The sequence below is a fragment of the Arthrobacter sp. 18067 genome (assembly GCF_902706295.1).
Lineage (GTDB): Bacteria > Actinomycetota > Actinomycetes > Actinomycetales > Micrococcaceae > Arthrobacter.
In genome coordinates this window covers 1-56,349 of record NZ_CACSJJ010000029.1, presented here as the reverse complement: position 1 = coordinate 56,349, position 56,349 = coordinate 1, and the positions used below count along the sequence as shown (strand labels likewise).

Sequence of the window (56,349 nt, the reverse complement as noted above, 5' to 3'; positions counted from 1 at the left end):
TCGCGCTGGCCGTCCTTCGCCTGGTCCAAGGACTGGCTGTTGGCGGGGAATGGGGCGGCGCCATGACCATCGCGATCGAGCACGCGCCGAAGAAGACCCGTGCTTGGTACGCCGCCCTCATTCAGATCGGCTCCCCCGTGGGAACCCTGCTGTCCTCGGGTGCTTTTGCCCTGGTGCTGCTGTTACCTGCCGACCAGTTCGACGCATGGGGATGGCGGCTGCCGTTCCTGGCAGCGTTCCCCCTGCTGTTGGTAGCCCTGTACCTCCGCGTGAAGCTGGAAGAATCGCCTGTCTTTGCTGAACTGGTAGCCCACGAGGACCGCGCCAAGGTGCCCACATTCGAGGTCTTCAAGCGCACCGGCGGGCGTCTGGTGATAGCTGTGATGTGCGCGTTCCTGGCCGTTGGCGGTTTCTACATGATCACAACCTTTGCCATCAGCTACGGCGTCGGAACCCTCAAACTGGACCGTGGGCTCATGGTCAACGCCACGCTGATCGCTTCTGTGCTCCAGATCGTGGTCACCGTCATCGCAGGAAAGATGGCCGTGAAAAAGGGTGCGGCCTACATGGTCTTCCTCGGTGGAGCAACAACCGCGATTGCCTCGTTCCCAGTGTTCTGGCTCCTCGATACCAAGGCGCCTGCCGCCGTCGTCCTGGCCGTTGTGCTCGGAATCGTCCTCATGACAGTGGGCTACGCGGGCACAGGATCGGCCCTTGCCGACCTCTTCCCTGCCAGCCTTCGCTACTCCGGTGTTTCCCTCGGATACAACATCGCGGGTGCTTTATCCGGGTTCATGCCGTTCCTGTCCCTCGCAGCTTTGGAAGCTGCCGGAGGCCAGTCATGGGCACCGTCACTGGTCCTGTTCGCCATCGCAGCCATCACCGCGGCCGGAGGCCTACTGGCACGCCGGCTCGCCCCGATCGACTAACTTCACTACCAAAGGAAAACCATGCTCTCGCAGCCGCAGATCGATTCGATCACCAAAGCAGTCGACGACAATTTCGACAAGCAACTCAGTTTCACCGGAGACCTTATCCGCCAGCCCTCGCTCCGAACGCAGGAGGAGTCAGCCCAGGACCTGATGGAGGACGCCCTGAGCACCCGGGGCTTTGTCATCGACCGCTGGGAATTGGACCCCGAAACCATCAGCCGGCATCCCGGCGCCGGCTTCATCAATGTCCCGTATCAGGGTATGACCAACGTCGTTGGCACATATGAGCCTGCGGAAACAACAGGGCGATCCCTCATCCTGAACGGCCACATCGACGTCGTCCCTGTGGGGCCCCACGAGCAGTGGTCACGTTCGCCGTGGGAACCGCACATGGAGGACGGGTGGCTCTACGGCCGTGGCTGCGGTGACATGAAGGCCGGCCTGGTGGCCGGGCTCTACGCCATCGATGCGATCCGCGACGCCGGCCTGGAGTTGGCAGCGCCCCTTTACTTCCAGTCCGTAGTGGAGGAGGAAAGCACCGGCAACGGCACGCTATCGGCGATCCAGCGTGGCTACACGGCAGACGCCGTTCTTATCCCGGAGCCCGAAGAGGACATGCTGGTCCGGGCGAATGTCGGGGTTATTTGGGCCAAAATCCGGGTGGGAGGCAAGCCCACCCACGTCCGCCAGATGACCACAGGCTTCAACGCCATCGATGCCGCGATCGACGTCGTCAAGCAGCTCCGGGTCCTCGAAGCGGAATGGAACGAGGAGCGCGGTAACCACCGCTACTTCGAGCACCTGGACCATCCCATTAATTTCAACATCGGCCAGATCAGTGGCGGCGACTGGCCCTCCAGCGTCCCGGCATGGTGCGAATTCGACCTCAGGGCCGCCCTGTACCCGGGCGTCACGGCAGACGAAGCATGGGAGCAGATCCAGCACCACCTCAAGATCGCCGAGGCGGCATTCCTGTCAGAGGACGCCTACATCAAAGCCGAAAGGACAGGCTTTTACGCCGAAGGCGCCGTGTACGAGGAAGGAACAGACGCCGAGCGGGTCCTGGGCGAACACCACCAGACCGTCTTTGGATCGTCGCTGGAATCATTCACCACCCCCGGGTACATCGATTCGCGGCTCTTTGTCCTCTACTCCGGACTGCCGACCTTGGTCTACGGTCCTCGAACTGAGGAAATCCACGGTTACGACGAACGCGTCAGCATCGAATCGCTGCGTAAAGTCACAAAGACCATGGCACTGTTCATCGCTGAATGGTGCGGCACTACCGAATCGAAGTAGGTCCACAAACAGCTATGACCGCGGGCGCCCCCTTGAGGTGGAGCCCGCGGTCATGGCTTGTGGCTTCGCTAGGAGTTGGGCTTTGCGTCGGAGGGCGTCGCAGCTCCAGCCTTGGCCGGTGCCGGCGTCGAACTCTTGCGTCGCAGCAGGAACGTAATGGCACCGGCAGCAGCCAGGACCAGCGCCGCGATCAGGCCAATGGTCCAACTACTCAGCCCGGTGGAGGAGGCGGACAAAGGAGCCGCCGCCTCTGGCGACAAGGAGTCCGGAGACGCCGATTCGCTGGGCCAGGTGCCAGCCGGCGGGACGTTGATATCAGTAATGTCCGGGCGTTCGGCTCCCATGGGCCCGCCATCGGGGGCCTCGCCGGTCACGGCAAGGGGCCGAGCTTCCGTTTGTGGCCAGGGCACAACAGTTGGAGCCGCACCGGCCAGCTGGGAAGCATCGACCATGGGCAGGTCCAGCGGCGGGTTACCTCCACGCGCCTGGAGCGCGGCTTGGGCGTCCTCCGCCGCCTTGGCTGCTTCGGCGGCCTTCGCAGCAGCAGCCGCCTTACCGGCGTCGACTGCTGCCTTGTCTGCCAGACCGTCGAGTTCGGCGATCATGCCCTCAATTGAGGCAACGTGGGCGGCTGTGGCTTCGTCACGCTTGGCAGCCGCGAACTGTCCGACGGTAGCGAAAGCCTGGAGGTCAGCGCGGCTGCCATCCAAGGCAACGTTGGCGGCCGCGCGCAGTTCCGGACCAGCCTTATCCATGGTTTGGAAGGCCAGAATACGGTCGTCCAGTTCCCGCGCAACAGCGAATCCGTACTCAAGGAAGTAGCGGACATCAGCATGGTTGGCAGAACCCAGGGCAATGTCGGCTGCTTTGTTCACGTAGCTGCCGCCTGCGTCCAGGAGCTGGTAAACGCGCTGCCGATCCGCGACGAAGGCCGATGGTTTAGCTGAATCGAGCTTGCTGGCTTCTGCGTGACCATCGGTGATGAAGGATTTGACGAGAGTATCCCCACCGGCCAAAGCAGCCTCGGCTGCCTTCCGTACCTGGGGCGTTCCAACCAACGCGAGGTCCAGGGTGGCCTGGCGGGCTTCACTGATCAACACGTCCAGGTCGGCACCGGATGCCGTCAGGGTCGACAGGAGGCCGGGCAGTTCCTTTGCCGCTTTTGCGAACGCCTCTCTGGCAGGCTTCTCGGCGGCCAAAGCTGCGTTGTCTGTGACATTGCGCGGAGCAGCCTGCGTCGACAGGAAATCCCAGTCGGCACCCAGTCTGGCGGCATCCGCTTCCCGCGCACCCGCAGCGGTGTTCCGGGCCTGCTCGACGGCGGTCTTCGCCCGCTCAGCGACTGCAGCGGCGCCAACAGGGTTGGCCTTGATGTCATCCTTGACCTGCTGGAGCAGCACGGTCACGGCGGCCGACTCAGTGTGGTGGTCGGCGGCGACAAACTGACCATAGCGAAGGAAATCAGCCACGATGTCATAGTCGTCAGTTGCCAGCGATGCCTTGGCAGCAGCAGAAACAGCTGGATTCGCGGATGCGATGAGAGCATATGCGGCTTGCCGGTCTGTCATCTTTGCTTTGTCCCGCCAACCGGCGAGGACGAACTGCTCCACGGCTTCGTCGCCTTCGTCAAGGCTTTTGGAAGCCTCCCGTTCAACGTGGATGTTGCCGTAGTGAAGGAAGTAGGTTGCAACCGTCCGGAGGTCACCCTTCCACGCCCCGGCCCATCCTGCGGCAAGGAAGGTGTCGATCTTTGCGGGATCATTCGTGGCCAGGACATTCTTCGCCGACAACCTCACATGCTCACTCCCCCGCTCCGTCAGCTCGGTGGCCAGCTGCTTGCGGTCGGCGGCCAGCGGGGCGTCCTGCCCGCCGTCGAGAAATGCCTGCAGCGTCTCCGGGCCACCCACCAAGGCCGTCGCAGCAGCAACGCGCGTTGCCGGTCCGGCCGTCCGCCACAGCTCAAGCACGCCGGCTGCATCAGCAGCGCGGTTGATGTACGGCACAGGAGCCTGAGACGCGTCAGGGACCTCAAAGTCGGGAACGTCGTAGGCCTGCGCAGGAGCAGCGAAGAGCAAGGAAGCCCCCGCCGCGACAGCAACCAGAGCTGCGGCCAACCGGCGGCGCGGACGACGGAATGCAGAGATCAAGAGTCCCCCAATATGGATGCGATGGCAGCACCTGAATCAATGGGGGCGACGCTGAAAGCGAGGGATGCCTGGCCGGTTTGATGAGCTGTCCGCGGTCATCATATCCGACTGGCGACTATGACTTTGACCACCCTGAAACGGCCGTTCGCGAACTGTCTGCGATCAAAGACACCAAACCCCCGTGAGTCCGATCACAAGCGGCCCAAAAGTGATCTGCTGGATAGCGATCCCCTCCCAAAGACGAGAAGGTTTTACTATGCAACAGACCAAGCTGGCTGCGGAGAGCTCTGTGCTCCAAGCCGCGGGTACGGCGCTCAGCCGAGGCCTCAACGTCCGCCACATCCGCTTCATGGCACTCGGATCCGCGATCGGCACGGGCCTCTTCTACGGCTCCGCCTCCGCCATCCAAAAGGCCGGACCGGCCGTACTGCTGGCCTACATCATCGGCGGCGCGGCCGTGTTCATGGTGATGCGTGCCCTTGGCGAAATGGCAGTCCGACACCCCGTGTCGGGCTCGTTCGGCCAGTACGCCAGCAAGTATCTGGGACCGTTCGCTGGCTTTGTTACCGGGTGGACCTACGTGTTCGAGATGGCGATCGTGGCCATCGCAGACGTCACAGCCTTCAGTATCTACATGGGCTTCTGGTTCCCACAGGTGGACAGATGGATCTGGGTGCTCGCGATCATCCTGTTCCTGGGCGCCATGAACCTGCTCAGCGTGAAGGTGTTCGGTGAGCTTGAGTTCTGGTTCTCGCTGATCAAGGTGGTGGCGATTATCGCCATGATCGTCGGCGGTGCGGCGATCGTCGTGTTCGGTTTCCAAACGGGCGACGGCGGTGGCGTGGCACCGGGACTGGGGAACCTCGTGAACCACGGCGGCTTCTTCCCGAACGGCTTCGAGGGGCTCCTGGCTGCGTTCGCCGTCGTGATGTTTGCCTTTGGCGGGATCGAAACGATCGGTATCACCGCAGGTGAAGCCACCAACCCCAAGAAGGTCATCCCTCAGGCAGTTAACACTGTTCCCGTCCGCGTCCTGCTGTTCTACGTACTGACCTTGGGCGTGCTGATGAGCATCTTCCCCTGGAATGAAATCGGCAGCAGTGGAAGCCCGTTCGTGCAGATCTTTGACGGCCTGGGCATCCCTGCCGCTCCACATATCCTCAATGCCGTGGTCATCACTGCCGCTCTCTCGGCGATCAACAGCGACATTTTCGGGGCCGGCCGCATCCTGTTCGGACTGGCGCAGCAGGGCCATGCGCCCAAGAGCTTCAGCAAGATCTCCCGCCATGGTGTTCCGTGGATGACCGTGGTGATGATGGGCGGAATCCTGCTGGTGGGCGTCGTCTTGAACGCGGTCATTCCAGAAGATGTGTTCGTGCTGATCGCATCGATCGCCACGTTCGCCACCGTGTGGGTCTGGGTGATGATCCTCGCTTCGCACGTCGCCATGAAGCGGGAGATCAAGCGCAAGGGACTGCCGGCGTCGGAATTCGGTTCACCGCTGTGGCCCGCTGCCTCGATCCTGACCATGGCCTTCATGGCGATGGTGATCGTGATCCTCGGCGTCTTCGAGGACACCCGGGTGGCGTTGTACGTTGGCGGAACCTGGCTGGTGCTGCTGTTCGTCGCCTACAAACTGTGGGTGCGCGGTGGTGGCCTGCGCCGGGCCGAGCTCGTGGACGAGACTGCCTGACTTCCCGCGCCGAGGTGACAGTTAATGCCAATGTTCTCGCCGAACATTGGCATTAACTGTCACCTCGCGGGTGGACCGGACCGGTGCTACCGCGCAGACCAGCCGCCGTCCATGGTGTAGCTCGCGCCGGTGACCATGCCGGCGTCGTCGGAGGCCATCCACGCTGCCAACGACGCAACTTCCTCCACCTCCACCAGACGCTTGACCGCGGACTCCGTCAGCATCACCTTGGCCAGGACTTCGGCTTCGGGGATGCCGTGGAGCCGTGCCTGATCGGCGATCTGCTTCTCCACCAACGGCGTGCGGACGTACCCGGGGTTGATGCAGTTGGAGGTGACCCCACGCTCGCCACCCTCCAAGGCAGTGACCTTGCTGAGCCCCTCAAGGCCGTGCTTGGCGGAGACATACGCGCTCTTGTATGCCGAGGCACGTAGCCCGTGGACCGACGAGATGTTGATGATCCGGCCGAATCCGTTGGCGTACATGTGCGGGAGTGCGGCCCTGATGAGGAGGAACGGGGCCTCCAGCATCAGGGCCAGGATCCGCCGGAACTCCGCGGGTTCAAACTCCTCGATCGGCGCGACCTTCTGGATTCCGGCGTTATTGACCAGGATGTCGCAGTCCAGGCTGAGTGCGGCCAGGGCGTCCACGTCCAACAGATCAACCGTCCAGGCCGTGCCGCCCAGCTCATCGGCAAGGGCCGCGGCTCCGGAGGCATCGACGTCGGCCACTACTACCTTCGCCCCGCGGGCGGCGAGGGCCCGGGCGCAGGCGGCCCCGATTCCGCTCGCGCCGCCGGTCACCAGTGCTTTGCGTCCGTTCAAGGAGTTGTCCATGGGGCTAGCCTTTCGAAGCGGAAGAAGTAACCAGCCCGTGCCGGATCGCGTCGGCCTCGTCCACCTCTTGGAGCGCGATGCCCTTGGTTTCCTTGAGCGAAACGACGGCGACGACGGTGATGGCGCACGCGACCACGAGGTAGATCGCGGTGGGAACCCACGAGCCGGTGTCCTTGAGCCACTGGGTCGCCAGGAGCGGCGCGAGTGAGCCAGCGAAGATCGACGTGACCTGGGAGCCAAGTGAGACACCGGAGTAGCGCATGCGGGTGGGGAAGAGCTCGGACATGATGGCCGGCTGCCCGGCATACATGAAGGCGTGCAGGCAGAGGCCGATGGTCACAGCGAGCACAATCACAACGGCGTTCCGGGTGTCGAACATGGGGAAGGCGAAGAACGGCCAGGTTGCGCCGGCGATCGCTCCAACCAGGTAAACGGGCTTGCGTCCCCACGAATCCACCAGGCGCCCGACCTGGGGAATGACCAGGAAGTGGATGACGTGGGCGATCAGCAATGCCATCAGGAGCGAGGACGTGTCGTATTTGTGGACGCTCTTGAGGTAGACGATCGCGAAGCTCACCACCAGGTAATACATGATGTTCTCCGCGAAGCGGAGGCCCATGGCCTGGAGGATTCCCTTGGGGTACTTGCGGATAACTTCGCCCACGCCGTAGCTGATGGCCTTGGACTCCTCCACCTGCGCTTTGGCTTCGAGGAAGATCGGGGCTTCGGTGACGTGGGTGCGGATGTAATAGCCAACGAACACGATCACGGCTGACAGCCAGAATGCGACGCGCCAGCCCCAGCCGAGGAACGCTTCGCTGCTGAGGGTGGTGGACATGACGAACAGGACCAGCGTGGCCAGGAGGTTACCCACCGGCACTGCCGCCTGCGGCCACGATGACCAGAAGCCGCGCGACTTGTTGGGGCTGTGCTCAGCCACCAGCAGCACGGCGCCGCCCCATTCGCCGCCAAGGGCAAAGCCCTGGATGAAGCGGAGCGCCACCAGCATGGCCGGTGCCCAGTACCCGATATCCATGAAGCCCGGGAGGCAGCCCATCAGGAAGGTGGAGACGCCCACGATCACGATGGTCAACTGCAGGGTGGGCTTGCGGCCGAGTTTGTCACCGATCTGGCCGAACACGATTCCGCCCAGCGGCCGGGCTACGAAACCTACCGCGTAGGTGATGAACGCCTGGATGATGCCGTCCAGTTCGTTGCCGGTGCTCGGGAAAAAGTACTTGCCGAACACCAAGGTGGCGGCGGTGGCGTAGAGGAAGAATTCGTACCACTCCACCACCGTGCCCACCATCGACGCCGCGACGATCTTTTTCAGGCCGGAGCCTTTTCCGGCGTCCTTCCCTGCTCTTGATGCGGAGCGCTGCTCTACGCTCATATCCATCTCCTCAGTGTCCTCTTTGACCCTTTTGAACGTGCTGTGATCCACAACACGAAATGCTCCACTGAGTATTGCCGCAGATTTGCCGTGCCTCAATGACCAAAGAGGCACCAAGTGTGTGCAAAATTGCAGATATGAAGCCGAACCCCGATGACCTCCTCATCTTCCTGGCCGTCTCACGCTCAGGAAAATTCACGACGGCGGCACAAGCCTTGGGACTGAACCACACCACCGTTTCGCGCAGGATAGCGGCGCTGGAAAAGGCGCTGGGCGGCAGGGTCCTCGCGCGGGCAGCCGGTGGTTGGGAGGTGACGGAGTTGGGCGCCGAAGCCGTGCAGGTCGCAGAGCGGATCGAGGCAGCGGTGGGCGCGCTGGGACCAAGCGACCACGCACCAGACCCCATTACCGGCGTCGTGCGCATGACCGCAACTGATGGATTCAGCGCCTATATCGCGGCACCGGCCGTGGCGCGGCTTCGGCGTGAGCACCCCGGACTCAGTGTGGAGATCGTGACCGTGACCCGGCGGGCATTGCAGCAGCGGTCCGGTTTGGACATCGAAGTGGTGGTCGGAACGCCGCAGGTGCACCGGGCAGAGGCCATCCGGCTCGGAGAGTACCGGTTGGGGATGTATGCGTCCCGTGCTTACTTGAAGGACCACGGAACGCCCGCCAGCATTGAGGAACTCACGCAACACCAACTGGTCTACTTCGTGGATTCGATGCTCCAAGTGGATGACCTGGATGCGCCCCGCAGGTTGGTCCCGACCATGCGTGACGGGCTGAGCTCCACCAACGTGTTCGTCCACGTCGAGGCCACCCGGGCAGGGGCCGGCATCGGGTTTCTGCCCTGCTTCATGGCCGATAGGCACGCTGATTTGGTGCGTCTCCTGCCGTCGGACTTCGCCGAGCTCCTCCCCTACTGGATGGTCCTCCGTCCGGACTCCATGCGCCGCCCCGCGGTAGCCGCCGTCGTGCAGGCCTTGCGGGAGGAGACGGAGAACCGGCGGGAGGAGTTACTGGGGGCAGAATAGCCCGCCGAGGTGGCAGTTAATGGCAATGTTTTCGGAAAACACTGTCATTAAGTGCCACCTCGCGGGGAAATCAGGACCCCAGGGGGATCACCAGCGGTGTGTGGCTCACGGGATCGTCGATGACGATGCACGGCAGGCCGAACACGTGCTCCACCAGCTCGGCCGTCACCACATCGGCGGGCCGGCCCTCGGCAACCACGGCGCCGTCCTTCATCGCGATCAGGTGCGTGGCATAGCGGCAGGCGTGGTTGAGGTCGTGGAGCACGGCCACCAGGGTGTTGCCTTCGCCGTTGAGGCGTCGGAACAACTCCAGGAGCTCGATCTGGTGCGCGATATCAAGGAATGTGGTGGGCTCATCCAACAGGAGCAGCGGGGTTTGCTGGGCAAGGACCATGGCCACCCACACCCGTTGCCGTTGGCCACCGGAGAGCTCGTCCACCAATCGGCCGGACAGCGAGGTCACATTGGTGGCTTCCAGGGCGGCAACAACTGCGGCCTCGTCTGCCTCGGACCACTGCCGCAACAACTTCTGGTGCGGGTAGCGACCCCGGGCCACGAGGTCTGCCACGGTGATTCCGTCCGGCGCAATGGAGGTTTGTGGCAACAAACCGAGACGTCGGGCCACCTCCTTGGCACCGTAGGACGAGATGCTTTTGCCGTCCAGGAGCACCGACCCGGAACTGGGCTCCAGCAGCCGGGACAGCGCCCGCAGCAGCGTCGATTTACCGCAGGCATTCGGGCCCACGATCACCGTGAATTCGCCGTCGGGAATCCGCACGTCCAGCGCCGAAGACACAGTGCGGCCCGCGTAACCGAGGCTCACGTTCTCGGCGATGAGGCGCGCGGCGCCCGTCGCCAACCCAGGAACAGGAACCGGTTCCAGCACCACGTCAGTCATAGCAATCTCCTTCAATTCTTCACTCATTGCCGCTTCACCTCACGGGCAAGAAGCCATACGAGGTAGCAGCCACCGATGCTGACGGTCACTACTCCCACGGGCAGTTGGATCGGCGCGAAGAGGTTCTGCGCCACGATGTCGCTGGCCACCAAGAGGAATGCACCCATGGCGGCGGAGGGAACCATTCCCACGGAAGCGGAGCGCGTCAGGCGACGGGCCAGCTGCGGTGCCGCCAAAGAAACAAAGGCAATGGGCCCGGCCGCTGCGGTGACCATCGCAGTCAAGGCCACGCCAACCACTGCGAGGACCAGCCGCGAGCCTTCCAGCCGAACGCCCAAGGCCCGGGCGGCGTCGTCGCCCATCTCCAACAGGCCCAATCGCCTGCCGTACAGAGACAGCACAACCAGCAGCACAACGAACACGATCACCACCGGCAGCACTTGGTCCCACGTGATCTTGTTCAGGGAACCGGCACCCCAGACGGCGGCGGACATCGCCTGCTCCAAGGACGCCTTGAGGATCATGAAGGTATTCACCGACGCCAACATGGCGCTCACGGCGATGCCGGCAATGATGAGTCGGAACCCCTGGATGCCCTTCTTGAAGGCGAACAGGTAAACCAGTGCGGCGGTTACCAGCCCGCCCACCAGCGCACCGGCAGACACCGCAAAGTAGCCGCCGCCCATCAGCAGGATGACCACCAGCGCACCGGTGTAGGCGCCGGTGTTGAAGCCGATCACGTCCGGGCTTCCCAGCGCGTTGCGGGTCAGCGATTGGAAGATTGCCCCGCTGACCCCCATGGCCGCCCCCAACAACAGGGCCAGGAGGACGCGGGGCAATCTCCACTCCACCACCACCATGTGCACGGCTCCGCTGGAGTGCCCCAGAAGCGCAGAAACAACGTCCGGTACCGCAACGCTGAACTCGCCCAGGCCAAGGGCGACGACGGCGAGCGCCAGTGCGGCGGCAAACAGGACGGCGGTGACAACCAGGGTGCGGACGTCGACGCGAAGTGAGACGCGTCCGCCAAAGCGGCGGACGGCGAAGGTGCGACGGCCGAAGTCGATGGATGACGCCCGATCAGCGGAAGTCGCCTGATCAACCGAAGTCATAGCGTGCTCACTTTCCGGCGTCGAATGAGCCAGATGAGGACGGGTGCGCCAACGAATGCGGTGATGATTCCTACCTGCATTTCGCCGGGGCGGAGAACGAGCCTGCCAAGAATGTCGGACACCAGAAGCAACACGGGCGAGAGCACCAGCGTGTAGGCCAGGATCCAGCGCTGGTCCGGCCCAACGATCCACCGGGCGACGTGCGGAACCATGAGCCCTACGAATCCGATGGGGCCGGCGGCTGCCGTCGCGGCACCGCAGAGCAGGGTGACTGACACGATGGTCCAGATCCGCGTGCGCACAATGTTGGCACCGAGCGACCTGGCGGTATCGTCGCCCATGGCGACGGCGTTCAAGGGCCGGGCCATGGCGAGGGCGATGACGGTCCCAACCAGGATGAAAGGCGCCACGGTGGTGAAGATTTCCCACGTGCGGTTGCTCAAGGTGCCCGCGCTCCAACTGCGCATGCTGTCGAAAACGGCAGGGCGCAGGAGCGTGATGCCGGACGAAATACCGCCCAGGACAGCTCCCAGGGCAACTCCGGCAAGGGTGAGGCGGAGCGGGGTTGCTCCTCCGCGTCCCCGTGACCCGATGAAGTACACAGCCACGGTGGCCACCACGGCACCGGCGAAGGAGAACCAGATGTACTCCTGGATGCTGGTCACTCCGAAGAGCGCCACTCCCAGGACCACAAAGAAGCCTGCACCAGCGTTGACGCCCAGGATGCCGGGGTCCGCCAACGGATTGCGTGTCAGGGCCTGGATCAGCGCCCCGGACAGTCCCAGGGCAATACCGACCACCACGCCGGTGACGGTTCGGGGCAGGCGGAGGTCGTGGATGATCACGTGCTCCGGCGAGCCGTCGTAGGCCGTGATGGCTGGCCACAGCTTGGCCATGTCCACGTCCTTGGAGCCCACCACCAGGCTCAGCCACAAAACCAGGGCCAGCACTGCAACCGCTCCGAGCAAGCCCAGCAACCGGTACCGGTTTACGGCCACCAGGCCCGCTGGGCGTTGACCAGCCTGGCGGGCGTCCGTGGCAGAAACCGGCGCCGCGTCCTGCGCTTCAGGTGCAACAGAACGCGGCGCCATGGTTCCGGAGGCCATTTAGAGGCCCAGCAATTCGAACTTGGCGTCCTGCAGGTCCACGGTTTCCTCGCGATCCCGCTTCTCGTTGGACCACAGCTCGTCGAACCAGCGGCGGGTTTCGGGGTCGAGGTTTTCCCAGCGCTCTTCCCAGGCCTCGCTCTTGTCCGTCCAGTAGCCGATCAGCTTGTAGGACTCGGGCGTGAGCTTCTTGTCGTGCCGAAGGTACTTGCGGATCCCGCGCAGCACCTTGGTCTCACCGGCCACCCAGATGTAGCCGACGCCGCCGGGCAACTCCATGCTCTTGAGGACCTCGTCCAGCCGGGACTGGCTGTGGCCGTTCCCGCCGTGAATCCAAGCAACTTCCGTTCCAGCGCCGAGCGTCAGCTGCTGCTGGTGCGATGGATCCTCAACTTCGATCAACACACGCGTCCTAACACCCGGCGGCGTCTGCTCCACCAGCCGCGCGACAGCCGGAAGGCCGGTGGCGTCGGCCAGCAGGATCTGCCACTGCAGCCCGGCCGGCGGTTCGTAGAGTCCGGTAGGCGAGTTAAGCCCGACGACGTCACCCACCTGGGCGCGCTGCGCCCAGGAAGCTGCCAATCCGCCGTCGTGAACCACGAAGTCGATGTCCACGGTTCCAGCGACGGTGTCCACAGCGCGGACCGTGTAGGTCCGCATGGCGGACGGTTCGACGCCCTCGGACCAGTCCCAGGAGTCCCCCGTAGAGATGGGAAGGCGAGCCTCATGGGTGCCCGGATCCGGCAGGAAGACACGCAGGTATTCGTCGCCGACACCCGTGGTGTCGAAGCCGGCCAGCCCTGGACCGCCAAAGGTGATCCGGACCATTCCGGGGGTGAGCATGCGGGTAGCGACTACCTCGGCCCGGTAAATGCTCATCATGACAGGAGGGCCTTTTCGAACTTCTCCAGCAGTGCGTACTGGCCGCTCGGGGAGCCGTAAATCATTTCGAGGTCGTACGTGTGGATCTGCTTGTTGGCCACGAAGGGCAGTGAGGTCCACAGCTTGTTGTTGGCCAAAGGAGCGAAGGCATCCGGGTTGGCGCCGTCCTTTTCGGGGACCTCGGTGGTGATGATGGCGTCGATTCCGTTGAGCTGTTCGAGCTGCTCGGCACTCAGCTTGGCGCCTTCACCGTCCGCCAGCGGGGAAACCTTCAGGCCCAGGTCTTTGATGACCAAGCACGGCGTTCCGTAGCAGCTGACCGATACTTGGTCTTCGTAGTAGTCCACCGGGCCGATGACCAGGTCACTCTTCCCTGCCGCAGCCAGACGCTTCTTCACGTCGTCAACCTTGGCCTGGTACTTGTCCATCCACGCCTGGTACTGCTCGGTCTTGCCGAAGGCCTCGGCAACGGTCTTGAACTTGGTGCGCCAGTCGCTGCCGTCGAATCCGTTGAAGGTGTAGGTCGGGGCGATGTCGGAAAGCTTGGCGTCAAGCTCCTTCTCGTAACCCAGGCCGTTCAGGATGACATCCGGCTGTGCCTTGAGGATGGCCTCAAAGTTGAACTCCGGGTAGTTGGTGAACGGGGTGATGCCCTTGAGTGCGTCCTGATCGAAGAAGTACGGGAAGCCCGAGTAGCCGCTGTCACGGATGGGCTGCTGGCTGGCAAGCGGAATCCCGAGGGTGATGAGCATGTCCAGGTCCGTGGTGTACATGCCCAGGGCCTTCTTGGGCTCGGCCGGCATGACTACTTCCTTGACCTCGCTTTGGACCGTCCGGGTTTCCGATTTGGCGGTGGCGCTGGCGTCGGTGGTGGCGCATCCGCTCAGGAGAAGAGCTGCGGAGGCCAGGGCCGCAACGGCGGCGGACATGGTTTTGGTGCGTGAAATCACTGCGGTCCTCTTGATTCTCAGGGGAGTTGGGGAAGCTCCCGTTGGCGCCGCGACCCGTTGATGGATTCTCTGAGCGGCTACCGAAGTTAGGTATACCTACCCTAACAATGCATCGACCCCTGAAACCGCTCGATTCTATTCGGAACCGGCCAAAGAGTGGTGGTTTCCGGCCTTAAGCGAGGACACGTACCAACCGGGGGTGTGCCCCATGACCTTCCGGAACACCTGAACAAAGGCGCTGGGGTTGTTGTAGCCCACCCGCCTGCTGACGGACGAAACCGGATACCCGGCCGCCAGCAATCCCAACGCCACGCGCACCCGGGCATGGATGCGCCACTGCGCAAACGTCATGCCGGTTTCCTTGTGGAACAGGCGGGAAAGGTTGCGGACACTGATGGATACTTCAACGCTCCATTCCTCCAGCGAGCGGTCCAGGGCGGGGTCATCCAGAAGGGCGCGGGCAATGAGCTCCAGGCGCGGATCGGTGGGCATCGGCAGCAACATGGGGCGCGCATCCACTACGTCGAGCAGCCCCAGCACCACCTGCTCCGAACGTTTCCTCAGGGAGTCGTCCATGTCGAAATTGCTCATGTGGCGCAACAGCTCCTGAGCGGCAGTGGGCACCGTGACCGCCACAGTCCGGGCTGCCAGGCTCGGGGCAACCCGCGCATCAATATGCGAACAGTAAAACCCGGTCCCCTGTGTGGATTTCACGGCATGCACCACGCCAGCGGGAATCCAGAGCCCCAAGGTGGCTGGAACAGCATAGAAGCCGCCATCGGCCTCAACGGTCAGCACGCCACGGGCACCCCACAGCAGCTCATGGGTTTCGTGGACATGTTCCGTCCACGTCGCGGGCGTGGCGCACTCGAAATATCCCGTGTAAACGCCGTACGCCGGAAAGGACGCCGGGTCCTCTTCGGGGGCATCCAGCCGCAAGTCCGGCTCTGCGTCCACCTGCGGCGCGGTCTGTCCTGATTGCGATAAAGCTTGGCGGGTCATCTGGCCTTCTCGAAGTTAGGTGAGCCTTACTATGGTAAGCATGCCCTCCAGTTCTGCCACTCCGTCCTGCCCACAAGGGCGTAACAAGCAAGCGCCCTGGACGGTTTCCCGTCTCTTCACCGTCGCACTGTTCGCCAATGGCCGCTGGAAGCTCCTGCTGGCCGGCTGTGCCGGGCTAGGACTGCATCAGGTCAGCGAGGCTTTGGTCCCCGCAACCATCGGCGCCGCAGTGGATAACGCCATTCAACCGAACAATTTCGGCGCCCTCCTCGGATGGCTCGGCGCGTTGGCTGTGGTGTTCGTCGTGCTGGCACTTTCCTGGCGGCTTGGCACACTGGCCACTGAGCGTTCCTTCCTTCTCAGCTCCCACGACCTCCGGCAACTTGCAGTGGAGCGCACTCTTCACCCCCGCGGGATGGCCGCCCGGCGCGCACCCGGCGAAATTGTTGCCATTGCTTCCTCCGACGCTGACAGGGTGGCCGGCTTGGCGTGGCTGATCGCCGGCGCCCTCGCTGCCACGGCCGGCGTCGTCACATCAGCCGTGACACTCCTCCTCATTTCCGTCCCTCTGGGACTGGCCGTTCTCATTGCGACTCCCGTGATGCTGTTGGTCATGCGCCGGCTCACCAAGCCCTTGGAGGACCGAAGCGACGTGGAACAGTCGACGGCGGCCCGCGCCGGCGCCCTGGCGACGGACTTCATCACGGGATCGCGACCCCTCAAAGGCTTGGGCGCCGAAAACGCGGCAGTGACCCGCTATCGGACCGCCAGCCGGACGTCCTTGGTGGCCGGGTTGCGGGCTGTCCGTTCCCGATCTGCCTATAACGGCGCCAGCACCGCGCTGTCCGCAGCGTTCCTGGCCGGTATCGCCTTCTTCGCGGCCTGGTTCGCCGTCCAAGGCAGCATCACAGTGGGACAGTTGGTAGCAGTTGTTGGCGTGACCCAATTCGTTCAGGGCCCCATGACCGCCCTTGGCTTCCTCAGCGTCGAACTCGCTCGGAAGCGCGCCTCAGCGGCTCGCATAGCAGTCCTGCTCGCGGAACCGGACGCTGTCCCCGCACCCGAATCAGAAGAACGCACGACGGCGGCAGCCGGCTCAGCAGCAACGCTCACCTCCCGGGGGGAACCAGTCCCGCTACTGGAACTCCGGCCCGGCTCCGGCGACGCTGCTTTCCCTCCCTTCACAGCCTCGGCCGGCGAAATCGTGGGCGTCGTCCTTCCCAGCGGTACTCAAGCCCGGCTCCTGGTGGATACCCTGGGCTTCCGCGCGCCCGCTCCCCGCGGCTTGGTAGTCATCGACGGCCAGGACGCCGCAGACTTGGACCCGGTCCACGTCCGGTCCAGGATCTTCGCAGACAGCCATGACGGCGTGCTGTTCCGCGGCAGTGTCCGCGAGAACGTCGCAGCCACTGACGCCCAACTGGAGGAACGCGCCATGGCAGCTGCCGCCGTCGGGGATTTCGTCTCTCAACTGCCGGAAGGCACCGAAACGGTGCTCACCGGACACGGCCAGAGCCTGTCCGGCGGCCAGCGGCAGCGACTGGTCCTGGGCCGCTCGCTGCATCAAAAGCAAGCGGTGCTGGTCCTGCACGACCCCACTACCGCCGTCGATACCGCCACCGAAGCCGTGATCGCCGATGGCTTGCGGAACTTCCCTGACAAGGCCTTGGTGCTGGTGACTACCAGTCCCACACTGCTGGCCGTCTGCCACCGGGTAGTGATGGGCGGAAGCGGCGCTGCTGCATCTGAAACCGGCACGCACCGCGAACTGCTTGCCACGTCCGCTGGATACCGCGAGGTGGTGGGCTCTTGAGCGCCGAAATCCTTCCCATTGCCACGCCCCGCGAGACCCGGAAGGCCATGTGGCGCCTGCTGGCGCAGCGGCCCGGAAGACTCACGCTGACCATCCTTGTGCTGCTGGCTGCTTCCTGCTGCGGACTGGCGGCGCCGGCCATCCTGGGCATCATGGTCAATATTGCAGCAAGCGGCGGGGACGTCATGTCCCTGCTCTGGCTGGCCGTCGGGCTCTTGGTTGCCGGTGGTTTGGGTGCCCTGCTGGGTATTCTGGGCCAGAACCTGCTGGCGCGGATCTGCGAGGAAGCCCTGGCCGGACTGCGCGAGGAAGTGTTCGCCGCAGCGGTCCGGAAGCCGCTCGCGCAGCTCGAAAAGGCAGGCATCGGTGACGTCGTGGCCCGCGTGTCGGGGGACGTTGAGGCCGTGAGCGAGGCAATTTCGGGGGTCCTGCCCGCGTTCACCAGCGCGGCCTTCACTATCGCCGTGACGTTGTTGGGCCTGGGTGTGATCGACTGGCGCTTCGCCGTCGCCGTGCTCATCGCCGCGCCGTTGCAGGTCTTCACCCTCCGCTGGTTCCTTCGGCGCACCGCACCCATTTATCGGACCGTCCGGATCACCGAGGCCAACAGGACCGAGCAGATTATCGAGACGGTTCACGGCTCGCCTTCTGTCCTTGCACTGGGGCTCGGGGCACGTCACGCCGGCTTGGTTGCGGCCGCTTCCCAGGAGAACATCGGCCATGCACTCAAGGGCGTCAACTACCTGACCCGCTTCTACAACCGCCTCAACCTGGCGGAACTCATCGGCCTGTCCGCGGTGCTGGTGGTGGGGTTCTGGCTCCATGCCGAGGGCGCAGTGACCATTGGTGCGGCCACGGCTGCCGCACTGTACTTCTACCGGCTCTTCGATCCGATCGGCCTGGTCCTGGGACAGTTCGACGAGTTGCAGAAAGCCGCAGCCGGCCTGGGCCGGATGTTCGGCCTGACCATGTCCGCGGCGCCGGACACGGCCCCAACCGCAGCCCCAACCGCTGATGCAGGCATTGTCCTGAAGGACGTCACCTTCTCCTATCCCGGGCAGAGCCCGGCACTGAATGCCGTCTCCCTCACCGTGAACCCCGGCCAGCGCGTGGCGATTGTGGGAACCTCCGGCGCAGGCAAGACCACGCTGGCCAAGGTCATCATGGGCTTGGAACACCCGGGCAGCGGGACAGCCTGGGTGGGTGGACTGGACTCAGCCGCCGCTCTCCCGGAAGACTTGCATGAGCGCATCGCCATGGTCAGCCAGGAGGTGCACGTCTTCTCCGGCACGCTCGCCGAGGACCTCCGGCTCGCCAAGCCCGACGCGCCCGCCGAGGAACTTACGCGCGCCCTGCGGGATGTTGGGGCTGCCTGGGTTGAAACGCTCGACGACGGACTGCAGACGTCCGTAGGTGCCGGCGGCCACCAACTCACACCCGAGCAGGCGCAGCAGTTGGCTCTTGCACGGCTCATGCTGAAAGACCCGCCCATCGCAGTCCTCGACGAGGCCACCGCTGAAGCAGGAACGGGATCGGCCACCATGCTGGATCAGGCCGCCGAGGCCGCGCTGGCAGGAAGGACGTCCGTAGTGATCGCGCACCGCTTGTCCCAAGCTGCCTCCGCGGACACCGTAGTGGTGATGGAACACGGGCGGATTGTTGAGTCGGGCTCGCACCAGGAACTGTTGGCTAACGGCGGCCGCTACGCAACACTCTGGGAGGCGTGGAACAGCTCACTCAGCCGGAGCTGACGCTGGCTCGTGGGCAGGCTCCGGCGCCGGGTCGTGCCGGACCGGCGCTCCTGCGGCGAACGCGCGCACCTTGGCGTCATCCCAGATGTGCGCGGGGACGCCGCCGCCGAGGAGCTTGCGGGCCAACGTGGGGTCTTCACCGAACGGCGCATGGCTCCCTGCCATGATCATGTTGCCGTAACGCCGGCCTTTGAGCATGGCGGGGTCGGCGATGATCATGGTGTGCTCGAACGTGTCCGCGATGGTGGCAGCATCTGCCCGGGCGTTCTTGAGGTCCGGGGCGTCACCGGAGTTGACCACATACAAGCCGTCGGGGGCCAGGACGGCGTCTGCATGCGCAGTGAATTCGCGGGTGGTGAGGGCGCGGGGTGTGAAGGCTCCGGCGAAGACATCGCGAATGATGAGATCGCGGGTGTCCGGCGTAAGGGACTCGGTCACTTGCCGGGCCTCCCCCACGCGGATCCGCAACATGGGCGCCTTGGGGAGATCGAACCAGCCACGGACGTAGTCGGCCAGCTTGCCGTCGAGCTCAACCACCACCTGCCGGGCCTCGGGGTAGGCGGCATGGAAGTAGCGCCCCATGGAACACGCTCCCCCGCCCAAATGCAGGGCACGCAGCTTCGGCTTCTGCTCCCGCGGCCACCGCGATTCCACTAAGGCCGCGATCCAGCGCATGTATTCGAAATCCAGGAACAAGGGATCGGCGAGATCGATGTGCGAGCTCATGACGCCGTTGATTTTCAGAAGCCAGCCGTTGGAGTTGTCCTGGTCCGGGACCAATTCGCAGTCGCCGGTATCGATGTAGTAGACGCCCGCCACTGGACCCTCAGGTCGGGTGCCGACAGGCACCTCGACGACTCCCGCCGTCGACCTCTGAGACCTGCTTGGTTTACCGCGTTTCGCCACTACTGCCCCGCCCTGTCCCAGTCATGCTTCAAGCCTAGTGGAGCCTGCGGCACGTGCCTGCGGTCCACAAGTGTCAGGAGCTGCGGATGGAGATGGGTTCGTAGACTATTGCCGAGCCTGCCGCCGGGGCGCGGCACGTCAACTGTCGCGCTGGTTCGCGGCGGGCTCGCAGCTCCACATCGATATGCGCCAGGTGGGGTGGGCGGCCGGTGATATGGATGCGCCAGTAGTCACCCTCGCGCAAGGTCCCAGTGACCATGAAGTCATTCCGGCCGGCAGGGCCGAAACGTTCGAGCACGGCCACCACAGCAGCTTGTTGCGGTGGGGATAGATCCGTATACCCGCGCAGAAACTCTGCGTGGATGAGGCCGGCGAGGTGATCCTCAATCGTGGCGACAGCGGACTCCGCACCGAGTCCGCCGTAGTACACACCGTCTGGAGCGACGACGACGTTGGCGGCGAACCTGTCACCGCCAATGTGGGAGCATTCCCACACCAGCTCTGGCCACCGCTCACTGAGCGCACGCCCCACGGGCAGGCCCCGCACTGCGCAGCAGGGATCGTGCCGACCATGCGCACAGACCAGGATGACCGGCGGATAACCGGGCATTCCAGGTGATGCCAGGGCGGGAACAATATCGGCGAGGTCCCCATCCCGAGCCCACGTTCCCCATAGTTGTTGATAGGCGCCGGAGCTTTGATGGCGCAGTACGGCCCAACGGCTCGGACCGCGGCTCTGGCGGGGGCCAGGCCGCCGGACCAGGAGAACCCGTGCTCGCGCTGTCCGCGCGGCCGCTAACACGAGGGCCTTGGTCCCAGCCTCCAGCTCAAGGCCGTCGAAGCCGCTGGATGGCCACCCACCCCGATACTCTATGAGGACCCAAACCAAGCCCGGTGACGCCGTTCCTGCCATCGAGTCGCCGCGCATTCGGGCGGTTTCCGCGCAGAAGAAACGTTCCGTTGCGGCCACCGGGGCCGTCACGGTTCACCGTCACTGTTCGGCTCAATGTCACTGTTCAACTCGAATCACTGTTCAACGGGGACGAGAACTCCTGCGCGTAACAGCCTTTCGACGAGTTCAATGCCGAGATTTGCCGCGAGGTGATCCTCGCTGTCCAGCAGGCGCCTTACGGACGGCAGATTTTCCTCGGGAAAGTCGAGCCACCCCACGCGGGTAGTCAGTCGTGAGCCCTCGAGCCGCGCCTCCAGGGCGTCCCGAAGCCGCACCAGGGACTCGGGGCCGAGGCCCTCGACGGCCGCGAGCTGGGCGACGGGACCAAGCGGGGCCGGGCGTCCCTGTCCCCTCCGGGTGCGGTGGAAAAGGGAAGTGGAATCAGCCTCAACGACTGCGGCGGCGAGACGTTCACGGACGGCGGCGATGTCCCCATCGGGTCCATCGACGCCCAATGGCAGGGACCGGCGCATCTCCGGATCGTCGTTGAGGGCTGCCAGCGCGGCCTGGGCGAGCTGTTCAGCCAGCGCGTAGCGGGTCCAGTTGTGGACTCCCAGTGTGAGATGGATCGAAACCTTGCCCTGTGCCTCGGCGGCATGCAACCAACCACGCGGCAGGTAGAGGACGTCGCCGGGCTCGAGGACCGTATCGATGGAGGCCTTGCCTAGTGCGGCCTCGGCGACGGCGGAACGGCGATCGGTCCAAGGCTGGCTACGCAGCGGGTCCACATGGACCGGCTCATGGATGATCCAGCGCTTGGTGCCCTCGATCTGCAGGACGAAGACGTCGTGGATGTCGTAGTGATCGTCGAAACCACGGTTCTGAGGCGGGGTGATGTAGGCATTGGCCTGCACTGGATGTCCGAGCTCGGTGCTCAGCTGGGTGCTGAAGTTCGCTACGGGCTCCCATGTACGATGCAGCGCCTGCAGGACGAGGGTGGCTCCGTCTGCGAATTTGCGCCAAAGTTCGGTGTCATCGAGCTGGTCGGAGATGGTGGCGCCGACGCCTGCCGGGGAGGTGAACGAGGACTCGGGAAGGGTGGAGCCGCCCTTGGCCACGCGCAGGAAAGGTGTCCGCAATCCGCGGCGTGAGATCAGTTCGTCAACGGCGTTGGCTGAGAACAAATCAGAGAAGTCGCTCACACCACGAGTGAGCAGCGCGGTCCGCCCCCAGACCTCGTTGGCGAACTTCTCATAGCCGATGTCGATCAGGCGCGTTTCCAGGACCCCGGCATCCTTGACAGCGCCGGGGTCCTGGAAATCAGTGCTGGTAGAGCTCAAAACTTAACTGCCTGGTTTTTCAGCGCCGCCATCGGCACCACTGTCTGCGCCACCATCGGCACCACCATCAGCACCGCCATCGTGGGTGCCTGGGACGCCGGCCGCGCCACCGTCTGCCGGGCCTTCAGCACCACTGTCTGCGCCACCATCGGCACCACCATCAGCACCGCCGTCGTGGGTGCCTGGGACGCCGGCCGCGCCACCGTCTGCCGGGCCTTCAGCACCACTGTCTGCGCCACCATCGGCACCACCATCAGCACCGCCGTCGTGGGTGCCTGGGACGCCGGCCGCGCCGCCGTCTGCCGGGCCTTCCTGCTCGCTTGGATCCTGCTCTGGATTGGACATGCTTCCTCCCAAGAATCGAACCGGGCGATCCCCATCGACACCGCCCGTGATCACCATATCGAGATGAGTCAGCCGTGGGAACAGTCTGCGGGCACTCCGGGACGCGCCATCCGATGTTCCGGCAGCGAATGCCACGAGGGATCGCACAACTGCCGTTTTCCGTCCGGCACAAAACCGTTGCGCCGGTAGAAAGCCTGGGCGCGGGGGTTGTCATCAAGGACCCAGAGGTAGGCTGGCCCGTCGCCGATCAAGGCGTCCATCAAGGCCTGGCCCACACCGCGGCCATGGATGCGCTCCAAGGTGTAAAGCATGAACAGCTCAACGTCGCAGGGGCCGTCCTCGTCCCTGCTGGGTCCGGCCGCCCCGAGCCCCACAAGATCACCGTCAGGACCGTGGGCCAGCATCCTGGTGTGCCCCGCAGCGATGAATGCCCGGTACCGGTCGATGCGATCAGGCAGCGCCGCCTCCTGCTTTGCGAAGAACTCCGGAGGCAACAAGGACCCGTAGCTCTCGCGCCATGACTGGACGTGCATGATGGCCATGGCTTCGGCGTCGTCCACCGTTGCCGGGCGCAGCGTGAAATCCACCTACCGCACCCGCGCTATCGCGAAACCGTCCCAGCCCTTGCTGCCAACGGTTTGAATTGCCGTGGCGTCCAAGCGCGGATCCTGCCCCATCATTTCCAACGCCTTCACGATGCCCGGCGCATTGACCTCGTCCCGCCCAGGTTCAAGGATGGCGCCGTCCCAGATGACGTTGTCCACCACGATCACCGTTCCCGGATGGCCAAGCCTGATGGCCCAGTCCAGGTAGTTGGAGTCGTTTTCCTTGTCCGCATCAATGAAGACGAAGTCGAACGATTCCTGGCTTGCCAGTGTGGGGAGGGTATCCAGCGCTGCCCCCACCCGGATGTCCACCTTGTGCCCCACGCCCGCAGCATCAACGTTGGCCCGCGCCACGTCTGCGTGTTTTTGGAGGAATTCGCACGTAACTATCCTGCCGTCGTCGGGCAGTCCCTGCGCCATCCAAATGCTGCTGAACCCGGCCAGGGTTCCGATCTCCAGGACCCGCCTGGCTCCTGACATCTGGACCAGCATCCGCAACAGCTTGCCCGCGTTGGGCGCTACTTCGATGGCAGGCATGCCTGCCTCGACGGCGGACGTCAGGGCGCGTTGATGGGCAGGATCAGGACGGACGACGACGTCAGTCAGGTAACGCTCGACATCAACCCATCCGGGTTCAGTCACGTGTTCAATCATGGCCCCCAGTCTGGCATCCGCGGCACCTCGGGGGAAGGATCTAGTCCGTGCCGGAGATGGCTTCTTCCAGGCGTTCTACCTTGCCGGTGAGCTCGCCGCTGTAACCGGGACGGATGTCTGCCTTGATCACCAGGGACACGCGGCTGCCATAGCGGCCAACGGCCTCGGTGGCGCGCTTGACGACATCGAAGACCTCGTCCCATTCACCTTCAATGGTGGTGAACATGGAGTCCGTCTGATTCGGCAATCCGGACTCGCGGACGATCTTGACGGCGGCAGCTACGGCGTCGTGAACAGAGGCGTCGGGGGTCGGTCCCCCGTTGGCGGCGGAAGCGGGCTGGCCCGATGGGGCGACTGAGAATGCAAGCAACATAAAATCCAGTGTTTCACGTGCTGGTTTGTCATATAACAACGTACTCCCGCGTAACAACGGGCCAGCACCCCTCCGTTGCTAATCTGGCAAGCATGGAACAGCCCTCTGAACGCAAGCCCCTCAGGGCCGACGCCGCACGAAATGTGGACAAGATCATCACTGCTGCCCGGCAGTGTTTCCGGGAACATGGCCCCGACGTACCCTTGCAGACCATTGCCGCCACCGCTGGAGTTGGCCCCGCAACGCTGTTCCGCAACTTCTCGGATAAAGAGCAACTGGTCCTCGCCGCGTTGTCGCGCCAACTGCGGCAGCATGTGGATCCAGTGGCAGCGGACGCCCTGGACGGCATGGACGCCGCTGAAGGCCTGATCAACGTCATCGACGCCGTCATGAAGGTAGCCAGCGACGACGCGAACCTGCTGGACGCCGTCGCCGGCCGACGCGGACTCCTGATGGGAATCACCGGCGGCCTCATCGGATCCATGGCGACCCTTCTTGAGCGCGGCCAAGGCCAAGGGTCCTTGCGACGTGACATCACCATCGAAGACATGGTCCGGCTGCTTGCAATGCTCATCGGGGCAGTGGACACCATGGAACCTGGATCAGAAGCCTGGAAGCGTCCGGTGGCATTGATCGAAGACGCTATCCGCACCGAGCGCCCGTCCCGGCCGCTTCCCGAGCAATCGGATATCCCGGGCGTGACGTTGACGGAAGCCGTGTAGCTAGCCCCAACCCAGCAGCCGCAGCAAAGCTGCGGCTGCTGCACCTGAGATCACGACCACCAGGAACGGCGCCCTAAGCCACAGCGCGACGGCGGCAGCCACCAAGGCGCCGATGCGGGCATCGAGGACCAGGCCTTGTCCCGATGCCACAGCGTTCACAACTGTCAAAGAAGCCAGCAGGCCAATGGTCATGGTGCCGGCGACGTGCATGATCCGAGGGCTCTCCAGCAGCTTGGCGGGCACAAAATAGCCCACCAGTTTGGTGAGGTACGCCAGCGCGCAAGCAATAAGAATCCACAGCCAGAGGTTCATTTCCCGCCCCCGTGTTCGCGCTTGTGCTGCCCTGCGTAGGGATCCACGTCCGGCTCGAGCCCTTCATCCATGCGTGCGTGGCTGAACCAGCCGATGACGCCCGCCACCACCGCGGCCACCAGGATGGGAACGCCTGACGGCACGAACGGCACGGCCAGGATTGTGGCCAGCGCGCATGCGGCGGCGATGGCCCACGGTTCGCGGCCCTTCAGCCTTGGCCACAGCAGGGCCAGGAACGCCGCAACAGCTGCTCCGTCCAAGCCCCATTGCTTGGGGTCTCCCATGGCGTCACCAGCCAGGGCCCCGATGGCCGTGAAAATATTCCACAAAATGAATATGCCGATTCCGGCAGTCCAGAAGCCTCGTCGCTGCTCATCGGGATCGGACTGGCCGGACGCCGTGGCCGTCGATTCGTCGATGGTGACATGGGCAGAGATATAGCGTTTCCATCCGCCGGGGCGCAGCATGGCGTTGATCTGCATGCCGTAGATTCCGTTGCGGAGGCCCAGAAGGGCGCTGGCCGTCATGGCCGCCACCCCGGAGCCCCCGCCGGCCACGACACCGATGAAAGCAAACTGCGATCCCCCACTGAACAGCAGGAGGCTTAATACCATCGTCTGCCAGAAATCGAACCCCGACGCCACGGCAAGGGCGCCAAAAGACACGCCATAGAGACCCGTGGCGATACTCAGGGACACCGCGATCTTGAAGGCGGGCGACTCCCTGAGCTTCATGGGAGGGGAACTGCCGCTCATTTCCTGAGACTCCACGACCACAGGATGAGGGGAATCTGCAGGGGAAGGCGAACAGTGTGGATTCGCCGCTCGTTCGCCGTGCCGTTGGGGCCGTATGCGCGCCGGAGGGCGTCAATATGCCCCGCGAGGAATGCAGCAAACATCGCTGTGGTTGCGTTCGCGGCAGCCTTACGGGTAGCAGGGATCAGAAGCCCGACGGCGGCAGTCACCTCAAGCAGGCCGGAGGAGGCAACCCATTCCTCGCGGGACATAACTGCCAGGGGTCCGTTGGGACGGCTGCCTGGCTCATCCTTACGGCAGAGGTACTCCGGGACCACCGGGTAATAGAACTTAGGCGTGCGGAAGTGCTTCGCGGCGCTGGCCAGGAGCAGTGCGCTCAAAGCCACTGCGGAAGTTGTTCGGGTTGCTTGTGCTGACCAGCGAAATGACATGAGACCACTCAATCACAAGCGCGGTGACCCCCAAAGCCAGGCCCAACTATGTAGCAGCTAGCGGGACACCATCAGCTGCGCGAGCACCTGCGCCGGCTTGTTGGTAGTGATTTCGTGGATGCCGAGGCCTTGGCACAGGGCGACGTCCTTTTCCGAGTCAACAGTCCACACCCGGAAGATGCGGCCCGACTCCAACCAGCGCTGTACGTTCCGTGCATGCTCCCTCACGTATTCAATTCCCGGGCCGGCAATTGCCACTTCGCCTTCGTCCAGTACTCGTTCGGCTTCAAGCTGGGTTGCCCGCATCACGTTGGCTACGGCGCCGCCCGTCAGGAACCCCAATCCGAGCTCCTGCCGGAGTTCTTGGACCGTAAAGTCGTCCACCAACTGGCAGATGTACTCCTTCGGCACGCTTTGCAGGAGGCGCTGAACAGAGTCGGTATCAAAACTCATGAAGGAGATCCGGATGTTCCCCAACCGTGACTCCTCCGGAGTCCACCCCTCTTCTTCCAGTAGGGCCAACACGCGGTCCTCAAGCTTGAGCTTGTAGGGGCTGGGGTGTTTCAACTCAATGGCCAAGCCAATCTCCCGCCCCGCCCCGCGCAGGATATCCAGGAGTTCGGGCAGGGTAAGGAGTTGGTCTGCCACTCCCCCGTAGGCCTCGGGAATCCGTGCGCCTTTCCATGAGGAGAAATCCAGCGCCCGGAGTTCTTCCAGGGTGTGCTCCGCGACTGGCCCCGTGCCGGTGGAGGTCCGGTCCAGGTTGGCGTCGTGCAGCAGCACAACCTGTTGGTCCCGGGTCAGGTGCACATCGCATTCCACACCATCGGCACCATCGGCAATGGCCTTCAGGTACGCGGCACGGGTGTGCTCGGCAAAGGCCGCGCTGGCACCTCGATGGGCGTAGACCCTGGGCCGGCTTGGGGCGAAGTCGTCGCTAGTCATGCAGACACGGTAGCCCACCCTGCTGCATGATCGGGGGCTACGCTGGGCTCATGCAGGTGAACTCTGAACAAATCCCAACCGAAGACGTCACCAACCCCGCCCGGCCAGCCCCGGCCACAAGTTCCACACCCGCACAAGGACGTTCCGCCGTCGTCGGCCTTTCTGCTGGCGACATGGAAAAATCGGCAGCGCTGCTGCGCATGAAACGGTTGGCGTTGGCGCTGCTGATCGCGATGGCCGTCATCTTTACGCTGGCGTTCGCGTTCCAGAAGCAGTACCCGTGGCTGGAATACGTCCGGGCGGCGGCCGAAGGCGGCATGGTGGGCGCATTGGCCGACTGGTTCGCGGTGACGGCGCTGTTCAAGTACCCCATGGGCCTGAAAATCCCCCACACGGCCATCATTCCGCGCCGCAAGGACCAGATCGGCGAATCGCTCAGCGACTTCGTCGAAAGCAACTTCCTGTCCCAGGAAGTTGTGCAGGACAAGTTGGCGAGCATCGACATTGCCCGGAAAGCGGGGAAGTGGCTGTCTGCGCCGGGCGGCGCCGAACGCGTAGCCAAGGAAGGCGGCGCGATCATCCGCGGCGCCTTTACCGTCCTGAACGACGACGACGTGCAGGCAGTTATCGAGGGTATGGTGCGCAAGCACCTGCTCACGCCGCCCTGGGGACCGCCCGTTGGACGGATGGCCGAGCGGATCTTCGCCGACGGGCACCACCACACGCTTGTTGACCTGTTGGTTGACCGTGCCGCCGACTGGGTGGACGCCAACCATGCCACGGTTAACCGGCTCGTCTCGGATCGTTCGCCCTTGTGGGTGCCGACCTTCGTGGACGGCCTGGTGGGAGACCGGGTGTACGTTGAGCTCTCCAAATTTGTCCGCGCCGTCCAAGCCGACCAGAACCACCAGGTACGCCAGTCGATCGATGCGTACCTCACGGACCTGGCACAGGATCTGCAGCATGATCCCGCCATGATTGAGCGCGCTGAAAGCATCAAGGCGCAAATCCTGGGCGACCCCGAGGTCCGTGAACTGGCATCCCGCACATGGGGAACCGTGAAGACCGCGCTGCTCAACGCCGTCGACGATCCCGACAGCGAACTGAGCCTGCGCTTCAAGAGCGCCGTCCGCGACTTCGGTACGCGCCTGGTCAACGACGACGAACTGGCCGGCAAGGTCAACGCGTGGATCGGCGACGCCGCCGGGTACCTCGTGAACACCTACCGTTCGGATATCGCCGGCGTCATCTCGGATACTGTGGCCCGTTGGGATGCCGAGGAAACGTCGCAGAAGATCGAACTGCAGGTGGGCAAGGACCTTCAGTACATCCGCATCAATGGAACCGTGGTTGGCGCGCTGGCCGGGTTGGCGATCTTCACGGTGGCGCATCTGCTGTTTGGGTAAGGTGCACTGGAGCTATCCAGTGCACCTTGGTACCTTCAACGCATGCCTATCAAACTTGAGAACGTCGGTATTGCGGTTCGGGACCTCGAAGAAACAATCGCCTTCTTCACGGACCTCGGCCTCACGGTGCTTGGCCGTGACACTGTCAGCGGTGAGTGGGCCGACACTGCCGTGGGGCTGGATGGCAACCACGCAAAAATTGCGGTGCTCCAAACCCCGGATGGCAACGGGCAACTGGAGCTTTTCGAATACATCCACCCTGACGCGATCGAGACCAACCCAACGCTTCCCAACGAGATCGGAATGCACCGCGTTGCCTTCTCGGTGGACGACATCGATCACGCGCTGGCCATAGCTGCGAAGCACGGATGCCATCCCCTGCGCGGCGTAGCGACCTACGGTGACATCTATAAACTCACGTATCTCCGCGGCCCCAGCGGAATCCTGGTCATGCTGGCCCAAAAACTCCAAGGCTGAAACCGGCGTGGACGCAATGTCGCACTGCAAACAGGAGGCACGTCCATGCTGAAACATGTTGCTGAAGGCGTTCTGGTTCACGAGAGCGAGTTCATCCAGAGCAATTGCACCGTGGTTCAGGGCCGGGACGGGGTGCTGCTGATCGACCCCGGCATCACGGTCAACGAAATGGCGGCGCTCGCGAACGACCTTCGCGAACTGGGCCAGCCCGTGGTTGCAGGCTTCTCCACCCATCCTGATTGGGACCACGTTCTGTGGCACCCCGATTTTGGCGATTCGCCCCGTTACGGCACAGCCCGCTGCGCGGCCTCCATCCGGGATGTCCTGTCCAATGTGGATTGGAAGGAGCAGGTGGCCGAAGGGCTGCCACCGGAACACGCCGAGGAGATCCCGATGGACCTGCTCGGGCTCATCACCGGCCTGCCCACCGAGACTGCACAGATTCCGTGGGATGGCCCCACAGTCCGCATCCTGGAGCATCAGGCCCACGCACCGGGACACGCGGCGCTGTTGGTCGAGGGAGCCGGCGTCCTGGTTGCGGGCGACATGCTTTCCGACATCCTGATGCCGTTCCTCGACCTGCAGGCAGCAGATCCCTTGGACGACTACCTCGAAGCATTGCGGCTCTTCGAGACGGTGGCCGACAACGTTGTTGCAGTCATCCCCGGCCACGGCTCAGTGGGCGGATCCGGACAGCTGCGGGAACGGGTCACCATGGATCGCGCGTACGTGCAGGCGCTCAGGGATGGCAGGGAACCCGACGACCCTCGCATCGGGCCATCGGCCCCGTTGGAATGGCTGGCCGAGGTACATGGTTGGCAGATGCAGCGGCTGGCCGCACGCGGCCAGGACTGAATCAGCCGAGCAGATGCACCATCTGTCCCGGTCTTGCCTGGCCGATCAGGTCCAGGTCCTCGTCGCGGACCACCGCTATCACGGGGGACTCGGCAGTTACCGGGTGGCCGGCCAACGCAATAACGGGAAGGCCCGACGGCGGCAGGAGGACTGAGCCTGATTCCAGCGGTTGTTTCTGGGGTGCTTGAGTCGCGCTGCCCTCCCTCGGGACAACCTCAAGCGGCCGTCCCGCCAGCCGCGCACCTACCCGGTCCGACTCCGGCGAGAGAATCCATGGTTCGCTGGTCAACCGAAGCCACGTGGCGGCGTCGAAATTCGTGACCTGAGGCCCCCGCGAAACCCTGGCGACCACCGGACGTTCAGGGTCCAGCGCACGCCGAGCGGGATGATTGACCTCGGGGAAGCCGTGGCCCTGGGGCCGTCCGAAAGTCACCGAAGCACCGGAACGCAGGGGTGCAGTTCCAGCGTCCACACCACCCTGAACAGCAACGTAATACCGGATCCCAAACAACGCGGGACCGAATTCCAGCACCGCTCCGGGAGCCACCCGGACCGCCTTATTCAGGGGAAGTTCAGAGCCGTTGAGCGTCACCATGCCCTCGGCACCTGACACCGCCAGAGCGGACCCCGTCACGAACCTCAGCTTGAGCCCGCCCAGCAGCACCTCAAGTCCGGCTGCGGTGTCCGGATTGCCCAGCAGGGCGTTGGCGAGGTCCATGGACGCGCGGTCCAAGGCCTGACCGGGCTCGACAGCAAGTGTCAACGTCCCCGGATCCGTCACGACTGCACTCATCAGGCAAACCCTCCTTCAGGAACCAGGCCTATGCGAACGCTTCAATCTGCACGCCGGCCTGGTCAAGGCCCTCCCGGACCGCGGCAGCCATGTTGACGGCGCCGGGCGTATCCCCGTGGATGCACAGCGAATCGGCCTGCACCGGCACTACGGTTCCGTCGATGGCCAGCACTTCCTTGCGCGTTGCCAGCCGCACTGCCTGTGCCACCACGGCGGCCGGGTCATGCAGAACTGCACCTTCCTGGGTGCGGGGTACGAGCGTGCCGTCCGGCAGGTATGCCCTGTCCACGAACGCCTCGCGGAACACCGGATGACCGGATTGTTCGGCGAGTGTCAGCCACGCCGAGCCCGGCAAGCCAAGCACAGGCAGCCCGGGATCGTACGCGTGGACGGCGGCAACCACAGCCTCGGCCTGCTCTTCATCGCGGACGATCCTGTTGTAGAGGGCGCCGTGCGGTTTCACGTAATCCACCGAGGCTCCCACGGCGTGCGCCATGCCGTCGAGGGCTCCAAGTTGGTAGAGCACATCGCCGAAGAGTTCGTCGAACGTCATGTCCAGGGAACGCCGTCCGAAGCCCGCCAGGTCCCTGTACCCCACGTGGGCACCGACACGGACGTCCAGTTCGAAGGCTGCGCGGCAGCTGTCCAGCATGGTGAGGGGATCTCCTGCGTGGAAGCCGCAGGCCACATTGGCACTGGTCACGATGCGGAACATCGAGGCGTCGTCTCCCATGGTCCAGGAGCCGAAAGACTCCCCGAGGTCAGCGTTCAGGTCCACTGCTACCGCCTTCCAGCGTTGGGTTGATCAGAGCGTTTTTGGGTGCGTTCGGGAGCAGTTCGCCCGGGACGGTGTCAGGCAGAGGGCCGAACGCATCCTTGGCGGTGGACACCACGGCACGGCCCATCATCAGGTTGCCCGCACCACCTACCACTGCACCTACACCGAACGGCAGGGCGCGGCCCAGGAATGCGGAACCTTGCCGCTTCACGAGGCTCTTGAGGAATGCCCGCTGGATAGTGTCACGGATGACCCCAAAGCCGCTGCCTGGAATCTTCTTGGTAAGCGTCCTGCCCCACGCGTTGGTGACGCCCTTGCCGCGCCCCAGTGACTGTCCACTCAGCGCCCCGAGCATGGACGTGCCTTCCTCGCCCAACATGATGGCCATAACCATGGTTTGTGCCCGCACGGGGTCGGTCAGGCGGATGCCATGGAGTTCGGCCAGGGACGACGCGTACAGCGCAGTCGTCTCCAGGAAGCCCACTGTTGCGAGCGCTGAAAGTCCCAGCGATGCTGCGGTTCCGATACCGGGCACGACGGCGGTGGCACCCACCGCTGCTCCCCCACCGGAGATGGCCAGCAGGTAGTGGCGCTCCAGTTTCGCGGCAAGCTGTGCCGGTGAGTCGTTAGGGTGCCGGCGTTGGAGCCTGCGGAGGTTGGCCAGGACCAGTGGGCGCTGGACTTCCACCGCTTTCAGCAACACGTTATGCACTCCGGGCTTGGTGTTGCCTTGCTCATCAAACACAGCGTTGTGGGCTGTTTCCTGGGCGATTTTCACCGCCGGGTTGGGTCGCTTTGGCATCTTCACCTCTCCTTGGCAGTTAGTCGTTTCACGGGGAACTGCTGGATTCAGCCTATGCCACGCCCCTGACATGCGAGACCTGCAGAGGGCCCTATGTGGACAGGATTCCGCGCAGAGCGCACCCCACAAAGGAGCCCCCGCGGCGTAGACTGGGGTGCACTCACGGAAGCAGTCCAGCAAGGACAGGAAGTATCCGTTATGAAGGCCTCGGATAAGAACGAACACGTCATCCGGCACCACACCGACGCTCCAGCGGAGGGTGAAACGGAGGGCTGGGTTTCGCACGATACCGGTTTGCATAGCCAGGACCCTGCAGAAGGTCCGGACTTCGACGACGACGACGCCCCGCCGTCGGGCGCTTAATGACTTAGCTTCCTCCCGCACTTCGTTCCGGTCACCCGGGCGCCGGCCACAGCACCAACGCGGCTTCCACAGCGTCATCGCGCAGGTTTAGGCTAGTGGGATGGCCGCGTTGAGGGCGCTGCGTCCCTTTGCACACCGGGAATTCCGGGTGCTGATTTCCGCGCTGTCCATCTCCATCTTCGGATCCGGCATGTGGGCAGTGGCGATGGTCTATGAAGTGATCCACCTCGGTGGAGGCCCGCTTGAGTTGTCGTTGGTTGCTACGGCTGCCAGCGTCGGTTTGGTGGGGTTCGTGCTGGCAGGAGGCATCGCGGCCGATAGGCTCCCGCAGCGGCTCCTGATCATCGCGGTGGAGGGTGCCAACCTTGCCGTTATCGCTACGGTTACGGCGCTGGCCATGCTCAATGTCCTGCAGCTGTGGCACCTGGCCATCGGCGCTTTCGTCCTGGGCGTTGGACAGGCGTTCTTCTTCCCCGCCTACTCGGCCATCCTGCCGCGCATCCTGCCTGCGGACGATCTCCTGGCAGCCAATGGCCTGGAAGGCACTGTGCGGCCGGTTCTGCAGCAGGCCGCCGGCCCTGCCCTTGCGGGGATCCTGGTTGCTGCACTGTCTCCGGCACACGCTGTCGCAGGGGTTGCTGTCTGCCATCTGCTGGCGTTCGGGATCGTGAACTTCCTGAGCCGCCAAACGCTTGGTCCGTATTCCCCCGATACGGGCGGGACACCGGCAAAATCGTCCCTCTTCAAGGACCTCCGGGAAGGATTCAGCTACACCATCCGCACCCCATGGCTGCTGTGGACCCTGATTTGGGCATGCCTGTCCGTACTGTTCCTGATCGGTCCAATCGAGGTCCTGCTTCCCTTCGTGGTCCAAGACCAGTTGGGAGGCGACTCAAGGATGTTCGGCTTCCTCCTGGCCATCATGGGCGTCGGCAGCGCCATAGCTGCACTGGCAACGGCATCCCTACGCCTCCCCCGCCGCTACCTGACAGTCATGGTTGTGACATGGGGCTTGGGGAGCCTGCCGGTTGCTGCCATTGGTTTCATGGACAGCTTCTGGATGCTCGGGGCTGCCATGCTCATCTTCGGAGTCACAGAGGGGATCGGAACAGTCATCTGGGGCACGTTGTTGCAGCGGCGGGTGCCACGGCATTTATTGGGCCGGATTTCCAGTTTGGACTTTTTTGTTTCCCTGGCTCTGATGCCGGTGTCCATGGCTCTCGCCGGCCCGGTCGCGGAGGTTGTTCCCATCTGGCTGATCTTCTTTATTGGTGGCTTGGCGTGCCCCATCATGGCCTTCGTGGCGCTCTTTGCAGCACGCATGACAACTGATGAGATCGAGAACCCGTTGACCTCCGGTGCCGAGGATCCGGAACCTGCAGACACGCAGCCCGACTCTGTGTAGCGTGTGCACTACCTCAGGAAGGACACACCCATGGCCGCTGGAACCAAAGACGATCCTTGGCAACTCACCACTCCCCCGGGATCCTCCGGCTACACCATGTATAAGGACGAAGCCGCAGATCCGCCTGCCCTTGTTTGCCAGGTGGGATCCACCAAATTGCTCTACCATCTGCGCGCCATAGAGGACCTTCATGCATGGCTCGTGGAACAAGGCGATTGGGTTCCCTTGGGTGCCGCTGACGAAGGCAAAGACGCCGTCCCTGGAACCGTCGAAGCCTGGGGCCGCAGCGAAAGCAACCCCGTGGGTGGTTGGTACGGGCTCCGCAAGGGCTACCGTGGCCGGTTCGGAATGTACATGCCGCCGCTGCTGGAGGCGCTCGGTTTGGCTGAGCTCACCCACGAAAAGCGGAACAACACCATGCGGGCCGTCACGAAGTAGGCCGCCCGGGCCATCAATCGTTTGGTTGACCGTGCGCTTGGGAAGCGAAGATGTTCAGGCCCAGGACGCGGGAGAGATACGCTGTGGCCTGCTGGCCACGAACACTGTTGCCGGCGGGATCGAGCCGTGGAGAGAAGGCGCCGATTCCGGCCTTGCCGGGAGACACGGTGAGCAGGCCACCGGAAACTCCGGACTTACCCGGGAGCCCGATCTCGAACAGCCATTCCCCCGACTTTTCGTACAGTCCGTTGGCCGCAAGGATCGCCAGGGTGTCCCGGCATACGTCCGCTGAGACCACCCGCTTGCCTGTCACAGGGTTGACGCCGCCGTCGGCGAGTGTGGCGCCCATGATGGCGAGGTCGCGGGCACTGACCCGGAGTGCGCATTGCCTGGTATAGACGTCCACCACTTCCATCGGATCGCGGCCGACCCTCCCGTAGCTTTCCAGGAGGCGGGCAATGGCGCGGTTGCGGATGTTGGTGGCTGCCTCGGACTGGTACACCTCCTCATCCAGCACCAAGTCCCGCCCCGCGAAAGCCGACAGTCCTGAGTGAATGGCCTCCCACTGCTCATCGGGAGTAGTGCCGGGCATCAGTGCCGTGGTGGCCAGCGCGCCTGCGTTGACCATGGGGTTCATGGGATGCCCATCGTTGAGCTCAAGGGCGATCACCGAGTTGAACGCCAGGCCGGTGTTGTTCACGCCCACAAGGTCGGCCACAGCGGCATGTCCGAATTCCTCGCAGACCAAGGCATAAACGAAAGCCTTGGAAATGGATTGTATGGAAAACTCCACGTTCGTATCGCCGGCGACATGCACTCCACCATCCACTTCCACCACGCAGACGCCGAAGAGTTCCGGATCGGCATTTGCCAAGGCAGGAATGTAGTCTGCGACTGCGCCGTCCTTGCACACAAGATTGCGCTCATGCGACTCGACTACCAGCGAATCAACCTGCTCCCAGCCGGGCAATGTTCCCGTTGAGACCGACTGCTCAACGCCTTCAACATTTGAATCCAACACAGCCGCCCCCAAAGATTGGTTCGCAAACCCTGATCGTGAGGCACTCGCTATTTGCCGGGAGCAAGCGTGCCGAGCTCATCCCCGCCCTGGCCAAACACAGCCAACTTTCCGTCTTCCTGGATCTTGGCGGTCGCGGCATTCGACAGCCACGTATCAACACCTTCACAAGCCATGCGAGTGGACGAAAAACCCCCGAACGTGATGGTTTTGCCGTCTTCTTTCCAGGATCCGACCAGCCTGTTGCAGCCGTCAGTTCCGGTGGCACTGCCGTCGGACTTCATGTCGAGGGACGGTTGCTTGGTGTCGCTGGTGTCACCCCAGACCCCGACGAAAGGACTGGTGCCGCTTCCCGCACAGCCTGCCAGGAAGGCGGCAGCAACAAATGCCAGGGAAACAGCGCGGAAAATGCGAGTCTGGGTCTGCGCCATGCGGTCAGTTTAGGTTTACATCTCCGGAATTCACCAGACTTTGGCCAAACCGTCTTGAAACACCTGATTGCGCTCACAATTCAGCCGTCGACCGGATCGTGCGGTCGGTCGCGACTCAGACGACCGACCGCACTAGCCCGATTTACGCAGCGACGGCGCCCCGGGCGGGCCCCAGAACCCGCCACACCCATCGCTGCTAACTCCGTCGATGAACTGCAACGCGGCCGAAAAGGGCAACGGCGCAGTCCGCAGTTCAGCGACATGGGCACTGAATATGTGCTTTGACCTGCGAAAACGTGACGCAGTGTTTCAAGAATTGTTTTTGGGCGCGCAATCAGACAACCCCGTGGCCCATTGAGCACACTCTCCCAGATACGCGGCCGAGCACTGCAGCGACCCCAATTCCGCCGAATCCGGCGGGTTCGCCCCGGGACGCGAGCAGGTGATGCCCTGTTTAATAGGGCCCATGAGCACCGTGGACCCCATTGCCCTCAGGAAACTCCGCGCGAACGAACGCCCCGGTCCGGTCAGTGTCGTGCTGGCGCTGGCCTTCCAATTCATCGGCGGATTCGCCGCAGGGTACGGCTGGCCACACTTGGCGCTGTTTGACGGGGTCGAACCGCCGGCCCTGGCCCTGATCGCGATCATTTCAAGCATCCCGGTTCTGGTCCTGAGCTCCATCGCGTGGACTGCCGTGGCCATGAAGCACAGCAAACTCGGGCTAGCCCTTGGCGGAACCCTGGCGTGGCTTGGCGCCTCGCTCGGAGTAGCAGCAGTCGCGGTCCAGCCGGGGATGACGCCGATGCTCACCTGGGTGGGCGCCGGTTGCCTGGCCATCTCCTTGTTCCTCGGCATCCTGGGAATCATCGGAGCAAGGACCCGCAGGGCCATCGCGCACCGCGAAGCGACCGTGATGAGCACCGGCACCATGACCTCCGCACGGGTCACCGACAAGGGGTACCTCTCCTTTAGCGATAGCGCCAAGATCCTCACCACGGTAACTTTCACTTTCCACGATTCGATGGGGACCCAACGCTGGGTCCAGCGCCCCTTGCTGATTACTGCCGCCGAGCCTGTACTGGACGGTCAGGAGACCACCCTCTGGTACGACCCCCTGGACCCTGGCAACGACAAGAAGATCGTGGTCAAACTGGCCAAGGACATGCCGTTGCGCCGTCCCTGATCAACAAGGCCTCCTGAAACGGCATCACATTCCGCAGGTTCCACTCACTTATCAGTAGACGGAAAAACTGCCAACGGATGCGCCCAGGAGCACGATGTGAACTCACCCCACGGAATGGCCATGACGGCCGCCTTTGTGTTGCCCGAAGCGCCGGACATCCGCCTGTTGTTCATGGCAGGACTGGTGTTCCTGGCGGCCGTGGCCGGTACGGGCAGCATCCTGCTGCTCCTACTGTTTGCACCGATCATCAGTTTGGCCCTCTTAGGCCGCGGCGCTAAGCGGAACATCGCCGCGACGACTCCCCGTGCCTACCGACAGTTGAGTAAGCCAGAGAAGTCCGACGGCGGTGCGACGCGCCCGCCGCCGCGCATCCGTGGTGACGAAGCCGCCTAACGTCAGCGTCCGCCGTCGTGATTGGCGTTCTCTCACCCCAATTCCCGCTGCCGCCGCCTCTCCCCATGTCCACTGAGCAGCAGGACGGCCGCATTGGCTGCGACGATCAAACCGATCCCGGCCCACTGCCCCACGGCAAGGTCCTGATGCAGGGCTACAGCCCCGATGACCGCGGCAAACACAGGATTGATGCTCATGAGCACGCCAAAAAGATTGGCCGTAACCCTCCGGAGCGCGATCAGGTCGGCCACGTACGGCAGCACCGATGCCAGGATTCCGGCACCCACCGCGCAAAGGACAGAGAACCCGTCCACGGGCTGACTCACGAAAATCGCCACGGCGACTGGCAGGAACAGCATGGCGGACACCCCCGTTGCCGCTGCTGTCCCTTGAATCCCCCGGATGCGTCGTCCGACCGTCCTGTTGAGGAGAATGTAGGCCGCCCAGCTGCACGCCGCGACCAGCCCGAATCCGATGCCCACAAAATCCATCGACGCCTCGGGCTGCGCTATTGCGACGACTCCAATGGCTGCCGCCAGCGCACATACGGCGCTGCCCTGCCGGCGCGAGCTGATCAAGGCCACAGCGAGCGGGCCCAGGAACTCCAGCGTCACGGCCAAGCCGAGGCCGATCCTTTGAATGGACGCGTACAAGCCAAGGTTCATGGTCCCAAAAGATAGAGCGAGAAGGAGTACGGGCCACCACTGGGACCAGCCCAGTTCGCGCAACCGTGGCCGGACCAGCGGTAAAAGCACTATGGCGGCCACGAGCTGGCGGACCGCAACCACGCCGACGGGCCCCATGACCGGGAAGGCGAGCGAACCAGTCGCGGCACCGAGCTGGTTCGACAGGGCGCTGGCCACGAGGGTGGCCGCTCCGCCTGCTTTGCGGGAAGGCTGCGTGCCCGCTGCACTGGTCTCGATCATGGGGAAAGTCTGCGCTTGGACCGGGCTTCCACTAAATGCACAGGCAACGCTATTTATACGCTCAGCGCATGAATAAGATGACGTCATGGACGTAGAACTGAGGCAGCTGCGGTGCTTGGTCGCCGTGGTGGAGGAGGGCACGTTTACCGACGCCGCTATCGAACTACACATGTCCCAGGCCGCCGTTTCCCGCAACATCGCAGCCTTGGAACAGTCACTCGGGGTGAAGCTTGTGGAGCGCACAACACGGAGCGTCAGCCTGACCACCTCAGGCGAAGGCGTTCTGGCCAAGGCGCGGCGCATCCTTTCACTCATGGCAGACCTCGAACGTGATGCCCGGGCAGGGACCGGACACGTACGGATCGGCTATGCCTGGTCTGCGCTGGGCGAGCACACCACCGAGTTCCAGCGTCGCTGGGCTGCTGCGTTCCCCTCGACAGAGCTGCAACTCGTCCGTTCCAACACGCCTACCGGGGGCCTCAGCGACGGAAGCACGGACCTCGCCATCCTTCGCCGCTTGCCGGAGGCGACCGGCGTCGGGCATGTCCGCATTGGTGAGGAGAAGCGGTACTGCTCCATGTCGTCGGACGATCCGCTGGCTCCAAAGCGGTCCGTGACGTTGGCGCAGATCGCCCAGCGGGCGGTTGCCATGGACCTTCGAACGGGCAGCACCAGTGTGGAACTCTGGCCAGAACATGCGCGCCCGCAGGAAGTGATACCCGTCCACGACATTGACGACTGGTTGAACGTGATCGGCAGCGGAAAGGCCCGCGGCATCACCGCCGAGTCCACGGCACATCAATACCGCCGTCGGGGCCTGGTCTACCGCCCCGTGCGCGACGCCCCGCCGGTGCCGGTCTATGCGGCTTGGTCCACGAAGGATCCACCGCGCGAGCGTGGACAGGTTGTGGAACTGCTGATGGGGTTGTATCGCTGATTCAGTCCTCGAAGCGCAAATGGCTTTCGGTGCTGCCGCTCAAGTGCGCGATGATGTCCGTTGCGACGGCGTGGAGTTTCTTGTTTCTGTGGCTCGAGGCCTTGGTCAGGAACTCGAAGGCCTCGTCCTGGCTGCAACGGTTCTGGGCCATAATGACGCCGCAGGCAAGGTCAATGACGGTCCTGGAGGACATCGCCGTCTTCAGGTCCGCGTTGAGTTGCTCCACAGTTTCGATCCTGATTGCCAGACGCAAAGTACTTCCCGTGACCTCTGTGAACGCGGCAGCTTCGGCTATCACAGCATCAGTGAACGTACCCGCCTTTGGGGCGAAGAAGTTGATGACCGCCTGGGATGTCTCACCGAGGGACATCGGTACACCCAAGGCACTGTGGATACCCTCAGCAGCCAAAGCCCGGCTGTACTGCGGCCAGTTGGTGTCGGTGGCAACGTCTGCCAACAGCACCGGACGGCCGGCGTCCAGCGCTTCCAGGCAGGGGCCCTGCCCCAGGGCCTGTTCAATCTTGTCCAGCTGAACTGCCCTCTCACTGCTACCAGCAACAGTGGAGGTGCGTTTGCGTCGACGCAGCGTGAGGGCACAATCGATGTTCTCCCCGGCCAGTTTGCTCATCGCATCGGAGGCGAAGCCAGTCAAGCCGTTCAAAATTCCGTGGATGTCGGAGCTGCCGACTATCAATTCGTGCAGGCTTCGGATGTGTTCGGCACTCCCAATGGGTTCCATGCGCCTAATCGTAGGAAGAGTTCGGCCTCCCGTCACCTGTTGCCGGGTAAACCACCTTCCGCCACCCACCCCGGGGTCGTTACCCTAAGCCCATGGAATCCGCACTGGCCTCCTGGGGCGAGTTCAACGTGGCAATCGCCGGTGCCGGGGCGGCACTCGGAGGGCTGCTGATCGTGGCGTTGTCCGTGAACATCAAACAGATCGCTGAGTCACGGGGCCTCGCCGCAAGGGCAGGCGCCGCCATTTCGGCATTGATACTTGGCGTGGTCCTGGCATGTGCGGCGCTCATTCCCGGGCAGGAGCTATGGGTCTTCGGGGTGGAAGTCCTGGCCGGTGCACTCGCGGGCGGGGTCATCGCTGTGCTGGCGTCCCGCGCCATCCTGGAAGACGACACTCCCGGACATCAGCACCGCTGGGATGCCCAGCACATCGCCTCGTTCGTTTTCCCGTTGGTGATCTACGCCGTGGGCGGTGTCCTGATCGTTATGTCCCTTCCGGCCGGTTTGGTGGTGGTGGCCCTCGGAACGATCATCGCGCTGATCGGTGCGGTGGTGTTTTCGTGGGTGGCCCTGGTGGAGATCCTGCGCTGAAAAGCGAACGACGACGGGAAGTCCCGTCGTCGTTCGCTTGGCGTTGAGTTTTTCAGTCAGCTTTTCCAGCCAACGCCACCAGCACGCCGGCGGTGGCAAAGAACTTGTTACTGCCGAGATCGCGCACCGTCTTGATGCCCAGCCCTGCAAGTAATTCATCGTGTTTTTCGGTCAGACCGGCGAGTGCAGATGGCGGCGCGGCAAGGACTTCGTCCAGGGTCGCATTTTCGTAGGATTTGTCGAGTGCTTTGCCCAATTCAACAGAAACAGCCAAGGCATTTCCTTTCATCGATACAGATCACTTATGAACGTGCAGAACATGAAACAACAACATTATTACTAAGCAGCCTGCGGACCCTCCCGGGGGAATTGTCAATTTGAGCCGCCTAACGATCAAGATAGCCCACAATGGCGCAAATTTGTGGGCCTCTGAAAGATAAATTGCCCGGCTTGTGCGAACCGGGTAGCTGGCCGCCCCACCCTGCTGCCCTGGGAAGCCCGCCAGGCGGGGGAACGTTAAGAGCGCGTCAAGATTTGGGGCCACCGCGTTAAGGAACCGTAAGGAACGCCTTTTTGCCACTTTCACGGGAGTTGACTGACATCAGCCCCGCGAACGGGGCGCGAATGAAAGGACGTTCCAATGGCCGACGTGGCTGTTGTGGCGATTCTCGTGGTGAGCATGGGAATCGTGATGTGGGTGGCCCACCTTTTGGGCAAAATGATCGACGGCGAGGGCCCGGTGAGCGGGCAATGAACCTCGACGCCATCATGTGGGTTGCATTGTTCATCGTGGGTCTGGCCATGACAGGGTACTTGCTGGCTGTGTTGCTTCATCCGGAAAAGTGGTGACGGCAGGTGGTTTTCAGCACGGCAGCATTCATCACCCAAATAGTTGTCCTTCTTCTCGCGTTGCTTCTGTTGCACAAGCCCTTGGGCATCTACATGGAGCGGGTTTTCGCGGGGAGCACGCATTCCAGGTTGGAGCGGGTGTTCTACCGACTCGCAGGGGTGGACGTCGGAACTGAACAGAGCTGGTCTGTGTATCTGCGCAGCGTTCTGGTCTTTTCGGCCGTTTCCATCCTGGCCATCTTTGCCCTGCAGCGGCTTCAAGGTCTGCTGCCCGGGAGCAACGGGCTTCCGGGCGTGGATCCGTGGATCGCCATGAACACGGCCATCTCCTTTGTCACCAACACCAACTGGCAAACGTACGTGCCGGAGGCCACCGTGGGCACCTTCGTCCAGATGTGCCTCCTGGCAGTGCAGAATTTCCTCTCCGCCGCAGTTGGAATCGTGGTGGCGGTGGCCTTGATCCGCGGCATCGTACGGACAAAGACGGACCGTTTGGGCAATTTCTGGGTTGACGTCACCCGGGCATCTTTCCGGCTCCTGCTGCCCATAGCCGCAGTGGGCGCCATCGCGTTGGTGATGGGCGGCGTCGTACAGAATTTCTGGTCCACCGAGGTGGCCAACCAAGCCACCGGGGTCACCCAGGTGATTCCTGGTGGACCGGTTGCCTCCCAGGAAGCCATCAAGGTCCTGGGCACCAACGGCGGCGGTTACTTCAACGCCAACTCAGCCCACCCCTTCGAGAATCCGAGCGTCTTCACCAGCCTGTTCCAGGTGTTCCTGATCCTGCTCATCCCCTCCGCCCTTCCCTACACCTACGGAAGGATGGTCGGCGACCGGCGCCAAGGCTTCACCGTTGCCGGAGTCATGGCCGCTCTTTGGCTGGCCTCCACCGCCCTGATGGGCTGGGCGGTCGCGTCGGGCCAAGGGGCTGCATCGGCGGCGGCCGGAGGCTTGGGTGAAGGCTTCGAACAACGCCTGGGGCCAGCCGCAAGCTCCATCTTCGCCGCGTCCACCACCCTCACCTCCACCGGAGCGGTGAATGTCGCCCATGATTCCCTTCCCCCGCTCGCGGGCGGAATCGCCATGGTGAACATGATGCTGGGCGAGGTGGCCCCCGGAGGCACCGGTTCCGGGCTGTACGGCATGCTGGTCCTGGCCATCATCGCCGTCTTCATCGCAGGCCTGATGGTCGGCCGGACGCCGGAGTTCCTGGGCAAGAAGATCGGCCCGCGGGAAATGAAGCTCGCGGCCCTCTACATCCTGGTGACCCCCACCCTGGTGCTGGTCCTGGCCGGCATCACAGCACTGCTCCCTGACGTCATGGCCAACGCGCCGGCGGCCGGACCCCACCAGTTCAGTGAGTTGCTTTATGCCTTCACCTCAGGCGCCAACAACAACGGCTCAGCTTTCGGCGGTATCACCAGCTCCGGACCGTATCTGTCCGTGATGCTCGGAATTGCCATGTTGCTGGGTCGCTTCCTCACGATCGTCCTGGTCCTGGCACTGGCCGGATCCATGGCGCGACAAAGAAGGATCCCCGCATCAGCGGGAACCGTGCCAACCCACGGAGGGCTCTTCGGATCACTCCTCCTCAGCGTCACCGTGATCATGACGGCCCTCAGCTATTTCCCTGCCCTTGCCCTGGGCCCACTCGCAGAAGGACTTATCAAATGACCCGGTCCAGCACGGCTACAGCCGCGGACACGTCAGCACTCACCTACGCTGACGGCAACCCGCTCGGAACACCCGGGGAACACAAGCACCACACCAAGGCTCCGGCGAAACTCAACGCCGCCACTCTCCGCGCTGCCCTGCCGGTGGCGTTCAAGAAGCTGGATCCCCGGCAGATGGTCCATTCGCCCGTCATGTTCGTGGTGCTGGTGGGAGCCGCCGCCTGCACCTTGATTTGCGCGTTCAAGCCAGCCGTGTTTGGCATTGTTGTCACCGCGTGGCTTTGGCTGACGGTCCTGTTCGGCACCCTGTCCGAGGCCATCGCCGAGGGCCGCGGGAAAGCCCAGGCGGACAGCCTCCGCGCCAGCCGCAAGGGCGTCCTGGCCCGCCTGCGGCTGGACGACGGAACCACCAAGGAAGTGTCCGGCACGGACCTCAAGCTCAACGACCTCGTGATCTGCGAAGCGGGTGACGTCATCCCCTCCGACGGCGAAATCATCGAAGGCCTGGCAAGCGTGGACGAGTCCACCATCACGGGCGAATCCGCACCGGTCATCCGGGAATCCGGCGGCGACCGTTCGTCAGTGACCGGCGGTACCAAGGTTTTGTCGGACCGGATCCTGGTCCGCATCACGGCAGAACCCGGAGCTACGTTCATAGACCGGATGATCAAACTCGTTGAGGGAGCCGTCCGTCAGAAGACTCCCAATGAGATCGCCCTGCACGTGCTCCTGGTTTCGTTGACCATCGTGTTCCTGGTGGTCACCATGACCCTGGCCCCGCTCGCGTCACTGGCGGGAGCAACGCCGTCGCCGATCGTCCTGGTTGCCCTCCTGGTTTGCCTCATTCCCACCACCATTGGCGCCCTGGTTCCGGCTATCGGCATCGCCGGCATGGACCGGCTGGTCCAACACAACGTGCTGGCGACCTCCGGGCGGGCAGTGGAAACTGCCGGTGACATCACCACGTTGCTGCTGGATAAGACGGGCACCATCACGTACGGCAACAGGCGGGCGGTCAACTTCTTCCCAGCCGACGACGTGGAACGACACGAACTCATCACGGCGGCCCGGTTGTCCAGCCTTGCGGATGAAACCCCTGAGGGCCGTTCCATTGTGGAGCTCGCCAACGACAAGGGGGTGGACGGTCCGGACCTGGACCACCTCCGTAAGGACTCCAAGGACATCAGCATCGTGGAGTTCACGGCCAGCACACGCATGAGCGGCCTTGACGTCGACGGGCGCCTGATCCGCAAAGGCGCCGCGGCCGCCGTCGAACGATTCATCACCGGAGCCGGCGGTCGCATACCTGCAGAAGTCCAGCGGCGAGTGCAGGAAATCTCCGCCCAGGGTGGCACGCCGCTGCTGGTCGCCGAACACACGCACGACGGCGGCGCCCGGGTTCTGGGAACAGTGCACCTGGCCGATGTGGTCAAGCCCGGCATGCATGCCCGTTTCGCGGAGCTGCGCAGGATGGGGATCCGCACGGTGATGATCACCGGGGACAACCCCGTGACGGCCAAAGCGATCGCGGCGGAGGCCGGCGTCGACGACTTCGTGGCGGAAGCCACGCCCGAGGACAAGCTGGACGTCATCCGGCGCGAGCAGGGCGAAGGGCGGTTGGTTGCCATGACGGGTGATGGCACCAACGACGCCCCAGCGTTGGCCGCGGCTGACGTGGGCGTAGCGATGAATTCGGGAACACCCGCTGCCAAGGAGGCGGCAAACATGGTGGATCTGGATTCCGATCCAACCAAGCTGATCAACATCGTGGGCATCGGCAAGCAACTGCTGATTACACGCGGGGCACTGACCACGTTCTCGGTGGCCAATGACGTGGCGAAGTACTTCGCGATCGTGCCGGCGCTGTTCACCGCTGCGTTCCCGGGGCTCGGGATGCTGAACATCATGGACCTGGCGAGTCCGTCGTCGGCCATCCTTTCGGCGGTGATCTTCAACGCCCTCATCATCCTGGCACTGGTTCCTTTGGCGCTGCGTGGCGTGAAGTACCGGGCCGTGTCCGCGAATCAAGCGCTTGGCAGGAATCTGCTGCTGTATGGCCTCGGTGGCCTCGTGGCACCGTTCCTCGGGATCAAGCTCATTGACCTGATCATTTCCCTCATCCCCGGCATCGGCTAGGACTCCACCATGAATGTGTTTACCGGTTATCTTCGCCAGGCGGGCACCGCAGCCCGGTTCCTGCTTCTCGCGACCATCGTCCTGGGGCTCCTGTATCCCGTTGCGATCTTCGGGGTTGGGCAGCTGGTGGCTCCCTTCCAAGCGAACGGTTCAGTGGTCAAGGACTCTGCGGGCGAACCCGCGGCATCGGCACTGTTCGCCCAAGTGTCTGCGGACGACGCCGGCACGCAGGATCCCGCGTGGTTCCACGCCCGGCCCTCGGCCGTCGGATGGGATCCCGCGTCGTCTTCGGCCAGCAATTTGGGCCCCAACGACGCGAAGCTGCTCGACGCCGTTGCCGCCAACCGCTCCGCAGTGGCCGCGGCAGAAGGCGTCAGTGAGGCGGCCGTCCCCGCCGATGCGGTGACGGCCAGCGGGTCCGGCCTTGATCCGCACATCTCACCTGACTACGCGGCCCTCCAGGTCGCCCGGGTTGCTGCAGCCCACGGCCTCAGCACGGACGTTGTGCAGGGTTTGGTGGACAAGCGGACAAGCAGCGGACTGGAAGCGTTCCTGGGCCAGCCATCGGTCAACGTGACACTGCTGAACCTGGATGTCGCAGCGGCCGGCAACAATCATTAGGCTCCCGTTCCGAGTGGAAGAATGACGTTATGGCGCGGGCAACACTGAGAATATTCCTGGGGGCTGCCCCGGGCGTCGGCAAGACCTACGCCATGCTCGAGGAAGCCCACAGATTGCTTGGCCGTGGCGAGGACGTGGTGGTGGCCTTCGCCATGCACCACGGCCGCGCCGACACCCGCGCACTGACCCAAGGGCTCGAAGTCATCCCCACCCGGAGCATCGACTACCGGGGCAGTTCGTTTGAGGAACTGGACCTGGACGCCGTCCTGGAGCGTCGGCCACACACGGCCATCGTTGACGAGTACGCGCACACGAACATCCCTGGCAGCCGCAACCACAAGCGCTGGGAAGACATTGAGGAACTGCTGGAAGCGGGTATCGATGTCCTCTCCACCGTCAACGTGCAGCATCTGGCCTCCCTGGGCGACGTCGTCAGCGCTATCACCGACGTGCACCAGGCGGAGACTGTCCCGGACGACATCGTGCGTCGCGCCGACCAAATCCACCTGGTGGACATCTCACCGGAACTGCTGAGGCAGCGGTTGGGCGACGGTAAGATCTACGTCGCGGACAAGATCGATGCGGCCCTGTCCAACTACTTCCGAGTGGGTAACCTGACGGCACTCCGCGAGCTTGCCCTGCTCTGGCTTGCGGACCGTGTGGACGAAGGCCTGGCCCGCTACCGGGAAGAAAACCAGATCGAGGAAAGCTGGCCGGCCAGGGAACGCATCGTCATCGGACTGACAGGTGGTCCCGAAGGTGAGGTCCTGATCCGACGGGCCGCCAGGATCCTCAAACGCGTCAATGGCGGAGACCTGCTGGCCGTCCATGTTCGCGCGGCTGATGGCGTGGCCGCCGAATCCCCGCAAGCCTTGGAAGCCCAGCGCACCCTCATCCGGGACCTCGGCGGCAGCTACCACATTGTGGCTGGTGAGGACCCCGCCAAAGCCTTGCTCGACTTTGCCCGAAGCGTCAATGCCACCCAGATCGTGGTGGGCGTATCGCGTCGGAAGGCCCTGGCCGGGCGGCTCACCGGCGGCGTGGGGAACAAAGTAGTCCGGGACTCGGGCGACATCGACGTCCACATGGTTTCGCATCCGCTTGGTGGCCGCGGCAAGGAGCCTTCGCGGCCACGCGACCTCGGCCGGGTCCGGGTGATGGTTGGCTTTGCCATGGCCCTTCTGGTGCCCGTCCTGCTGCAACTCCTGTTGGCCGCAAGCCCATCGCACAACATCGCGACGGCCGTCCTGGTCCAGCTCAGCGGTTCTGTTGCCGTTGCACTGGTGGGTGGCCTGTGGCCCGCTTTGCTGGGTGCCCTGTGGAGCAGTGCCCTGGTGAATTTCTTCTCCGTTCCGCCCCTTGGCACCCTGACCATCAGCGATCCGCAGAACCTGCTGGCGCTGTTGGTCTTCGCGGGGGTTTCCTCGGCTGTGGCCGTGGTGGTGGACCTTTCGGCCAGGCGTTCCAAAGAAGCCGCCCGGGCCCGTTCGGAAGCAGCCACCCTTGGCGATCTCACCCGCGGAGCGACCACTGCCGAGGACACGGTGGTGGGCCTGCTGGAGCAGGCTGTGGACGTCTTCCAAGTCCGCCGGGCTGCCCTCTACGATTCAACTCCCGGCCACGCCGGCTGGCGACTCGTAGCCGCGGCCGGGGATGAAGCCCCGGACGACAACGAGAACATCGAACTGATCGACGCCACCACACGGCTGGTCCTTACCGGCCGGGTCCTCCCTGCCAGCGACCGCCGCCTGCTCGGTGCCTTCGGCTCACACCTCTCAGCGCAGCTGGAACGCCGGCAACTTGCAGCGAGCCGCCGCGAAGTCATGCGGCTGGCCGAAAGCAACACGATGCGCACGTCCATTCTCCGCGCCGTCTCCCACGACCTCCGCACCCCCTTGGCCGGCATCAAACTGGCCGTTGGCGGCCTGCGGCAGCCCGGGATCCACTACACGGAACAAGAGGAACAAGAGCTCCTGTCCACCATCGATGAATGCTCGGATCGCTTGGACGTGCTGGTGGGCAACCTCCTGGACATGTCCCGGATTACCTCCGATTCGGTGAACGCCCTGATCAAACCCGTCCGTTGGTTCGACGTGATCCCAGCTGCACTTCACGGAGTCCCGGCTGGACGGGTCCGTGTGGACCTCCTCCCCAACATGCCCGAGGTGGACGCCGACGCCGGCATGCTTGAACGAGTGGTTGCCAACATCGTGGAGAATGCCGTGAAATACGCACCGAACTCCGACATCGTGATTGTTGGCGCCGCTGGCGGACTCAGCACCACCACGTTGGCCGGGCAGCCAGCCAGTGAACTCCGAATCATCGACCACGGCCAAGGCGTCCCCGCGGCCAGCGTGCTCCAAATGTTCCAGCCCTTCCAGCGGCTCGACGACGTCCCGGCCGCCACTGGAGTGGGGTTGGGACTCGCCGTGGCCAAGGGTTTCACCGAGGCAATGGGCGGCACCCTCACCGCCGAAGAAACGCCCGGCGGCGGCCTGACCATGGTGATCCGGCTGCCCTTATCCACGGGTGCGCACTCCCTGCCGTCCCCCGAAAAACACCCAGTGAATGGCATCCGGCATGAATAGCGTTCTGGTAGTGGACGACGATCCCCACATTGTCCGCGCACTTGCCATCACCCTCAAAGGGCAGGGATACACCGTCACAACAGCCATGGATGGCGAATCGGCACTCCACGCTGCCGCGCAACGGCCGGTCAACGTCGTCATCCTTGACCTCGGCTTACCGGACATCGACGGCACCACGGTCATCACCCGGCTCCGCGAGTGGAGCGCCGTGCCCATCCTGGTCCTGTCAGCCCGGCACGGGTCCGGCGACAAGGTGGAAGCACTGGACGCCGGAGCGGACGACTACATCACCAAGCCTTTCGGACTGGACGAACTGCTCGCACGGCTCCGGGCCATCCTGCGGCGAAGCACCGAATCAAGCGATGAAACCACCACGATCGAGACCAGCTCTTTCACCGTGGATCTTGCGAAGAGGCAAATCACCAAGTCCGGTCAGGACGTCAGGATGACGCCCACCGAGTGGAACATCCTGGACATCCTGGTCCGCAATCCGGACAAGCTGATCACCCAGCAGCAACTCCTCACCGAGGTGTGGGGCCCGGCCTACGCCAAGGAAGCCAACTACCTCCGGGTGTACATGGCGCAACTCCGCCGGAAGCTGGAAGTTGAACCGGGCACCCCGCGCCACTTCATCACCGAGCCCGGGATGGGCTACCGGTTCGTCCCGTAAACAAAAGCCGCCCACCGGCGTCGTGCGTTCAAATGAAGCACGACGTCGGCAGGCGGCTAAAGCGCGGAACGGTCCCTTAGAGGTTTTCCACCAGCGAGACGTCGCGGACGGCGCCCTTGTCCGCGGACAGTGCCATGGCGGCGTAAGCGCGCAACGCGGGTGAGACGTGGCGTTCGCGGTCCTTTGGCTTGTAGCCACCGTTGACTTCAAGTTTTTCGCGGCGTTCGGCGAGGATCTCGTCGGAGACCTGCAACTGGAGGGAGCGCTGCGTGATGTCGATGCTGATGATATCGCCGTTCTCCACCAGGGCGATGGTTCCGCCGGAGGCAGCCTCCGGCGAGATGTGCCCGATCGACAGGCCCGAGGTGCCGCCGGAGAAGCGGCCGTCCGTGATGAGGGCGCACTTCTTGCCCAGGCCGCGGCCCTTGAGGAACGACGTCGGGTACAGCATTTCCTGCATGCCCGGACCACCCCTGGGGCCTTCGTAGCGGATGACCACCACGTCGCCTTCCTTGATGGTCTTGTTCAGGATCTTCTCCACAGCTTCGTCCTGTGACTCGCACACAACCGCAGGTCCTTCGAAAATCCAGATGGACTCGTCCACGCCCGCGGTCTTCACCACGGCGCCGTCCACTGCGACATTGCCGCGCAGCACAGCCAGGCCGCCGTCCTTGGAGAAGGCGTGCTCCACGGAACGGATGCAGCCACCCTCGGCGTCGGTGTCCAGGGAGGTCCACTCGTTCGACTGCGAGAACGCGGTGGAGGAGCGGACGCCTCCGGGAGCCGCATGCCAGAGCGCTTGCGCCTCCGCGGTGGCTTTGCCGCCGCGGACGTCCCAGTCGTCCAGCCAGCCGTCCAGGTCGTTGGAGTGCACCGAGTGGACGTTTTTGTGCAGGAGGCCGCCGCGGTTCAGTTCACCCAAGAGCGCGGGGATACCGCCGGCGCGGTGCACATCCTCCATGTAATAGGTCTTGTCCCCGGCGACGTTCGGGGCCACCTTGGCCAGGCAGGGCACCTGGCGGGACTTGGCGTCCATCTCGGCCAGGCCGTACTCCACTCCTGCTTCCTGGGCCGCGGCCAGCAGGTGCAGGATGGTGTTGGTGGAGCCGCCCATGGAGATGTCCAGGGCCATCGCGTTGTCGAATGCTTCGGCGGTGGCGATGGAGCGCGGCAGCACGGAGTCGTCGTCGCCGTCGTAATAGCGCTTCACGAGATCGACGACGGTGGCGCCGGCCTTCTCATACAGCGCCTTGCGGGCGGTGTGGGTCGCGAGCACGGAGCCGTTGCCCGGCAGGGCCAGGCCGATGGCCTCGGCGAGGCAGTTCATGGAGTTGGCGGTGAACATGCCCGAGCAGGAACCACAGGTGGGGCAGGCGTTCTCTTCGATGAGGTTGATGTCCTCATCGGAGATGGATTCGTCCACGGCGTCGGCAATCGCGTTCACAAGGTCCAGGGAACGGACGGAGCCATCCGTCAGGGTTACGCGGCCGGCCTCCATGGGACCGCCGGAAACGAACACTACGGGGATGTTCAGGCGCAGGGCCGCCATGAGCATGCCCGGGGTGATCTTGTCGCAGTTGGAGATGCAGACCAGGGCGTCGGCGCAGTGCGCGTTGACCATGTACTCGACGGAGTCGGCGATCAGGTCGCGGGACGGCAGCGAGTAGAGCATGCCGGAGTGGCCCATGGCGATTCCGTCGTCCACGGCGATGGTGTTGAATTCGCGCGGCACGGCGCCTGCGGCCAGGATGGCGTCGGAGACAATCCGGCCCACGGGAGCCAGGTGGGTGTGTCCGGGGACGAATTCCGTGAAGGAGTTGGCGACGGCGATGATCGGCTTGCCGATGTCCGTGTTGGCGACGCCGGAGGCACGCAGCAGTGCGCGGGCGCCGGCCATGTTGCGGCCATGGGTAACTGTTCTTGAGCGTAGTACAGGCATGAATACCATCCTGCTGTTCTTCTCCGACGGGCGGAAGACGGTGTTGCTACTAGTAGTGAAAGTACCAGAGTAATAGTGTTGAGGCGTGAAAGATGAGAGGCGCAAGGAGTTGGGGCTTTACCTCAGGACGCGCCGCACCCAGGCCCTGCGTTCGGACTACGGGCTGCCCCCGGTAGGGCGATCCCGCGAGCGCGGCCTCCGCCGGGAAGAGATCGCCTTCCTGTCCGGCGTGAGCGTCACCTGGTACACCTGGCTGGAGCAAGGCCGGGACATCAGTCCCTCGCGGCAGGTCCTTGAATCCATAGCGCGGGCGCTGCATCTCTCCGATACCGGGTTGAGCTACGTGCTTTCCTTGGGCGGCTATTCCTCCGCTCCGCCAAAGGGCCCGGTGGCCGCCGATGCGCCGGCCCATGTCCAACGCCTGCTCGATGCCTTGGACCCCAACCCCTCCTACGCACTGTCCCCTGATTGGGGCATCGCCGGTTGGAATCGAGCGTACGAGGCGCTGTACCCCAACATCGGAACGTTCGATGCCTCGGACAGGAACCTGCTGTGGCTTGTCTTCACCGACCCCTACATCCGGGACCTGCTCCCGGACTGGGACGTCACGAGCAAGCGCTTTTTGGCCGAGTTCAGGGCCGAAACCGGCCAACGGTTGGGTGATCCGGATGTGGAGTACCAGGTGGAACGGCTGAAGGCCGCCAGCCCGGAGTTCCAGGAGAGCTGGGACCGGTACGACATCCTGGGCTTCGAATCCCGCGAGCGGCAATTCCACCACCCCGCGGTTGGCGTTCTCCACATGGAGCATCATCAAGTCTCCCCATCGGACCGGCCGGACCTCCACATCGTGGTCTATACACCTGCACCCGGGAGTGACGCCGGTGAACAGATGCGGCGGCTGCTGGCATAGGCAAGCAGGTCACCAACGCAAGCGAACGACGGCGGGAGGTTCCCGCCGTCGTTCGCTTGCGTTGGTGAGTGGTGATGCAGGGGTGGGTCAGGCCGCGAAGATCACGAAGAACTTGCGGATGCGCTCCTGGATCTCCCAGGTTCCCTGCCAGCCGATGGGGAAAATTGCGGCGTTGCCGGCTTCAACCGTGACGGGCTCGCGGCCATCCTCGGTAACGACCATGCGGCCCTCCAAGACGTGGATCGCTTCACCGCGCTCCAGGAACTCCCAGCGGGAGAGGCCTGGTTCAGCTTCCCAAACACCCGAAAGAATGCGGGAATCGTCGCTGGTGAAGGGAACGGCCATCCGCACGCGAATCTCGTCGCCGAGCACGTCCGCAAAGGGTTGGCCCAGGAGGGACTTATCCAGGTCGGTCTCGAAGAGTTCCTGGGGTTGGAAAGTTAAGCTCATGTGGATCTGCCTTTCTGGTGGTGCCGCCGGTCTGATGCCGGGCGGCCTGGTGGGTGGGGTCCGCGGCTTGTATCCATCGTCCTGTCATTCCCGCGAAGCTAATACCCCCAGTTGGGAGTGTTTTGAGCTATCTCTTTGGGTGGGTCGCCCGTGATGGCGCTTGATCTCTCCAACAACCGTGTCCAGAACGACGAATACCAGCAGGCTCCACCCAAGGAGCGGCAGGAAAAGTCCGACAGCAACCATGGCCGTGATCGCAGTCAGGACACCGGCCCAATGCCCGCGAACAAGCGCCCCACGAGGTGCGGGACGGCCCACGGCCCAGTCGCTGCCCCGGGTAGGCCGCCGCTTCCACCACATGATGTATCCCCAGACCACCATTGCGGACAGCGCCATAGCTATCGCCAAGAGGACCAGCTGGTTGGCAAGGCCGAACAAAAGCCCCATGTGCGCTGCGATGCCCCAGCGAGACAGCTTCGCCGCGAGATTGAAATCATCGAAGTCGAGGCGGTTGGCGATGTTTCCAGTGGCAGGATCGACGGCTACCGCGCTGGCTGAGGCGGGCCATTCCCGCCCGGCCTCAGTGACGGACCATGCCGTGCCCGGTGCCGCCGAGGGTTTGATGTCGATCATCGGTGCCGTGACGATATCCGCCCTGGCAGCCCTGGTTACGGTGTCGAACATTGCGGGATCGAAAACTGCCTCGCTACCGGTTCTTGGGCTTTCACCGGCACCTTGGCTTTGACCGGCACCGTGGCTGGAGTGGTCCCCGGCCGGGGGTGCGGCCTCTTCGGTCAGCGAGGTCTTCAGGCTGGGCGTGGTCCAATTCAGGGCCGTTCGCAGGGTGCTGACGTTTGCTCCGGCATTCGCTGACCACGTCAGTCCGGTTGCTGAAAGGAACATGAAAGCCAGGAACATCACGGTGCCGGTGGTTCCGTGCAGCCACACTGTCCGTGCACGGCCTGAGGCAGGACGCGGTTTGACGGCGGCGGCCTTGTTGGCGGCTCGTTTGCGCCGGATCCGGTCGATCCACAGCAGCAGTCCACCTGCAGCTATGACCCAGAGCCACGAGGCCGCGAGTTCGCTGTAGACACGGCCCGGCTCACCAAGGTTCAAAGACCGGTGGAGATTGGAAATCCACGTCCTGATGGGAAGGGAGCCACTACTGCCATAAGTAGGCAGGTCCCCGCGGATTTCGGCCGTCCCAGGATCTACGAACAATGTCCTGGAGGTTGACTCGCCAAGCGTCGGATCGGCAAACAGGACCCTGGTGGTGTCTTCAGGTCCGGGTGCCGGCCGCACGCTTGTGGGCGCCGCTCCCCCGGCCTCCTCCATGGCAGCTTTGACCTGGACGGACAGCGGGAGCGGATTGTCGACCACCGGAACGTGCAATTCCTTCGAATACATCACTTGTTCCAGTTGCGGCGCCATTGCGTAGAGGCCGCCGCTCAAGGCTGCGATCAGCAGGAAAGGTCCCGCGAGGATCCCTGCGTAGAAGTGGATGCGAAGCAGGAAGGCCCGGAACCACCCTCGGTCCGAGGGTGGTTGGGTGGCAGGCGGGATTGTTGTCGATGGCTTGTGGGAGCCCGGGACTCCCGCCGGGGGCTTGGTCATGAGAGTCATGAGGAACCTAGCCCTTCACTGGGCGCGTACGTGCCAAGGCAGTGACACCGGCGGCGAGGCCGATCAAACCAGCGGCCAGACCAAACCAGCCTGCCGTTGAACCGCCGTCGCTGGGGGTGGTGGCTGAAGCGGGGGCTGGCAACGTTGCTGGAGCGTGGTGGCCTGCTGCTTCGGCGTCCTCCGCTGTGGTCACGAACGACGGCGCCGGGTGCTTCGGCTCTTCCTGCCCCTCCACGGTTTTCTGATCCCACGCAACCACGCTGCCGTCCGTATAGGACTGGGTGGCCGGCAATGTAAGGGTGGTACCCGCGTCCGGCAGCACACCCACCGAGATCGAGAAGGTCTGGTACTGGTTCTGCCCGATCTGGTGGGCCTCGTCGGCAGTCCACACCACCGAACGGGGCGCCTGGGTCACTGTGGCTCCGGCGACGGTGACGGGCTTGGGAAGCTCCCCGGTCACTACCTGTGAGGTCCACCCCTCCACGGGCTTCACGGAGACGGAGTTAAAGGGAGTATCGCTGGGAAGCGCTACTTCGAGCTTGTTCGTCTTGGCAGTGGTCGATTCGTTGGGGACGGTGAACGTCAGGTGGGTGTAGCCGCCAGCGGCCGTTTCGTCGGGAACCACGTGGACGTGGGCGGTGGCAGCGGCAGCTCCCGCGGCGAGCATGCCGGCAGCCAGAGTGGCAACTGAGGCGGATTTCAGGGTACGACGGATTGAGGTCTTCATGGCAGATGCCTTTCACGGAAAAGGATGTCGGTAGTCTGGCCGGGACCTTTGACCTGGCCAGCAGGTGGGCCGTCTGTTCCTTGTCAATGAAAGAAGGTCAATGAAAGAAGGGAGTTCGCACCAGGGATGCGCGAAGGTCTCAGACGGCGGGCATCATGGCCGGTGGACCTCGTAGTACTGGTATGCGCTGATCCAACTGATCACGGGGAAGAACCATCGGAGCCGTGCAAGCACCTGGGACGCGTGCCGGGACGATCGCGGCGGGGACGGGCAACGTCGTCAAGGGACGCAGCCAGGCCGTCACTGCCCCGAGAGCCTTTTCACCGCGGGCCAGGACCAACGCCGTCATCACTGTCGCCAGCGCGTGGGCCGCCATCATCTGCCAGCCGTCAGCAGCGGCTTGAGCCGGGAAACCTGTGGCGGCGGCCTCAACCGCCCAGCTCGGATTGTGGTGCACGTGGCCAGGAGTTGATGCCACACCAATCGATCCCACACCAGAGGAAGCTGCTCCAGTTGAAGCGACTCCGGCCATGGAGTGGAAGGCCCAGTGCAACCATGCCTGCCCGGTACCCAGGAGGGCGGTCAGAACGGGAAAGGACAGCTGGAACTTTGTCAGGATCGATACCGGCAGGACGGTAAGGGCGCACAACCCCAGAAGAACCGTCGGGGCAGGAAGCTGCCCGCCACCGGCGAGGTGTCCGCCAGCGGCCAATCCGATGATGAGCGAAGCGATGAGCCCTGTGCGGAGCAACCGGAAAGAAGCACTGTTCTTCATCATCGCTCCTTTCCGGCCTTGTTTGGCTGCGTCGTTCATCAACTTTAGGGCTCCGCCGCAAGCGGCGCGGACATTAGAAGGTCTTGCCCACCGATCCGAGCTGCTGGGCGGCTTCGACGATGCGCGCGGCCATGCCGGCCTCGGCCGAAGCACCCCAAACGCGGGGATCGTAGGTCTTCTTGTTGCCCATTTCGCCGTCGATCTTCAGCACGCCGTCGTAGTTCGAGAGCATGTGCCCGGCCACCGGACGGGTAAACGCGTACTGGGTGTCAGTATCAATGTTCATCTTGATCACACCATAGGAAACAGCGTCAGCGATTTCCTGCTCCGTGGAACCCGAACCACCATGGAAGACCAGATCAAACGGGTTGTCCTTACCGATCTTCGCCCCCACCTCGGCCTGGATCTGCTTGAGCAGCTCAGGGCGGAGCTTGACGTTGCCCGGCTTGTACACGCCGTGCACGTTACCGAACGTCAACGCCGTCAGGTAACGGCCGTTCTCGCCGGCACCCAACGCCTCGATCGTGGCCAGGGCATCCTCGGTGGTGGTGTAAAGCTTCTCGTTGATCTCGTTCTCAACACCGTCTTCCTCGCCACCGACGGTACCGATTTCCACCTCGAGGATAATCTTCGCAGCAGCAGCACGCTCCAGCAGTTCACGGCCGATGCGCAAGTTCTCCGACAGGGTCTCGTGCGAGCCGTCCCACATGTGCGAGTTGAAGATCG

Annotated in this window: 58 protein-coding genes (1 of these 58 only partly in view); 24 read left to right on the top strand and 34 right to left on the bottom strand. The window is 63.8% G+C overall.

Annotation, left to right across the window (positions count from 1 at the left end; genetic code table 11):
- On the top strand, positions 1-929 hold the 3' portion of the coding sequence (locus tag GVL04_RS22250; RefSeq protein WP_159708606.1) for an MFS transporter. 379 nt of this gene lie to the left of the window's left edge; only the last 929 of its 1,308 coding nucleotides appear in the window; the start codon falls outside the window, past its left edge; it ends in the stop codon at positions 927-929.
- A 21-nt stretch (positions 930-950) separates the two neighbouring features.
- The gene (locus GVL04_RS22245; protein WP_159708604.1) at positions 951-2,231 is read left to right on the top strand and encodes an ArgE/DapE family deacylase; all 1,281 of its coding nucleotides are present in this window, start codon (positions 951-953) and stop codon (positions 2,229-2,231) included.
- A 68-nt stretch (positions 2,232-2,299) separates the two neighbouring features.
- Here the strand turns inward: GVL04_RS22245 and GVL04_RS22240 are convergent, their stop codons facing one another.
- A complete protein-coding gene (locus GVL04_RS22240) occupies positions 2,300-4,378 on the bottom strand; it encodes an ALF repeat-containing protein (protein ID WP_159708586.1) in 2,079 nt (692 codons plus the stop codon).
- Positions 4,379-4,634: 256 nt separating this feature from the next.
- Between GVL04_RS22240 and GVL04_RS22235 the strand changes: the two genes are divergently transcribed.
- Positions 4,635-6,071 (top strand): amino acid permease, encoded by a 1,437-nt coding sequence (locus tag GVL04_RS22235; protein WP_159708584.1) that lies wholly within the window; start codon positions 4,635-4,637, stop codon positions 6,069-6,071.
- An 86-nt stretch (positions 6,072-6,157) separates the two neighbouring features.
- Here GVL04_RS22235 and GVL04_RS22230 read toward each other — a convergent pair whose 3' ends face one another.
- Together GVL04_RS22230 and GVL04_RS22225 are read right to left on the bottom strand one after the other, a co-directional pair.
- Positions 6,158-6,907, bottom strand: a complete 750-nt coding sequence (locus GVL04_RS22230) for a 3-hydroxybutyrate dehydrogenase (RefSeq protein ID WP_017200737.1) — start codon at positions 6,905-6,907, stop codon at positions 6,158-6,160.
- Positions 6,908-6,911: 4 nt separating this feature from the next.
- The gene (locus tag GVL04_RS22225; RefSeq protein WP_159708582.1) at positions 6,912-8,300 is read right to left on the bottom strand and encodes an MFS transporter; all 1,389 of its coding nucleotides are present in this window, start codon (positions 8,298-8,300) and stop codon (positions 6,912-6,914) included.
- A gap of 137 nt (positions 8,301-8,437) precedes the next feature.
- Between GVL04_RS22225 and GVL04_RS22220 the strand changes: the two genes are divergently transcribed.
- Positions 8,438-9,334, top strand: coding sequence for a LysR family transcriptional regulator (locus GVL04_RS22220; RefSeq protein WP_159708580.1), 897 nt, complete (start codon positions 8,438-8,440; stop codon positions 9,332-9,334).
- 70 nt (positions 9,335-9,404) lie between these two features.
- Here the strand turns inward: GVL04_RS22220 and GVL04_RS22215 are convergent, their stop codons facing one another.
- The 6 genes from GVL04_RS22215 to GVL04_RS22190 form a co-directional block, all read right to left on the bottom strand.
- Positions 9,405-10,232: an ABC transporter ATP-binding protein gene (locus tag GVL04_RS22215; protein ID WP_159708578.1), complete on the bottom strand. Its 828-nt coding sequence runs from the start codon at positions 10,230-10,232 to the stop codon at positions 9,405-9,407.
- Between the two features lie 23 nt (positions 10,233-10,255).
- Positions 10,256-11,344, bottom strand: coding sequence for an iron chelate uptake ABC transporter family permease subunit (locus GVL04_RS22210; RefSeq protein WP_159708576.1), 1,089 nt, complete (start codon positions 11,342-11,344; stop codon positions 10,256-10,258).
- Positions 11,341-12,450, bottom strand: a complete 1,110-nt coding sequence (locus GVL04_RS22205) for a Fe(3+)-siderophore ABC transporter permease (protein WP_159708574.1) — start codon at positions 12,448-12,450, stop codon at positions 11,341-11,343. Before GVL04_RS22205 ends, GVL04_RS22210 begins: the two co-directional genes overlap by 4 nt.
- Positions 12,451-13,332, bottom strand: a complete 882-nt coding sequence (locus GVL04_RS22200; protein WP_159708572.1) for a siderophore-interacting protein — start codon at positions 13,330-13,332, stop codon at positions 12,451-12,453.
- Positions 13,329-14,282, bottom strand: a complete 954-nt coding sequence (locus GVL04_RS22195; RefSeq protein ID WP_235036398.1) for an ABC transporter substrate-binding protein — start codon at positions 14,280-14,282, stop codon at positions 13,329-13,331. Before GVL04_RS22195 ends, GVL04_RS22200 begins: the two co-directional genes overlap by 4 nt.
- 135 nt (positions 14,283-14,417) lie before the next feature.
- A complete protein-coding gene (locus GVL04_RS22190) occupies positions 14,418-15,284 on the bottom strand; it encodes an AraC family transcriptional regulator (RefSeq protein WP_235036397.1) in 867 nt (288 codons plus the stop codon).
- 40 nt (positions 15,285-15,324) lie between these two features.
- Here GVL04_RS22190 and GVL04_RS22185 point away from each other — a divergent pair, with 40 nt between their 5' ends.
- Both GVL04_RS22185 and GVL04_RS22180 read left to right on the top strand, forming a co-directional pair.
- Positions 15,325-17,097 (top strand): ABC transporter ATP-binding protein, encoded by a 1,773-nt coding sequence (locus GVL04_RS22185; RefSeq protein ID WP_235036396.1) that lies wholly within the window; start codon positions 15,325-15,327, stop codon positions 17,095-17,097.
- Entirely contained in the window at positions 17,094-18,848 is a 1,755-nt protein-coding gene (locus GVL04_RS22180) for an ABC transporter ATP-binding protein (protein ID WP_159708568.1), read from the top strand. Before GVL04_RS22185 ends, GVL04_RS22180 begins: the two co-directional genes overlap by 4 nt.
- On the opposite strand, the gene GVL04_RS22175 is transcribed toward GVL04_RS22180, so the two are convergent.
- The 7 genes from GVL04_RS22175 to GVL04_RS22145 all read right to left on the bottom strand — a co-directional run bounded on the left by GVL04_RS22175 (position 18,831) and on the right by GVL04_RS22145 (position 23,963).
- The gene (locus tag GVL04_RS22175) at positions 18,831-19,754 is read right to left on the bottom strand and encodes a spermidine synthase (RefSeq protein WP_159708566.1); all 924 of its coding nucleotides are present in this window, start codon (positions 19,752-19,754) and stop codon (positions 18,831-18,833) included. The two genes, GVL04_RS22180 and GVL04_RS22175, sit on opposite strands and share 18 nt — an antisense overlap.
- Positions 19,755-19,827: 73 nt before the next feature.
- Positions 19,828-20,736, bottom strand: coding sequence for a sucrase ferredoxin (locus GVL04_RS22170; protein WP_327785623.1), 909 nt, complete (start codon positions 20,734-20,736; stop codon positions 19,828-19,830).
- Positions 20,737-20,780: 44 nt separating this feature from the next.
- A complete protein-coding gene (locus GVL04_RS22165; protein WP_159708564.1) occupies positions 20,781-21,986 on the bottom strand; it encodes a cupin domain-containing protein in 1,206 nt (401 codons plus the stop codon).
- 3 nt (positions 21,987-21,989) lie between these two features.
- Positions 21,990-22,331, bottom strand: a complete 342-nt coding sequence (locus GVL04_RS24855) for a BatC protein (RefSeq protein WP_159708562.1) — start codon at positions 22,329-22,331, stop codon at positions 21,990-21,992.
- Between the two features lie 68 nt (positions 22,332-22,399).
- On the bottom strand, positions 22,400-22,918 hold the full coding sequence (locus tag GVL04_RS22155) for a GNAT family N-acetyltransferase (RefSeq protein WP_159708560.1): 519 nt from the start codon (positions 22,916-22,918) through the stop codon (positions 22,400-22,402).
- Positions 22,919-23,590 carry an O-methyltransferase gene (locus GVL04_RS22150; protein WP_159708558.1) on the bottom strand — a complete coding sequence of 224 codons (672 nt, stop codon included), beginning with the start codon at positions 23,588-23,590 and terminating at the stop codon, positions 22,919-22,921. It lies immediately after the preceding gene.
- A 40-nt stretch (positions 23,591-23,630) separates the two neighbouring features.
- Positions 23,631-23,963: a thiamine-binding protein gene (locus tag GVL04_RS22145; protein WP_159708556.1), complete on the bottom strand. Its 333-nt coding sequence runs from the start codon at positions 23,961-23,963 to the stop codon at positions 23,631-23,633.
- Between the two features lie 92 nt (positions 23,964-24,055).
- On the opposite strand from GVL04_RS22145, the gene GVL04_RS22140 reads away from it, so the two are divergent.
- Positions 24,056-24,685 carry a TetR/AcrR family transcriptional regulator gene (locus GVL04_RS22140; RefSeq protein WP_159708554.1) on the top strand — a complete coding sequence of 210 codons (630 nt, stop codon included), beginning with the start codon at positions 24,056-24,058 and terminating at the stop codon, positions 24,683-24,685.
- On the opposite strand, the gene GVL04_RS22135 is transcribed toward GVL04_RS22140, so the two are convergent.
- The 4 genes from GVL04_RS22135 to GVL04_RS22120 are packed head-to-tail and all read right to left on the bottom strand — an operon-like array spanning position 24,686 to position 27,128.
- Positions 24,686-24,997, bottom strand: coding sequence for an AzlD domain-containing protein (locus tag GVL04_RS22135; protein WP_011773136.1), 312 nt, complete (start codon positions 24,995-24,997; stop codon positions 24,686-24,688).
- Positions 24,994-25,752, bottom strand: a complete 759-nt coding sequence (locus GVL04_RS22130; RefSeq protein WP_159708553.1) for an AzlC family ABC transporter permease — start codon at positions 25,750-25,752, stop codon at positions 24,994-24,996. The genes GVL04_RS22135 and GVL04_RS22130 overlap by 4 nt, the downstream gene beginning before the upstream one ends.
- Entirely contained in the window at positions 25,749-26,183 is a 435-nt protein-coding gene (locus GVL04_RS22125; protein WP_159708552.1) for a hypothetical protein, read from the bottom strand. Before GVL04_RS22125 ends, GVL04_RS22130 begins: the two co-directional genes overlap by 4 nt.
- Positions 26,184-26,240: 57 nt before the next feature.
- Complete coding sequence (locus GVL04_RS22120; protein ID WP_159708551.1) at positions 26,241-27,128, bottom strand: glycerophosphodiester phosphodiesterase family protein; 888 nt, start codon at positions 27,126-27,128, stop codon at positions 26,241-26,243.
- Positions 27,129-27,178: 50 nt separating this feature from the next.
- On the opposite strand from GVL04_RS22120, the gene GVL04_RS22115 reads away from it, so the two are divergent.
- Genes GVL04_RS22115 through GVL04_RS22105 form a run of 3 tightly spaced genes read left to right on the top strand, consistent with a single transcriptional unit; the run spans position 27,179 to position 29,866 of the window.
- Positions 27,179-28,534, top strand: coding sequence for a DUF445 domain-containing protein (locus GVL04_RS22115; protein ID WP_159708550.1), 1,356 nt, complete (start codon positions 27,179-27,181; stop codon positions 28,532-28,534).
- 42 nt (positions 28,535-28,576) lie between these two features.
- Positions 28,577-29,011, top strand: a complete 435-nt coding sequence (locus GVL04_RS22110; RefSeq protein WP_159708549.1) for a VOC family protein — start codon at positions 28,577-28,579, stop codon at positions 29,009-29,011.
- Positions 29,012-29,056: 45 nt separating this feature from the next.
- Positions 29,057-29,866: an MBL fold metallo-hydrolase gene (locus GVL04_RS22105; protein WP_159708548.1), complete on the top strand. Its 810-nt coding sequence runs from the start codon at positions 29,057-29,059 to the stop codon at positions 29,864-29,866.
- Between the two features lies 1 nt (position 29,867).
- On the opposite strand, the gene GVL04_RS22100 is transcribed toward GVL04_RS22105, so the two are convergent.
- The 3 genes from GVL04_RS22100 to GVL04_RS22090 are packed head-to-tail and all read right to left on the bottom strand — an operon-like array spanning position 29,868 to position 32,239.
- Positions 29,868-30,659 (bottom strand): biotin-dependent carboxyltransferase family protein, encoded by a 792-nt coding sequence (locus GVL04_RS22100; protein ID WP_159708547.1) that lies wholly within the window; start codon positions 30,657-30,659, stop codon positions 29,868-29,870.
- Positions 30,660-30,687: 28 nt separating this feature from the next.
- Positions 30,688-31,437, bottom strand: coding sequence for a LamB/YcsF family protein (locus tag GVL04_RS22095; protein WP_159708546.1), 750 nt, complete (start codon positions 31,435-31,437; stop codon positions 30,688-30,690).
- Positions 31,421-32,239: a hypothetical protein gene (locus GVL04_RS22090; RefSeq protein ID WP_159708545.1), complete on the bottom strand. Its 819-nt coding sequence runs from the start codon at positions 32,237-32,239 to the stop codon at positions 31,421-31,423. The genes GVL04_RS22095 and GVL04_RS22090 overlap by 17 nt, the downstream gene beginning before the upstream one ends.
- 198 nt (positions 32,240-32,437) lie before the next feature.
- Here GVL04_RS22090 and GVL04_RS24565 point away from each other — a divergent pair, with 198 nt between their 5' ends.
- From GVL04_RS24565 to GVL04_RS22080, 3 genes are all read left to right on the top strand, one after another.
- Positions 32,438-32,602, top strand: a complete 165-nt coding sequence (locus GVL04_RS24565) for a hypothetical protein (protein ID WP_200846932.1) — start codon at positions 32,438-32,440, stop codon at positions 32,600-32,602.
- A 100-nt stretch (positions 32,603-32,702) separates the two neighbouring features.
- The gene (locus tag GVL04_RS22085; protein ID WP_159708543.1) at positions 32,703-34,007 is read left to right on the top strand and encodes an MFS transporter; all 1,305 of its coding nucleotides are present in this window, start codon (positions 32,703-32,705) and stop codon (positions 34,005-34,007) included.
- 30 nt (positions 34,008-34,037) lie between these two features.
- Positions 34,038-34,445: a DUF6855 family protein gene (locus GVL04_RS22080; RefSeq protein ID WP_159708541.1), complete on the top strand. Its 408-nt coding sequence runs from the start codon at positions 34,038-34,040 to the stop codon at positions 34,443-34,445.
- 13 nt (positions 34,446-34,458) lie between these two features.
- Here GVL04_RS22080 and glsA read toward each other — a convergent pair whose 3' ends face one another.
- Together glsA and GVL04_RS22070 are read right to left on the bottom strand one after the other, a co-directional pair.
- Complete coding sequence (gene glsA, locus GVL04_RS22075) at positions 34,459-35,466, bottom strand: glutaminase A (RefSeq protein ID WP_159708539.1); 1,008 nt, start codon at positions 35,464-35,466, stop codon at positions 34,459-34,461.
- 47 nt (positions 35,467-35,513) lie between these two features.
- A complete protein-coding gene (locus GVL04_RS22070) occupies positions 35,514-35,894 on the bottom strand; it encodes an META domain-containing protein (protein WP_159708537.1) in 381 nt (126 codons plus the stop codon).
- A 466-nt stretch (positions 35,895-36,360) separates the two neighbouring features.
- On the opposite strand from GVL04_RS22070, the gene GVL04_RS22065 reads away from it, so the two are divergent.
- Together GVL04_RS22065 and GVL04_RS22060 are read left to right on the top strand one after the other, a co-directional pair.
- On the top strand, positions 36,361-37,077 hold the full coding sequence (locus tag GVL04_RS22065; protein WP_159708535.1) for a hypothetical protein: 717 nt from the start codon (positions 36,361-36,363) through the stop codon (positions 37,075-37,077).
- Positions 37,078-37,173: 96 nt separating this feature from the next.
- On the top strand, positions 37,174-37,470 hold the full coding sequence (locus tag GVL04_RS22060; protein ID WP_159708533.1) for a hypothetical protein: 297 nt from the start codon (positions 37,174-37,176) through the stop codon (positions 37,468-37,470).
- Between the two features lie 32 nt (positions 37,471-37,502).
- Here the strand turns inward: GVL04_RS22060 and GVL04_RS22055 are convergent, their stop codons facing one another.
- A complete protein-coding gene (locus GVL04_RS22055) occupies positions 37,503-38,396 on the bottom strand; it encodes a DMT family transporter (RefSeq protein WP_159708530.1) in 894 nt (297 codons plus the stop codon).
- An 85-nt stretch (positions 38,397-38,481) separates the two neighbouring features.
- On the opposite strand from GVL04_RS22055, the gene GVL04_RS22050 reads away from it, so the two are divergent.
- Positions 38,482-39,333, top strand: coding sequence for a LysR family transcriptional regulator (locus GVL04_RS22050; protein ID WP_159708528.1), 852 nt, complete (start codon positions 38,482-38,484; stop codon positions 39,331-39,333).
- A gap of 1 nt (position 39,334) precedes the next feature.
- On the opposite strand, the gene GVL04_RS22045 is transcribed toward GVL04_RS22050, so the two are convergent.
- Positions 39,335-40,072 (bottom strand): GAF and ANTAR domain-containing protein, encoded by a 738-nt coding sequence (locus GVL04_RS22045; protein ID WP_159708526.1) that lies wholly within the window; start codon positions 40,070-40,072, stop codon positions 39,335-39,337.
- Between the two features lie 92 nt (positions 40,073-40,164).
- Here GVL04_RS22045 and GVL04_RS22040 point away from each other — a divergent pair, with 92 nt between their 5' ends.
- Complete coding sequence (locus GVL04_RS22040; RefSeq protein WP_159708524.1) at positions 40,165-40,662, top strand: hypothetical protein; 498 nt, start codon at positions 40,165-40,167, stop codon at positions 40,660-40,662.
- Positions 40,663-40,714: 52 nt separating this feature from the next.
- On the opposite strand, the gene GVL04_RS22035 is transcribed toward GVL04_RS22040, so the two are convergent.
- Entirely contained in the window at positions 40,715-40,936 is a 222-nt protein-coding gene (locus GVL04_RS22035) for a hypothetical protein (RefSeq protein ID WP_159708522.1), read from the bottom strand.
- A 476-nt stretch (positions 40,937-41,412) separates the two neighbouring features.
- Between GVL04_RS22035 and GVL04_RS22030 the strand changes: the two genes are divergently transcribed.
- Genes GVL04_RS22030 through GVL04_RS22005 form a run of 6 tightly spaced genes read left to right on the top strand, consistent with a single transcriptional unit; the run spans position 41,413 to position 49,199 of the window.
- A complete protein-coding gene (locus GVL04_RS22030; protein ID WP_159708520.1) occupies positions 41,413-41,511 on the top strand; it encodes a potassium-transporting ATPase subunit F in 99 nt (32 codons plus the stop codon).
- Between the two features lie 6 nt (positions 41,512-41,517).
- Positions 41,518-43,185, top strand: coding sequence for a potassium-transporting ATPase subunit KdpA (gene kdpA, locus GVL04_RS22025; protein WP_159708518.1), 1,668 nt, complete (start codon positions 41,518-41,520; stop codon positions 43,183-43,185).
- Positions 43,182-45,320: a potassium-transporting ATPase subunit KdpB gene (gene kdpB / locus GVL04_RS22020; RefSeq protein WP_159708516.1), complete on the top strand. Its 2,139-nt coding sequence runs from the start codon at positions 43,182-43,184 to the stop codon at positions 45,318-45,320. Before kdpA ends, kdpB begins: the two co-directional genes overlap by 4 nt.
- A gap of 9 nt (positions 45,321-45,329) precedes the next feature.
- The gene (locus tag GVL04_RS22015) at positions 45,330-45,941 is read left to right on the top strand and encodes a potassium-transporting ATPase subunit C (protein WP_159708514.1); all 612 of its coding nucleotides are present in this window, start codon (positions 45,330-45,332) and stop codon (positions 45,939-45,941) included.
- A 29-nt stretch (positions 45,942-45,970) separates the two neighbouring features.
- Positions 45,971-48,529, top strand: a complete 2,559-nt coding sequence (locus GVL04_RS22010; RefSeq protein WP_159708512.1) for an ATP-binding protein — start codon at positions 45,971-45,973, stop codon at positions 48,527-48,529.
- Positions 48,522-49,199: a response regulator gene (locus GVL04_RS22005; RefSeq protein WP_159708510.1), complete on the top strand. Its 678-nt coding sequence runs from the start codon at positions 48,522-48,524 to the stop codon at positions 49,197-49,199. Before GVL04_RS22010 ends, GVL04_RS22005 begins: the two co-directional genes overlap by 8 nt.
- A gap of 76 nt (positions 49,200-49,275) precedes the next feature.
- On the opposite strand, the gene ilvD is transcribed toward GVL04_RS22005, so the two are convergent.
- Positions 49,276-51,138 (bottom strand): dihydroxy-acid dehydratase, encoded by a 1,863-nt coding sequence (ilvD, locus tag GVL04_RS22000; RefSeq protein ID WP_159708508.1) that lies wholly within the window; start codon positions 51,136-51,138, stop codon positions 49,276-49,278.
- Between the two features lie 85 nt (positions 51,139-51,223).
- On the opposite strand from ilvD, the gene GVL04_RS21995 reads away from it, so the two are divergent.
- Positions 51,224-52,048 (top strand): helix-turn-helix transcriptional regulator, encoded by an 825-nt coding sequence (locus tag GVL04_RS21995; protein ID WP_159708506.1) that lies wholly within the window; start codon positions 51,224-51,226, stop codon positions 52,046-52,048.
- Between the two features lie 87 nt (positions 52,049-52,135).
- Here GVL04_RS21995 and GVL04_RS21990 read toward each other — a convergent pair whose 3' ends face one another.
- The 5 genes from GVL04_RS21990 to fbaA form a co-directional block, all read right to left on the bottom strand.
- Entirely contained in the window at positions 52,136-52,498 is a 363-nt protein-coding gene (locus GVL04_RS21990) for a cupin domain-containing protein (RefSeq protein WP_159708504.1), read from the bottom strand.
- An 84-nt stretch (positions 52,499-52,582) separates the two neighbouring features.
- On the bottom strand, positions 52,583-54,121 hold the full coding sequence (locus GVL04_RS21985) for a PepSY domain-containing protein (RefSeq protein ID WP_235036395.1): 1,539 nt from the start codon (positions 54,119-54,121) through the stop codon (positions 52,583-52,585).
- Between the two features lie 7 nt (positions 54,122-54,128).
- Positions 54,129-54,848 carry a YcnI family protein gene (locus tag GVL04_RS21980; protein WP_159708502.1) on the bottom strand — a complete coding sequence of 240 codons (720 nt, stop codon included), beginning with the start codon at positions 54,846-54,848 and terminating at the stop codon, positions 54,129-54,131.
- Between the two features lie 139 nt (positions 54,849-54,987).
- Positions 54,988-55,626: a hypothetical protein gene (locus tag GVL04_RS21975; RefSeq protein WP_235036394.1), complete on the bottom strand. Its 639-nt coding sequence runs from the start codon at positions 55,624-55,626 to the stop codon at positions 54,988-54,990.
- Between the two features lie 70 nt (positions 55,627-55,696).
- Positions 55,697-56,349: class II fructose-bisphosphate aldolase (gene fbaA / locus GVL04_RS21970; protein WP_159708500.1), on the bottom strand; the 653-nt coding region annotated here is incomplete at its 5' end.

Coding starts and splice junctions, on each gene's coding strand:
- ilvD (WP_159708508.1), bottom strand. CDS start 51,138: ATGCCTGTACTACGCTCAAGAACAGTTACCCATGGCCGCAACATGGCC.
- GVL04_RS22120 (WP_159708551.1), bottom strand. CDS start 27,128: ATGACTAGCGACGACTTCGCCCCAAGCCGGCCCAGGGTCTACGCCCAT.
- GVL04_RS22085 (WP_159708543.1), top strand. CDS start 32,703: ATGGCCGCGTTGAGGGCGCTGCGTCCCTTTGCACACCGGGAATTCCGG.
- GVL04_RS22190 (WP_235036397.1), bottom strand. CDS start 15,284: ATGACCCGCCAAGCTTTATCGCAATCAGGACAGACCGCGCCGCAGGTG.
- GVL04_RS22245 (WP_159708604.1), top strand. CDS start 951: ATGCTCTCGCAGCCGCAGATCGATTCGATCACCAAAGCAGTCGACGAC.
- GVL04_RS22010 (WP_159708512.1), top strand. CDS start 45,971: ATGGCGCGGGCAACACTGAGAATATTCCTGGGGGCTGCCCCGGGCGTC.
- GVL04_RS22200 (WP_159708572.1), bottom strand. CDS start 13,332: ATGATGAGCATTTACCGGGCCGAGGTAGTCGCTACCCGCATGCTCACC.
- GVL04_RS22125 (WP_159708552.1), bottom strand. CDS start 26,183: ATGTCATTTCGCTGGTCAGCACAAGCAACCCGAACAACTTCCGCAGTG.
- GVL04_RS22030 (WP_159708520.1), top strand. CDS start 41,413: ATGAACCTCGACGCCATCATGTGGGTTGCATTGTTCATCGTGGGTCTG.
- GVL04_RS22185 (WP_235036396.1), top strand. CDS start 15,325: ATGCCCTCCAGTTCTGCCACTCCGTCCTGCCCACAAGGGCGTAACAAG.
- GVL04_RS22045 (WP_159708526.1), bottom strand. CDS start 40,072: ATGGAACCCATTGGGAGTGCCGAACACATCCGAAGCCTGCACGAATTG.
- GVL04_RS22130 (WP_159708553.1), bottom strand. CDS start 25,752: ATGAGCGGCAGTTCCCCTCCCATGAAGCTCAGGGAGTCGCCCGCCTTC.
- GVL04_RS22215 (WP_159708578.1), bottom strand. CDS start 10,232: ATGACTGACGTGGTGCTGGAACCGGTTCCTGTTCCTGGGTTGGCGACG.
- GVL04_RS22210 (WP_159708576.1), bottom strand. CDS start 11,344: ATGACTTCGGTTGATCAGGCGACTTCCGCTGATCGGGCGTCATCCATC.
- GVL04_RS22110 (WP_159708549.1), top strand. CDS start 28,577: ATGCCTATCAAACTTGAGAACGTCGGTATTGCGGTTCGGGACCTCGAA.
- GVL04_RS22005 (WP_159708510.1), top strand. CDS start 48,522: ATGAATAGCGTTCTGGTAGTGGACGACGATCCCCACATTGTCCGCGCA.
- GVL04_RS22230 (WP_017200737.1), bottom strand. CDS start 6,907: ATGGACAACTCCTTGAACGGACGCAAAGCACTGGTGACCGGCGGCGCG.
- GVL04_RS22135 (WP_011773136.1), bottom strand. CDS start 24,997: ATGAACCTCTGGCTGTGGATTCTTATTGCTTGCGCGCTGGCGTACCTC.
- GVL04_RS21985 (WP_235036395.1), bottom strand. CDS start 54,121: ATGACTCTCATGACCAAGCCCCCGGCGGGAGTCCCGGGCTCCCACAAG.
- GVL04_RS22145 (WP_159708556.1), bottom strand. CDS start 23,963: ATGTTGCTTGCATTCTCAGTCGCCCCATCGGGCCAGCCCGCTTCCGCC.
- GVL04_RS22105 (WP_159708548.1), top strand. CDS start 29,057: ATGCTGAAACATGTTGCTGAAGGCGTTCTGGTTCACGAGAGCGAGTTC.
- GVL04_RS22225 (WP_159708582.1), bottom strand. CDS start 8,300: ATGAGCGTAGAGCAGCGCTCCGCATCAAGAGCAGGGAAGGACGCCGGA.
- kdpB (WP_159708516.1), top strand. CDS start 43,182: ATGACCCGGTCCAGCACGGCTACAGCCGCGGACACGTCAGCACTCACC.
- GVL04_RS22100 (WP_159708547.1), bottom strand. CDS start 30,659: ATGAGTGCAGTCGTGACGGATCCGGGGACGTTGACACTTGCTGTCGAG.
- GVL04_RS22220 (WP_159708580.1), top strand. CDS start 8,438: ATGAAGCCGAACCCCGATGACCTCCTCATCTTCCTGGCCGTCTCACGC.
- GVL04_RS22140 (WP_159708554.1), top strand. CDS start 24,056: ATGGAACAGCCCTCTGAACGCAAGCCCCTCAGGGCCGACGCCGCACGA.
- GVL04_RS24855 (WP_159708562.1), bottom strand. CDS start 22,331: ATGTCCAATCCAGAGCAGGATCCAAGCGAGCAGGAAGGCCCGGCAGAC.
- GVL04_RS24565 (WP_200846932.1), top strand. CDS start 32,438: ATGAAGGCCTCGGATAAGAACGAACACGTCATCCGGCACCACACCGAC.
- GVL04_RS22050 (WP_159708528.1), top strand. CDS start 38,482: ATGGACGTAGAACTGAGGCAGCTGCGGTGCTTGGTCGCCGTGGTGGAG.
- GVL04_RS21975 (WP_235036394.1), bottom strand. CDS start 55,626: ATGATGAAGAACAGTGCTTCTTTCCGGTTGCTCCGCACAGGGCTCATC.
- GVL04_RS21980 (WP_159708502.1), bottom strand. CDS start 54,848: ATGAAGACCTCAATCCGTCGTACCCTGAAATCCGCCTCAGTTGCCACT.
- GVL04_RS22070 (WP_159708537.1), bottom strand. CDS start 35,894: ATGGCGCAGACCCAGACTCGCATTTTCCGCGCTGTTTCCCTGGCATTT.
- GVL04_RS22080 (WP_159708541.1), top strand. CDS start 34,038: ATGGCCGCTGGAACCAAAGACGATCCTTGGCAACTCACCACTCCCCCG.
- GVL04_RS22055 (WP_159708530.1), bottom strand. CDS start 38,396: ATGATCGAGACCAGTGCAGCGGGCACGCAGCCTTCCCGCAAAGCAGGC.
- GVL04_RS22090 (WP_159708545.1), bottom strand. CDS start 32,239: ATGCCAAAGCGACCCAACCCGGCGGTGAAAATCGCCCAGGAAACAGCC.
- GVL04_RS21990 (WP_159708504.1), bottom strand. CDS start 52,498: ATGAGCTTAACTTTCCAACCCCAGGAACTCTTCGAGACCGACCTGGAT.
- GVL04_RS22065 (WP_159708535.1), top strand. CDS start 36,361: ATGAGCACCGTGGACCCCATTGCCCTCAGGAAACTCCGCGCGAACGAA.
- GVL04_RS22235 (WP_159708584.1), top strand. CDS start 4,635: ATGCAACAGACCAAGCTGGCTGCGGAGAGCTCTGTGCTCCAAGCCGCG.
- GVL04_RS22150 (WP_159708558.1), bottom strand. CDS start 23,590: ATGATTGAACACGTGACTGAACCCGGATGGGTTGATGTCGAGCGTTAC.
- GVL04_RS22205 (WP_159708574.1), bottom strand. CDS start 12,450: ATGGCCTCCGGAACCATGGCGCCGCGTTCTGTTGCACCTGAAGCGCAG.
- GVL04_RS22015 (WP_159708514.1), top strand. CDS start 45,330: ATGAATGTGTTTACCGGTTATCTTCGCCAGGCGGGCACCGCAGCCCGG.
- GVL04_RS22115 (WP_159708550.1), top strand. CDS start 27,179: ATGCAGGTGAACTCTGAACAAATCCCAACCGAAGACGTCACCAACCCC.
- GVL04_RS22040 (WP_159708524.1), top strand. CDS start 40,165: ATGGAATCCGCACTGGCCTCCTGGGGCGAGTTCAACGTGGCAATCGCC.